This is a genomic window from Pseudomonas sp. A2, from assembly GCF_023100865.1.
GTDB lineage: Bacteria > Pseudomonadota > Gammaproteobacteria > Pseudomonadales > Pseudomonadaceae > Aquipseudomonas > Aquipseudomonas asiatica.
Window position 1 is genome coordinate 2968727 of the sequence record NZ_CP039127.1, and the last position, 55261, is coordinate 3023987.

Here is a 55261-nt window from a genome sequence, read left to right on the forward strand (position 1 = left end):
CCTCGCTGGCCAGCCCGGCGATTCATGCTGCCTACAGCGAAATGACCGTGCCGGCCGGCCCGGCCTGGGTCCGCGAGCACCTGCGCCGCCTGCAGGCCAGCAACATCCAGCCGCATTTCCAGCTGACCGGCATGCATGCCCTGGAGACGCTCGAGCGCATCGTGCGTCGCGGTGACTACATGGGCCCGCTGAACCTGACCTGGATCGGCATCGGCGGCGGTTTCGACGGCCCCAACCCGTTCAACTTCTTCAACTTCATTCACCGCGCGCCGGACGGCTGCACCCTGACCGCCGAATCGTTGCTGAAGAACGTGCTGCCGTTCAATACCATGGCCCTGGCCATGGGCTTGCACCCACGCTGCGGCAACGAAGACACCATCATCGACCAGCATGGCAAGCGCTTCACCTCGGTGCAGCAGATCCAGCAGACCGTGCGTGTGGCCCATGAACTGGGCCGCGAGATTGCCAGCGGCAAGGAAGCACGCGCCATTTATCGCATCGGGCAGCAGTACGACAGCATCGAGCAGACCCTCGAGGCCAACGGCATGGCGCCGAATCGCCAGCCGGGTGTGAAGGGCGTGCCGCAGCGCGGCTGATGCTGGTACGGCAGGCCTGGCCTCTTCGCGGGCATGCCCGCTCCCACAGGTGCGGCACTGGCCCAAAGGTCGACGCAGTCCCTGTGGGAGCGGGCGAGCCCGCGAAGAGGCCCGCAAAAGCAACATGAATGTTGGCTGTAGTCCATAACAACAAGAACAACCTCACGCCCCGCACCCAAGGAGGCAACATGGCCACCTATCTCGCCAGTGCCGAAGATTCCGGCACCGACACCGCCCACAGCGTCCCTCGGCGCTATGCCTGGGTGGTCTTCGCCCTGACCTTTGGCCTGTTGATCTCCGACTACATGTCGCGCCAGGTGCTCAATGCGGTTTTCCCGCTGCTCAAGGGCGAATGGGCATTGAGCGACAGCCAGCTCGGCCTGCTCAGCGGTATCGTCGCGCTGATGGTCGGCCTGCTGACCTTCCCGCTGTCGCTGCTGGCCGACCGCTTCGGCCGGGTGCGCAGCCTGGTGCTGATGGCAGTACTGTGGAGCCTGGCCACCCTCGGCTGCGCCCTGGCGGAAAACTACCCGCAAATGTTCATCGCGCGGTTTCTGGTCGGGGTAGGCGAGGCGGCCTACGGCAGTGTCGGCATCGCCGTGGTGGTCGCCGTGTTCCCCCGCGACATGCGCTCGACCCTGGCCGGCGCGTTCATGGCCGGTGGCATGTTCGGCTCGGTGCTGGGCATGGCCCTGGGCGGTGTACTGGCCCAGCACCTGGGTTGGCGCTGGGCATTTGCCGGCATGGCGCTGTTCGGCCTGGTGCTGGCGATGCTGTACCCGCTGTTCGTCAAGGAGGCGCGTATTGCGCCTCGGTGCGCGCAGCAGTCGCAAGGCAAGGCCGGGCGCCCGCTGCGCACCCTGTACGGCAGCCGTTCGGTCATCGCGGCCTACGTCGGCAGCGGGCTGCAGCTGTTCGTCGGCGGCACCGTGATCGTGTGGATGCCAAGCTACCTGAACCGCTATTACGCCATGGGCACCGACCGCGCCGGGGCGATTGCCGCAGTCATCGTGCTGTGCAGCGGCATCGGCATGATCCTCTGCGCCATGCTCTGCGACCGCCTCGGGCGGCAGCGCCCGGACCGCAAGATCAGCCTTGCCATCGCCTACTGCCTGGGCAGTTGCGCGCTGTTGTCCATCGCCTTCGCACTGCCGGCCGGCACCGCCCAACTGGTACTGATCTGCCTGGGCATGATGATCGCCGCCGGCACCAACGGCCCGTCCAGTGCCATGGTCGCCAACCTCACCCACGCCTCGGTGCACGGCACCGCGTTTGCCACCCTGACCCTGGCCAACAACCTGTTGGGCCTGGCGACCGGGCCGTTGATCACCGGGCGCGTTTCCGACCTGATCGGCTTGCATGCCGCCTTCCAGCTGGTACCGCTGATGAGCATCGGCGCGGCGGCGGTGTTTGTCCTTGCCAAACGTCATTACCACCGCGACATGGAGCGTCTGCATGCACCGGCAGGCGACGCTGCCGCACCCCGGGAGTTGAAACCGTGAAACAGCTGTTGTCCGTCGAAGTGTTCTTCGATTTCGTCTGCCCCTGGTGCCTGATTGGCCAGCGACACCTGCAGGCCGCGCTCTTGCACTTGCAGCGTGAACAACCGCAAGTGCAGGTACAACTGCAATGGCGAGGTGTGCAGTTGTTGCCGGGCTTGCCAGCCAGTGGCGTGCCGTTCCATGCCTTCTATCTGCAACGCCTGGGCAGCGAGGAGGCGGTACGCGAGCGCCAGGCCCAGGTGCGCGCCGCTGCCCGTGTGGTAGGCGAGGACATCGACTTCTCGCGTATTCGCCGCATGCCCAACACCGGCAATGCCCATCGGCTGCTGCAACGTGCTGCTCAGTTGCTCCAAGCAGGGCAACTGGAAGCCTTGCTGGCACAGCTGTTCATCGCCTATTTCCACCAGGGGCGCGACCTGGGGGATAGCCGCACCTTGCTCGACATCGCCCAATGTTGCGGGCTGGAAGCCGTGCAGGTTGTCGACTGCCTGCGTGACGACGGCAGCCCGTTCCTCGATGGGGCAGGGCGCGCCGGCAGTGCAGTGCCGCGTTTCCGTTTCAATCAAGGGCCGATCATTGCAGGTGCGCAGCCTGCCGAGGTCTTGTATGCGGCCATGACCGAAGCACTGCAAGAGGTTGAGAGGGCATGACCCGGCGCATTGCATTGGCCCCCCATCAGGTGCCGGAACGTGACGGCCGTGTGCTGTTGGCCTGCGAAGGGCGCAGCGTGGCGCTGTTCAACGTTGCCGACTCGCTCTATGCCATTGACGACAGCTGCCCGCACCAGGGCGCGTCGTTGTGTGGCGGCCGGCTGGAAGGCCGTGTCATCCAGTGCTGCGCGCACGGCCTGCGCTTTGACCTGGCCAGCGGCTACCTGGTCAATTCCAGGGCCTTGAAGGTTGCCAGCTACCCGGTCGAGCAGCAGGGCGGGCAGGTTTACATCGTGTTTGACTGTGAGGAAGCGGGGCAATGAATACACTGGCACTTGGCGCTACCCATCAGCGTATCCGCACCCTCGCCCCGGGGGGGGTGGTCAGCCTCATCGTCGGTGCGGCCGCCAGTTTCCTCAGTGAGCATTACGCAGCGCCGGTCATGCTGTTTGCCTTGTTACTGGGGATGGCGCTGAACTTTCTCGCGGTCGATGGCCCCTGCAAAGCCGGTATCGAGTTTACCGCCCGCACGGTACTGCGCCTGGGCGTGGCGCTACTTGGCATGCGCATCACCCTGGACCAGATTGCCAGCCTGGGCTGGAAGCCCGTGGCCCTGGTCGTGACCCTGGTGGTGGTGACCATCCTGGTTTCGGTGGTGGTGGCCAAGGCGCTGGGGTTTTCACGGCTGTTCGGCATGCTCACCGGCGGTGCCACGGCCATTTGCGGTGCCTCGGCGGCGCTGGCGCTGGCAGCTGCCTTGCCCCAGCACCCGCGCAAGGAGCATGCAACGCTGTTTACCGTGATCGGCGTGTCGGCGCTGTCGACCCTGGCGATGATCCTGTACCCGATGATTGCCCAGTGGCTGCACCTGTCCCCAGCCCAGGCCGGGGTGTTCCTCGGTGCGACCATCCACGATGTGGCGCAGGTGGTGGGCGCGGGCTACAGCATGTCTACCGAGACCGGCGACATCGCCACGGTGGTCAAGCTGATGCGGGTGGCCATGTTGTTGCCGGTCATTGTCTGCGCGGCCATGATCACCCGGCGCCAGGGCCTCGAGGCAGGCGGGCAGCGGCCGCCCTTGTTGCCATGGTTCGCGGTCGGCTTCCTGCTGCTGGCGTGCGTCAACAGCACAGGCTGGGTACCCGCCGCGGTGCAGGGCGGTATCAACGACCTGTCGCGCGGCTGCCTGGTGGTGGCGATCAGTGCCCTGGGCATGAAAACCCAACTCAAGGCGCTGGCCTCGGTCGGGGTGAAACCCATTGCGCTGATGGTGGGGGAGAGCGTGTTTCTTGTGCTTTTGGTTCTGGCGTTGATGCATTGGGTGGGTTCGGCTTGAGATGTGTGGCGCCTGTGAGATCGAGCGCCGCCCGCGCGGCGCTTCGCAGCACAAGGCTGCTCCTACATCTGTTTCGGGCCAATAACGCCTGTTCCAATGCACGCGACCGCCTTGTTTGCCCGGCACAATATCTAGGTGGGCACCAAGGGCCCGCGCGCGTCTGCCTCAGGAATAACTGGCCCGAAAACAGATGTAGGAGCAGCCTTGTGCTGCGAAGCGCCGCGCGGGCGGCGCTCGATCTCACAGGCGCCGCAAATCCAAGCTCAGGCGCCTGGCGGCCCTGACGCGATCTGATCAGAATTCTGTGCCCGCCAACTGGCCGGCGGCATGCCGAACTGGGCGATGAACCAGCGGGTGAACGAGCTGGGCATCGAATAACCCAGCATGTCGGCGATACGCCCCAGCGAATAGCCGGGGTTTTCCAGGTAGCGCATCACCAGGTCACGGCGCACGCTGTTGATCAGGTCCTTGAAGGTCAACCCGCTTTCTTCCAGGCGCCGCTGCAGGGTGCGCACGTTCATGCCCTGGGTCTGTGCCACCTGTTCGATGGTGGCGCGGCCCATGGGCAGCAGCAGGTAGATGGTCTTGCGCAACTCCAGCTCCAGGGACGGCGTGCCGCCCGCCGGCAGGCTGTCCAGATAGCGCTGCGCCAGGCGCGCCATGGCCTCGTTGGCCTGCGGGCTGGCGCTGTCGAGGTCGGCGGCCGGGCAGACGATACCGTTGAACTCGCTGCCGAACACCAGCGTGCAGCCGAAAATGCGCCGGTGGGTGGCCAGGTCGGCGGGAGGCGCGTGGGTGAAGTTGGCGCTGATCGGGTGCCAATGCGCACCTAGCAGCGCCGCGCACAGGCGCATCATAACGCCGATCGCCAGCTCGGTGGCCTGGCGGCTGCAGGGCGCGCGTTCGTTGATCACCTCCTCACGGATGACCACGGTCTTGCCGGCTTCCTCGATATGAATGGCCAGGGCGTCATTGAGCAGGTGACGGTACTGCACGATCACCTGCAGCGCATCACGCAGGGTGCGCTGGTGGCTGAGCAACAGGCTTATTTCGCCGAAGTCCGACAGTTGCCGCAACTCGGCCATGCGCAGGCCGAAGCTTTCGCAGCGGGTGGCGCTGGCGGAGGCTTCCAGCAAGGCGATGACGCTGGCAACCGGAATACGCCGATTGGGGTCTTCGAGCAACGCGGCGCTGAGGCCAACCTGTGCCAGCAGTGCATGGGGATTGAGGCCGAGGTGGCGGGACACCTCAAGGTAATTGGTCAAGCTGGCGGCACGGACTAGGGCAGGCATTTTTTGTTGTTATCCATGTTTTCCAGGCTATCTGCTGCTTTTTTGTAGGAGCAGCCTTGTGCTGCGAAGAGGTCGTAAAGGCCATAACAGTGATGTTCGTCGTACCGGCCTCTTCGCAGCACAAGGCTGCTCCTACAAAAAGTGAGCGGCTGATTGATTTTATAGCCTGCGTGTCATGAATTGAAAAGCAAAGCCCTGTGTTGGCCATTGTCATCAAATGAAAAGCCCCTGACGCCCAATGTGAAGCACCCGGTGGGTGGGCTGTTTACTGTGAACCTCAAGAGCTACACCGCACACGAGGTTCACCGTGGAAAAACTGCAAACCACTGCCACCGTGCTGATCGTCCCCGGCCTGCGCGACCATGTCGCCGAACACTGGCAGACCCTGCTCGCAGGCCGCCTGGCCAAGGTGCGCAGCGTACCGCCGCTGCAGGTCGACGGCCTGAGCTGCACAGCCCGGGTCGAGGCGATCCAGCGCGAACTGGACCAGATCGATGGTGAAGTGATCCTGGTGGCGCACAGCGCCGGCGTGCTGATGGTCGCCCACTGGGCGGCGCGCTACCGGCGGCCGATCAAGGGTGCATTGCTGGCGGCGCCGCCCGACCTGAACGCGCCATGGCCGGCCCACTACCCAAGCCCGGCCAGCCTGGCCGAGCACGGCTGGTCGCCATTGCCCCAGGCGCCGCTGCCGTTCCCCAGCATTGTCGCGGCCAGCAGCAACGACCACCTGGCCAGCTTTGCCGCAGCCAGCGCGCTGGCCCATGGCTGGGGTAGTGAACTGGTCGCACTGGGGGCCGTCGGCCACCTCAACCCGGCCTCCGGCTTCGGCCCCTGGCCGCAGGCCGAGGCGTTCATCCAGCGACTGGACCAGCCCAACCTGCAATAGCGCATGGACGCCCCAGCCACGCTCGCAAAAGACGGGCGGCGAAAAAAACAATAACAATACGTGGAGCCATCGTAATGCCAGAACACCGCATTTACCGTGCTGTGAAACCACAGCGCTGCCTGCTCGCCTGCGCCATCGGCCTGCTCACGCTACCCGCCGCCCAGGCGTTCGAAGTCGATACCGGCAATGAAAACTGGGCCGTGCGCTTCGACAACACCGTCAAGTACAACTACGGCGTGCGCACCGAAAGCGCCGACAAGCGCATGCTGGGCACGCCCAACAGCAACGACGGTGACTACAACTTCCGCAAGGCCGGCACCAACATCACCAACCGGGTAGACCTGCTGACCGAACTGGATGTGGTCTACCAGGGCAACACCGGGTTCCGCGTCAGCACCGCCAGCTGGTACGACAAGGCCTATGACAACACCGGCTCCAATAGCAACCCGTTCGTCAACGGCAATGGTGACCAGTCCGGCATCAACCCCAGCCTCAATGGCCTGCCCGGCACCGGTGTGCCGCTGGGCAGCCCGCACCTGAGCAACTACGCCCAGCGTTACTACAGCGGCCCGTCCGGTGAAGTGCTGGATGCCTTCGTGTTCTTCAGCCGTGAAGTCGGCGAGGCCTCGCAGGTCAGCGCCAAGCTGGGCCAGCACAACCTGTTCTGGGGTGAAACCCTGCTCAACCCGGTCCATTCGCTGAGCTACGGCCAGTCGGGCCTCGACCTGGCCAAGCTGGCCGCTTCGCCGGGCACCGAGGCCAAGGAGCTGTTCGTGCCGCGCAACCAGCTGTCGACCTCGTTCCTGGTCAACTCTGAACTGACCCTTGGCGCCCAGTACTTCTTCGACTGGGACGCCGCCCGCCTGCCCGAAGCCGGTACCTATTATGGCGGCTCGGACGTGGTAGGCGAGGGCGCCCAAAGCTTCCTGCTCGGCCACACTGGTACCCCCGGGTTGATCCCGGTGCGCGGTGCGCTGACCACCATCCGCCGTGGCCATGACCTGAACCCAGGCAAGAGCGGCGACTGGGGCATCATGGCCAAGTGGTCGCCGGAGTGGCTGGGCGGCACCCTCGGTTTCTACTACCGCAAGACCTCCGAGATCCTCCCGCAGGCCTGGCTCGACGCGCGCGGCATGACCGTCGCCAATGGTCCGTTCGGCAACCCGCCGGGCAGCCGCCAAGGCGCAGTCGGCAACCTGTACAACTCGCTGCAAAGCACTACCTACCAGTTCGCCTACTCCGACGACATCGACATCTATGGCCTGAGCCTGTCCAAGGATGTGGGCGGCATCAGTGTCGGCAGCGACCTGAACATCCGCCACAACATGCCGCTGGCGAGCATCCCGGCAATCGTCAGCGCCCCCGGCCAGGGTGGCCTGGGCGGCGGCTTCGGCCTGCTGCCGGCACGCCTGCCCAGCAGCGGGGTGATCTACGACGTGCCCAAGGATGGCGACGGCCTGAGCGCCACCGGCGACACCTTGCACTGGACCTTGAACGGCCTGATGACCATTGGCGATACGCCGCTGTTCGATTCGGCAACCCTGCTTGGCGAGCTGTTCTACAGCAACCTGCTCAAGCTCGATAGCCACAACGAGGCCTTGTACAAGGGCAAGAGCAGCTACCGCGGCATCGACAAGGCCACCCGCGACAACTGGGGCATCGCGGTCAACTTCACCCCTACCTGGTACCAGGTGCTGCCGGGCATGGACCTGAGCATGCCGCTGTCGGTCAACGTCGGCCTCGACGGCGTGTCGCCGGTGCAGGGCGGTGGCGCCGAGAACACCGGCAACTATGCGGTGGGCGTGAGCGCCGCGATCTACAACCAGTACTTCGTCGACCTCAAGTACGTCGACAGTTTCGGTGAGACCAAGGCCTGCAAGGACGGCCAGACCGACGGCAGCACCCCCAACGCCCTGGACGGCGAACAGGATTACACCTGCTACGGCGGCGGCTACGCCTCCTTCTCCGGCGGTGGTGCCACCACCGAGGACCGTGGCGCCCTGTACCTGACCGTCAAGACGACCTTCTGAGTCATGTTTCCTACAGCCTACACAGGAAGACAACCATCATGAATTTCGTACGTACCCTGCTGGCCTCGTGCCTGTCACTGGCCGCCCTGAACGCTGCCCAGGCCGCCGTTTCCACTGACCAGGCCGCGCGCCTGGGCACCAGCCTGACCGTCATCGGCGCGGAAAAGGCCGGCAACGCCGATGGCTCGATCCCGGCCTACCAGGGCGGCCTGCTGACGCCGCCAGCCAGCTACCAGAGCGGCGCCAGCATGCGCCCCGACCCGTTCGCCAGCGACAAGCCGCTGCTGGTCATCGATGGCAAGAACGCCGAGCAGTACAAGGGCCAACTGACCGCCACCACCCTGGAACTGCTCAAACGCTACCCCAGCTACCGCGTCGATGTGTACCCGACCCACCGTAGCGTGGCGCTGCCGCAAGCGGTACTGGACAACACCCGCAAGAACGCCACTGCCGCCAACAGCAAGGAGGGCGGTACGGCAGTGGACAACGTGCTGCCGGGTATCCCGTTCCCCATTCCGCAGAACGGCGCCGAGGCCATGTGGAACTTCCTGCTGCGCTATCAGGGCGTGAGCATGACTGCCAAGTACGACTCATGGAACGTCGACGCTGCCGGCAAGCCATCGCTGTCGACCACCGGCCAGGCCAATATCAGCTACCCGATCTACGAGGACATGACTAAGCCGATCGGTGCCAAGGACACCTACTACCAGATGAAGCTGGTATACACCGGGCCCGCACGCCGTGCCGGCGAAGCGATGATGCTGCGTGATGCCGCCAACCCGCTGGTGCAGCCACGCAGCGCCTGGCAGTACCTGCCGGGCCAGCGTCGGGTCAAGCTGGCACCGAACCTCGCCTACGACACGCCCAACCCGGGCACTTCGGGTTCGGGTACCTACGATGACGTGTTCGTCTTCAACGGTGCACTGGACCGCTACGACTGGACCCTGGTCGGCAAGCAGGAAATGTACGTGCCGTACAACACCTACCAGCTGACCTACAACACCGACGTCAAGCAGGTGATCACCCCCAATCACCTGGCGCCGCAGTTCGTGCGTTGGGAGAAGCACCGGGTGTGGGTGGTGGAAGGCAAGCTCAAGGACGGTGCGCGCCATATCTACCACAAGCGCCGCTTCTACCTCGACGAAGACAGCTGGATCGCCCTGGCCTCGGACCAGTACGACGCCCGTGGCCAGCTGTACCGCGGCTCGTTCGCCTTCCTCACCCAGAGCTATGACAAGCAGACCCCGGACGCCACGCCGTTCATGATCTACGACCTGATCGGCGGCACCTATAACCTCAATGGCGTGGTCGGTGCCTACGGCGGTATCCGCTATATCGACCCACTGTCGAAAACCCAGTGGTCGCCCGAGTCGCTGGCCGGCAACGGCATTCGCTGAACGCACGGAGCAGAGGTGGCAATGTCTGTCTTCAAACGATGCAGCGTGATGGTTCTGGCTTTGGCCGCGCTGCAGGGCGCGGCCCAGGCTGCGCCCTTCACCGATGTGCTGGACCTGCCCGCCAGGCCCAGCGCCCTGGTCGCCAGCAGCGCCTTGCGCGATGTCACCCTGGCCGGCCAGCGCCTGGTCGCGGTGGGCCCGCGAGGGCACATCCTGTACTCCGACGATCACGGCGCGCACTGGCAGCAGGCCCAGGTGCCGGTCAGCGCCGACCTGAATGCCGTGAGCTTCGCCACGCCCGAACTGGGCTGGGCGGTTGGCCACGATGGCGTGGTGCTGCACAGCCGCGATGGCGGCGTGCACTGGCAGAAGCAGCTGGATGGCCGGGCACTGGCCGAACAACTGCCGGGCACGGGTAGCGACAATGCCTTGCTCGACGTGTGGTTCAGCGATGCCCGCAATGGCTATGCGGTCGGCGTGTTCAACCTGCTGTTGCGCACCGTTGATGGCGGCGAGCACTGGCAGCCCTGGCTCGACCACAGCGATAACCCGCAAGGCCTGCACCTGACCAGCCTCGCCGCGGTGGGTGACGAGCTGTACATCACCGGCGAGCAAGGCCTGCTGCTGAAGCAGGACGGTGAGTGCTTCAGCCGTGTCGAGACACCCTACGCCGGCACACTGTTCGGTGCTGTCGGCAAGCCTGGCGTACTGGTGGTCTACGGCCTGCGTGGGCATGCCTACCGCAGCACCGATGGCGACCGGCAGTGGCAACCGGTCAGCACGGGTGTGAACACCAGCCTCACCGCCGCCGGTGTCGACCGTGACGGCCAGCTATGGCTGGCCAGCCAGCCTGGCGACCTGCTGCTCAGCCGGGATGATGGCGCCAGCTTCAGCCCGGTGCCGCAAAGCGCCCGTGGCCCGGTGACCTCGCTCGCCACCGATACCGGCAACGGCCTGGTACTGGTCGGCGAGCGGGGCGTGCGCAACCAGCCCGGCAACCCCACGCTGCACCCATAACAAGAGAAGACCCTGATGGCCGCTACCCGCCAAGACACCCTGCCGGTAATCCGCAACCTCGACGATTTCGACCCACGCTCGGGCAATTGCCTGGAGCGCCTGGTGTTCAACCATCGCCTGCCGTTCCTGCTGTGCATGCTATTGGCGACCCTGGTGCTGGGCTACATGGCGCTGACCCGCCTGGAGCTGCGCCCCAGTTTCGACAAGATGCTGCCGCAGAGCCACCCCTACATCCAGAACTACCTGGAAAACCGCCCATCACTGCGTGGCTTGGGCAACGCGGTGCGGGTGGTGGTGGAGAACACCCAGGGCGACATCTTCGACCCGGGCTACCTGCAGACCCTGCGCCACATCAACGACGAGCTGTTCCTCAGCCAGGGCGTGGACCGGGCCTGGGTGAAGTCGCTGTGGAGCCCGGCGGTGCGCTGGACCGAGGTGACCGAGGAGGGCTTCCAGGGCGGCCCGGTGATGCCCGACAGCTACCAGGGCGCTGCGGGTGACATCGAGCAGCTGCGGCAGAACATCGAGCGCGCCAACATTGTCGGCAGCCTGGTGGCGCGCGACTTCAAATCGAGCATGCTGGTCGTGCCGCTGCTCGACCAGGATTCGGCTACCGGCAAAGGCCTCGACTACCACGCCTTCTCGCAGAAGCTCGAACAACTGCGCAGCCAGTACCAGGCCAGCGGCCATTACCGCATCCATGTGATCGGCTTCGCCAAGCTGATGGGCGACCTGATCGACGGGCTGATCCAGGTGATGGCGTTCTTCGCCCTGGCGGTGCTGACCAGCCTGCTGATCATCTACTGCTACACCCGTTGCGTGCGCAGCACTCTGCTGGTGGTGCTGTGTTCGCTGACCGCGGTGGTGTGGCAGCTGGGCATCGTCGCCTGGCTGGGCTATGCCATCGACCCGTATTCGATCCTGGTGCCATTCCTGATCTTTGCCATCGGCGTATCCCACGCGGCGCAGAAGATGAACGGCATCCTTCAGGACATCGGCCGTGGCACTCACCGCCAGGTGGCAGCGCGCTATACCTTCCGCCGCCTGTTCGTGGCCGGGGTGACTGCGTTGCTGGCGGATGCGGTGGGCTTTGCCGTGCTGATGCTGATCGACATCCCGGTGATCCAGGACTTGGCCATCACCGCCAGCATCGGCGTGGCGGTGCTGATCTTCACCTCGCTGCTGCTGATGCCGGTGGCGCTGTCTTATGTTGGTGTTGGCCGCAAGGCTGCCGAGCGGGCCCTGCATATCGACGCCCGCGCAGCCCAACACCGAGGTTTCGGCCGGCTGTGGGACCTGCTCGACCGCTTCACCGAACGCAAATGGGCCAGCGCCGCATTGCTGGTGGCCCTGGCCCTGGGCGCCCTCGGCATCTGGGGCAGCCTGCAACTGAAAATCGGCGACCTCGACAGCGGTGCCCCCGAGCTGCGCGCCGACTCCCGCTACAACCTCGACAACGCCTACATCACCCAGCACTACGCGCTGTCCAGCGATACCTTCGCGGTCATGGTCAAGACCGCTCCGGAAGGCTGCCTGCAATACCAGACACTGGTCCTTGCCGACCGCCTGGCCTGGGAACTGCAGCAACTGCCGGGAGTGCAGACCACCGTGTCGCTGGCCAACGCAGTGCGCCAGATCACCGCCGGCACCTACGAAGGCAACCCACGCCTGAACAGCCTGCAGCGCAACCAGGACGTGCTCAACTACGCCGCCCAGCAGGCTTCGGTCAACGCCCCCGAGCTGTTCAACAACGACTGCTCGCTGATGCCGGTAATCGCCTACCTCAAGGACCACCGCGCCGACACCCTGGCCCAGGTGGCCGCCGTGGCCGAGCGTTTTGCCCAGGCCAACAGTAGCGCCGAACAGCAGTTCCTGCTGGCCGCCGGCAGTGCCGGCATCGAGGCTGCCACCAACGTGGTGGTCCGCGAGGCCAACCACCGCATGCTGTTGCTGGTGTACCTGGCGGTCACGCTGTTCTGCCTGTTCACCTTCCGTAGCTGGCGCGCCACGCTGGTGGCGATCCTGCCGCTGATGCTCACCTCGGTGCTGTGCGAAGCGCTGATGGTAGCCATGGGCATTGGCGTCAAGGTCGCCACCTTGCCGGTGATCGCCCTGGGCGTAGGTATTGGCGTGGACTACGCGCTGTACCTGCTCAGCGTGCAACTGCACTACCAGCGCGCCGGGTTGAGCCTGGCCCAGGCCTACCAGAAAGCCGTGGCCTTCACCGGCCGGGTGGTCGGGCTGGTCGGCATTACCCTGGCGGCCGGTGTGGTCGGCTGGGCCTGGTCGCCGATCAAGTTCCAGGCCGACATGGGCCTGCTGCTGACCTTCATGTTCCTGTGGAACATGCTCGGTGCGCTGGTGTTGATCCCCGCGTTGTCGCATTTCCTCCTGCGTGGCCAGGCCGCCCCGGCACCTGCCGAGGTCAAGGCCACGTCGCTTCCGCAAACCCAAGAAACCGAGTGTTCGCCTCATGTCTGATTACCTTCCGCCACTGCGCGACATGGATTTTCTGTTCAACGAAGTGTTCGACATCCCGGCCTGGTGGGCGCAAACGCCCGCGCTGGCCGAGCAGGTCGATGGCGACACAGCCCGGGCCGTGCTCGAACAGGCCGGCCGGCTAATTGCCGAGGTGGTGGCGCCGCTCAACCGCAGTGGCGACGAGCAGGGCTGCCGCTGGGAGGCCGGCCAGGTACACACCCCCGATGGCTTCGCCGATGCCTACCGGGCATTTGCCGCGGATGGCTGGGTGGGTGTGGCCGGTGCCCCGGAATATGGGGGCATGGGCATGCCGAAAGTGATCGGTGCCCAGCTCGAAGAAATGCTCAATGCCGCCAACCTGTCGTTTGGCCTGTACCCGATGCTGACCGCCGGGGCCTGCCTGGCGCTGCTCAACCATGCCAGCGAGCCGTTGAAGGCGCTGTACCTGCCGCCCATGTACCAAGGGCGCTGGACCGGTTCGATGTGCCTGACCGAGCCGCACGCTGGCACCGACCTTGGCCTGATTCGCACCCGCGCCGAGCCGGTTGCCGATGGCCGCTACCGCATCAGCGGGACCAAGATCTTCATCACTGGCGGTGAGCAGGACCTGACCGAGAACATCATCCACCTGGTGCTGGCGCGGCTGCCGGATGCGCCCGCCGGGCCCAAGGGCATATCGCTGTTCCTGGTGCCCAAGGTGCTGGTTGACGCCGACGGCGTGCTGGGCGAGGCCAATGCGGTGAGTTGCGGGTCGATCGAGCACAAGATGGGCATCAAGGCCTCTGCCACCTGCGTGATGAACTTCGACGGTGCAATCGGCTACCTGGTCGGCGAGCCGAACAAGGGCCTCAACGCGATGTTCACCATGATGAATTACGAGCGCCTTGGTGTAGGTATCCAGGGCCTGGCCCTGGGCGAACGCTCCTACCAGGGCGCCATTGCCTATGCCCGTGATCGCCAGCAGGGCCGTGCGCCGACGGGGGCCGAAGCGCCGGGGCAAGCCGCTGACCCGATCGTCGTCCACCCGGATGTGCGGCGCATGCTGCTGACCATGAAAGCGCTGAACGAAGGCGGGCGAGCCTTCTCTACCTATGTGGCACTGCAGCTGGACCTGGCCAGATACAGCGAGGCCCCGGTCGCACGCGCCCAGGCCGAGGCCAAGGTGGCATTGCTCACGCCAGTGGCCAAGGCCTTCCTAACCGACATGGGGCTGGAAACCACCGTGCACGGCCAGCAGGTGCTGGGCGGTCATGGCTATATCCGCGAATGGGGCCAGGAGCAGTTGATCCGCGACTGCCGCATTACCCAGATCTACGAAGGCACCAATGGCATCCAGGCCCTCGACCTGGTGGGGCGTAAACTGTTTGCCGATGGCGGCCAGGCCTATCGCAGCGTGTCCGACGAAATTACTGCCTTTGTCGAGACGCTGCCCGCGGCGTGCGCCGAGTTCGGCGCGCCGCTGCTGGCTGCCGTGCGCAACCTCGACGAGCTGACCGCCTGGTTGCTCGATCGGGCCCAGGGCAACCCGCGTGAGCTGGGCGCGGCGGCGGTGGAGTACCTGCAGGTGTTTGGCTACACCTTCTACGCCTACCTGTGGGCACGCATGGCCGTGGTTTGCCAGTGTCATGCGGCTCCCGAGCCGTTTCACCTGAGCAAGCTGGGCACCGCGCGTTTCTACTTTGCCCGCCTGCTGCCACGCATTCATTCGCTGAGCGCCAGTGTGAGGGCCGGTAGCGACAGCCTGTACCTGCTCGAGGCCGGGCAACTGTGAAGGCCGCCGACATGATCACAACTCGCATCATGCCTGCGGCAGAGCAGGCCTACGCCTATCCGCTGCTGATCAAGCGCCTGCTGCTGTCGGGCGTGCGCTACCAGCCCAACCAGGAAATCGTCTACGCCGACAAGCTGCGCTACACCTACACCACGCTGCTCGAACGCATCCAGCGGCTGGCCAATGTGCTGACCGCCGCCGGGGTCAAGCCTGGCGACACCGTGGCCTTGCTCGACTGGGACAGCCATCGGGCCCTTGAATGCTTCTTCGCCGTACCGATGCTGGGTGCGGTGCTGCACACGGTAAACGTACGGCTGTCCACCGAGCAGGTGCGCTACACCATGAACCATGCCGAGGACCGCCTGGTACTGGTGCATGACGACTTCCTGCCGTTGATGGCGCAACTGCGCGATGACTTGCCGACGGTCGAGGGTTTCATTCGCCTCGGTGAAGGCGGCCCGGCAACGCAAGATGTGCCGTTGCTGGGTGAGTACGAAGCGCTGCTGGCGGCTGCCGAGCCACAGTTCGACTTCGCCGATTTCGACGAGCACTCACTGGCCACGCTGTTCTACACCAGCGGTACCACCGGCAACCCCAAGGGCGTGTACTTCAGCCACCGGCAACTGGTGCTGCATACCCTGGTCGAGCAGGGCACCCTGGCTGCCTGCGGCGAGGTACCGCTGCTGCGCAGCGGCGACGTGTACATGCCCATTACGCCGATGTTCCATGTGCATGCCTGGGGCGTGCCCTATGTGGCCACGGCACTGGGCATCAAGCAGGTCTACCCGGGGCGCTACGAGCCCAACCGCCTGGTGCGCCTGTACCGCGACGAGGGCGTGACGTTCTCTCATTGCGTGCCCACGGTGCTGCAGATGATGCTCGACAGCGAGGAAGGGCGCCGCGCCGACCTGAGCGGTTGGAAGATGCTGCTGGGCGGCAGCGCCCTGACCCTGGGCCTGGCGCAGCGTGCCAGCGAGCGCGGCATCAGCGTGCATTGTGGCTACGGCATGTCGGAAAGCTGCCCGCTGCTCAGCATCACCCACCTGAGTGCCGAGCTGCTGGCATTGCCGATGGCGCAACAACTGCCGCTGCGTATCGATGCTGGCGTGCCGATCGCCCTGGTGGACCTGCGCATCGTCGACGCTGAAGGCATTGATGTGCCCCGCGACGGCGAGAGCCTGGGTGAAATCGTGGTGCGTGCCCCGTGGCTGACCCAGGGCTATCTGCATGAACCGGAGCAGGGTGCCGCGTTGTGGCTGGGGGGCTGGATGCATACTGGCGACCTGGCCTGCATCGACCCTGCGGGTGTGGTGCGTATTCGTGACCGGATCAAGGATGTGATCAAGACCGGAGGCGAGTGGGTCAGCTCGGTGGCGCTGGAAAACCTGATCAGCCAGCACCCGGCTGTCGCTTCGGTGGCAGTGATCGGCATCCCGGACCCGCAGTGGGGTGAGCAACCCTTGGCCTTGGTGGTCCGTTGTGACGGCATGCAGTTCGACCAGGCGGCATTGGCAGGGCATCTGCAGCCGTTTGTCGACAGCGGGCACCTGAACAAATGGGCGATACCGCGGCAGTTGCGTTGCGTGGAGGAGATCCCCAAGACCAGCGTTGGCAAGATCGACAAGAAGCAGATCCGGCAGGCATTTCTCTGAATACTGGCGGGACCCGGCTGATGGCACCGGCTGCGCCGGTGTTCGCAGGTAAACCCGCTCCCACAGGTACAGCGTATTCCTTCAGCTGATGGGGTCCCTGTGGGAGCGGGCATGCCCGCGAAGCAGGCGACGCGGTGGATGGCACCGGCTACGCCGGTGTTCGCGGGCGCGCCCGCTCCTACAGGTACGGCGCATTCCTTCAGCTGGTGGGGGCCCTGTGGGAGCGGGTTCACCCGCGAAGCAGGCGACGCGGTGGAGGGTCCGGGCAATTTGCCGACGCCGATGTTCCGCTTGCGTGATTGCCTGAGCAAGAAAGCGGATGCAGGCAGAACTGGGGATGCGTACAGTAGGTTGATCGCAACCTGGCAGGAGCCTGCTTATGTCCAGCGCATTCACCTTCATGCAGTCACCCGTCGGCACCTTGACCCTGGTAGCCCGTGGCGAGTGCCTGACAGCCGTACTGTGGGAAGAGGAGCGGGAAAACCGCGTGCGCCTTGGTGCCCTGCACCGTGATGACCAGTGCCCGGTACTGCTGGAAACCGCTCGCCAGCTCGGCGAGTACTTTGCCGGCAAGCGTCAGCGCTTCGAACTGGCGCTGGATTTTGCCGGTACCGAATTCCAGCGTCAGGTGTGGGCTGCGCTGCTGGCGATACCGTTCGGTGAAACCCGCAGCTACAGCGACATCGCCCGGCAGATCGGCAACCCTAGCGCGGTGCGCGCGGTAGGCGCCGCCAATGGCCGCAACCCGATTTCGATCATCGCCCCGTGTCATCGGGTAATCGGTGCTTCTGGCAGCCTGACCGGCTTTGCCGGTGGCCTCGCGGCAAAGCAGTACTTGCTGGCGCTGGAAGGCCGGCAAAGCCTGGCACTGAACCTGTAGATGTCAGCAGAACCAGCTGGCGGCCAGGCAGACCAGCACGGCCAACGCCGAGCCGGCCATCAGGGTGTACTGACGATGGGCCCGGCGCGCATGCGGCTTGACTGCACGCAGATACTCGCCGGGTGTCGGCGCATCAGGCCGGTGGCGCAAGCCCTCGGCTATATCGGCCAGTTGCCCATGGATGAGCAGCCCCGTCAGGTAGTAGGTACAGGCGTAGCTCAGCAACGCCAGGAACAGATAGATCATGACGGGTGCGGGACCAAGGGCACCGCAATGGCACTGGCGCTGGCGGTGTCCAGCACGATCAGCCCTTCGCTGTGGTCGTCCAGGCTGGCCAGCAAGCGCCCCTGGCTGTCCCACGCCGCCGAGCCGCCAGCGCCGATGAAGGTGTCGGCCGGCCCCACGCAGTTGGCCAGCAACACTGCCATGCCCAGCTCTCGAGCCACCTCGGAGTAGTGCAGGTAACCCTCGCGAATGCCCTTGGCAGTTTTAGCCACACTGACCAGGTACAGGTCGGCGCCGTGTTCCCGCGCGGCTGCCGCATGCGCCATGAACATCGATTCGTAGCAGACCGCAGGCGCTACCCGGTGCGCGCCCACCTGCAGCAGCAAGGCTTGATCGCCTGGGGTGAACCAGGGCAGTTCATCATCATGCAGGCGCCGCTTGGCATAGGCCTGGCGCGGTACACCGGGGCTGAGGATTGGCATGCCGATACGAATGCCATCAGGGGTCGGCAGTGGCAGGCCCGCTGCGACAGTGATACCAAACCGGTCGCAGGCTGCCTGCAGCGGGTCCAGCCGTGCCGAACTGACTGGCAGGGCGGCCTGGCGCGCGAGGGTTGGCTCATAGCCGGTCAGCGACAGTTCGGGAAATACCACCAGTTCGGCACCAACGGCCGCGGCCTGTTCGATGCAGGCCAGGTGGCGTTCGAGGTTGGCTTGCACATCGCCCTTGAGCGACGCCAGTTGCACGGCGCACAACTTCATGAAAAACCCTTCCCTGGTACAGGTTGAAGGGCCGAGCATACTACCGGTACCAACGCCTGTACCAGTGAAGGGATTTTCAGGATGCCGGGTGGACGGCGAAACGCTGGCGGAACCAGTCGTCGAGCATGGCCTTTTCGGCATACAGGCGGTCGCTGCTGCTCGTGACCCGGCCCGGGCGGCTGAGGTACATCTTGTCGCTGACCCTTTCCTGCGCCTGCTGGTCGGGTTTGCCCGGTTGGCTGAGGGTGTAGCTGAGGTCGATGGTCGGCCAGGTGATTTCGCGCATGAAGCGTACATCGTAGGCCTGGCTGTGCCAGGGCTCGAAACGCCCGGCCAGGTCGATGTCGCGGATGTCGATGACCAGTTGCTGGCCAGGTTGCAGGTAGCGCTGGCCAAGCTTCTGCAGGTACTGGGTCAAGGTTTTCATCACATAGGCGTCGGCGCCACGCGCGTACCCGTGGCTGTCGAGGCTGGCATCGCGGAATTTTTCCGGATGCTCGAAACGTACCTCGACCTGCGCGGCCGGGGCACCTTGTGCCATGCTGTCCAGTGACAGCGCAATGAGCACGGCACACGCGAAGGCGGTACGCATGATGCACCTCCGGGGCAGATTGTGTGTGCCTCCATTTTACCCCTGGCATGGCGGCACCAGCAGAGGAAGATTGTAATGGCACGGTTTCGGCGTCTGATTGCCAACCTGCGGGGGCGTGACCTGGCGGTGGGCGATATCCATGGTCACTTCCAGCGCCTGCAGCAATGCCTGGATGGGGTGGGGTTCGATCCGGCCGTGGACCGCCTGTTTAGCGTGGGGGACCTGGTCGACCGTGGCCCGGACAGCGAGGCGGCGCTGGATTGGCTGGCGCAGCCCTGGTTCCATGCCGTGCAAGGTAATCATGAGGCCCTGGCGATTACCCGCGTGCGCGGCGGGCGGCTCGATCTGGACATGTACCGCGCCGCCGGGGGGGGCTGGTTTCTGGACCTGCCGAGGGCTCGGCAGTTACGTTTCGTGGAGCGCTTCGAGCAACTGCCGATCGCGATAGAGGTTGAAAGTGCGGCCGGCCTGGTAGGCCTGCTGCATGCCGACAGCCCGTACGCCGACTGGACGGTGTTGAGGACCTGGCTGGAACTGGATGACGACCCGCAGGTACGGGAGGTGTGCCAATGGTCGCGGCGGCGCCTGAAGGTAGGCGATACCGCGCCCGTGCAGGGCCTGCGTGCCTTGTTGGTGGGCCACACACCGGTGCTGGAAGCCAAGCTGCTGGGCAACGTCTGGCATCTGGACACCGGGGGCTGGGCCAGTGGCCATTTCACCTTGATGGACATGCGGACCCTGCAACTGGTCAGCCCCAGGCCAGGTGAAACAACAGTGCCATAGCCAATAGCACCAGCATGGCCCCGGAGGCCCGTTCCAGCCAGGGCAGGCTGCGGGCGAAGCGCCGCAGCACCAGCGGGTTGCCGATGGCCACGGCAACCAGCAAGTCCCACAGCAGCACGATGCTGAACATCCACAGGGCACAGGTTGCTTTCCAGGCAAAGCTGGCGCTGGCGACCATGCTGACCAGGCTGGCATAGAACAGCGCATTCTTGGGGTTGAGGATGCCGGACAGGAACCCCATGCCCAATCCCCGCCACCACCCTTGGGCGGTCTGTTTGCCAGCGACTGTGCCCAGGCTGGTTTGCCCGGCATGGCGCAGGAACAGGGTGCCGATGTACAGCAGGTAGCCGGCACCGGCCAGTTGCAGGGCGGTGAACAGCAGGCTGCCTTCCTGCAGTACCGACAAGCCGGTGAAAGCCATGGCGATGAACACGCCATTGGCCAGGGCGATACCCAGGCAGGCGCCGCTCGCGACGCGCCAGCCAGCGTTGACCGAAGTGCGTGCGACCAGGAAGAAGTCCGGGCCGGGAGAGAGCAGGGCGAGGAAGTGGGCGAGGGCGATGATCAGGAACTGTTGCATTGGGGTGTGGCTGCTCTGGCGGAAAAGCCTGACTCTGCCCCTCAGCGCAAATGCCGTATTGAACAATATTGCAGGCCCCTGTAGGAGCGGCCTTGTGTCGCGATGGGGCGCGAAGCGGCCCCAGGTTTTCAGCTCCGCAGCACAGATTGCCGGGGCTGCTGCGCAGCCCTTTCGCGACACAAGGCCGCTCCTACAGAGACCGCGCAGGCCTTCAGTCTCCCCGATACTGCCCCGGCGTCACCCCCACATGGGCCTTGAACACTCGCTGGAAATGGCTTTGGTCAGCAAACCCGAGCCGATAGGCTACCTCCGCCAGGGCCTGCCCTTCACCCAACAATTGCCGCCCACGGTTGACCCGGGCATTGAGCAGGTAGGCATGCGGCGTAAACCCGGTGGCCGCGCGAAATGCGCGAATCAACTGGTAGCGCCCAAGCCTGGCCTGCCGCGCGAGTACCGCCAGGCTCAACTGCGCCGGGTCCTGGCCTTCGATGTGCGCAATCAGCCCACTCAACGCGGTCGCCCCCAAGGCCGGTGCCGGTGCCAGCGGCGCGTGCCTGGCAAAGTCCAGGTCACCCAGAAAGGCAATCAGCGCGGCATCCTTCTCACCATTGCTGGCGTTGGAAAACAGCAGACTGTTAAGTTCGCAGAACTGCCGATACACCTCCGGCACCTGGCAGATACGTGCCGGCTCGCCGGGCCCGGCACCATCCAGCCCGGACTCCAGGTGCAACTGTGCCAGCCAGTCGGCATCCACATGCAGCATCTGGTAGCTCCACGCCTGCCCGGGCTCGGGGTTGCAGGCATGTACCCGGCGGGCCGGGACCAGCACCAGAGTGCCAGGCGTCAGGCGTTGCTGGCCGTTGCCGGCACCGGTGAAATGACTGTGGCCGGCATCCACCACACCGATGGAAAACGTTGGGTGGCTGTGGGCCTTGTAGCAGGCGCGGCTATGGCAGGCGCGGCGGCTTTCGACATGCGGCAGGGCCGGGTCGCGCCACAGCGCGGCATGGGAACGGGGCATCACAGGGTCCTCGATATGCCCGGCAGCTTATCAGGCGCCGCGCACCCATACAGTTTTTTCCGCTGGCTGTAACTTGACCACCAGGCCAGCTAACCGCCGAAATAGGCGCCTGTTGCCAAAGGAAAACGATAATGGACCTTTCAAGCCTGCTGCTTTTCATCCCCGCCTGTTTCGCCCTGAACATGGCGCCGGGGCCGAACAACCTGCTGTCGCTGCACAATGCCAGCCGTTACGGCCTGCGTACGGCCTGCGTGGCCGGTGGCGGGCGCATCGTCGCCTTCAGCGGCATGATCGCCCTCGCGGCGATGGGCCTGGCAGTGGTGCTGCACACCAGCGAATACCTGTTCCTGGCCATCAAATTGGCGGGGGCGGCCTACCTGTTCTATATCGCCTGGCAACTGTGGCGGGCACCGGTGGGCGAGGCCGCGGTTGCAGGTGATCAGCCGCACGGCACCTGGCGTCTGGTACGCCAGGAGTTCTGGATGGCTGCTGGTAATCCGAAGGCTATCCTGATCTTCACCGCGTTCCTGCCGCAGTTCGTTTCGGTCGGCAGTACCACTCCGGTGAGCGAGCAGTTCCTCTGGCTGGGTACGTTGTTCCTGTTGCTGGAATGGGCCGCCATCGCCATCTACGCCGGCCTGGGGGCGTACATGCAGCGCTGGTTCAGCCAGCCCGGCCCACGCCGGTTGTTCAACCGGGTCAGCGCCTCACTGCTGGGCTGCGCCGGCCTCGGGCTGCTGGCTGCGCGGCGCGCTTAATCGCGGTAGAACGTCTGCACCAGGTGATAGCCGAACTTGCTCTTGATCGGCCCGTGCACCACGCGCAGGGGCTTCTTGAAGATCACCTGGTCGATGGCGCCGACCATCTGCCCGGGGCGGATTTCACCCAGGTCGCCGCCACGTTTGCCCGAAGGGCAGGTGGAGAACTTTTTTGCGAGCACGTCGAAAGCCTCGCCATTGGCGATGCGCTGCTTGAGCTTTTCGGCTTCGTCAGCGGTCTTGACCAGGATGTGGCGGGCTTGGGCTTTCATGGGATACCTGTGCTTCGGGGGCGAAAAAGGTGGGTATTATGCCTCATAGTTTTGTGCTGAGGCGATTACGCGTCCCTTGTAGGAGCGGCCTCTCCTACAGGGACGGTGACAAGGGTCAGGTTTGCAACTCCTCCCGATCCCGAAACTGCTCCAGCGCCTCGGGGTTGGTCAAAGCGTCGGTGTTCTTCACCGGCAAGCCATGCACCACATTGCGAATCGCCAACTCCACCAGCTTGCCGCTGATGGTACGCGGGATGTCATCGACCTGGGCGATCACCGCCGGTACATGGCGGGGCGTGGTGTATTGGCGGATCACCTGGCGGATGTGCTGGCGCAGGGCCTCATCCAGCTGCAGGCCGTCACGCAGGCGAACGAACAGCACCACCCGCACATCGCCTTGCCAGTCCTGGCCGATGGCCACGCTTTCCAGCACCTGCTCGACCTTTTCCACCTGGCGGTAGATCTCCGCCGTGCCAATGCGCACGCCACCGGGGTTGAGCACGGCATCGGAGCGGCCATGGATCACCAGCCCGCCGTCGGCACGCTGTTCGGCGTAGTCGCCCTGGGCCCACACCCCCGGGAACTGGCTGAAGTAGGCGTCGTGATAGCGGCTGCCGTCCGTGTCCTTCCAGAACCCCAGCGGCATGGACGGGAAGTTGCGCGTGCACACCAGCTCGCCTTTTTCGCCCAGCACCGGCTGGCCATGCTCGTTCCACACTTCCACCGCCATGCCCAGGCCCTTGCACTGGATCTCGCCACGGCGCACTGGAAGGGTCGGGTTGCCCAGCACGAAGCAAGAGACGATGTCGGTACCGCCGGACATCGACGCCAGGCACAGGTCGGCCTTGATCTTGCGGTACACGTAGTCGTAGCTGTGTGGCGACAGTGGCGAGCCGGTGGACAGTAGCAGGCGCAAGCGCGCCAGGCGGTGGCTTGCCGCAGGCTCCAGGCCCGCCTGCTCCAGCGCCGCCAGGTACTTGGCGCTGGTACCGAAGGCCTGGATATCCTCGGCGTCGATCAGGTCCAGCAGCCGCTCGGGGCCGGGATGGAAGGGCGAGCCGTCATACAGCACCAGCGTGGCGCCCACCGCCAGGCCGCTGACCAGCCAGTTCCACATCATCCAGCCGCAGGTGGTGTAGTAGAACAGTACGTCATCGGCTTTCAGGTCATTGTGCAGGCCATGTTCCTTCAGGTGCTGCAACAACACGCCGCCAGCGCGGTGGACAATGCACTTGGGTACGCCGGTGGTGCCGCTGGAATACAGGATGTACAGCGGGTGGTCGAAGGGCAGCGGGGTGAAGCGGGGCTCGCCGCCGGGCTGATAGAACTCGTCCCACAGGCTGACATTGGCGGCCTGGAATTCGTCGACACGCGTTCCGCTGCGGGTGTGGGGTACCACGATCAGCTGTTCCAGCCCGGGCAGCTGCGCGCACACCTGGTTGACCTTGTCCACCTGGTCGATGGCTTTGCCGGCGTACTGGTACCCGGCGCAGGCGATCAGCAGCTTGGGCTCGATCTGACCGAAGCGGTCGATGATGCCGTGCACGCCAAACTCGGGCGAGGAGCTGGACCACACCGCACCGAGGCTGGTGCAGGCAAGCATGGCGACCAGTGTCTGCCAGGTATTGGGCATGATGGCGGCTACGCGGTCGCCGGGGCCGATGCCGGCGGCCTTCAAGGCTGTTTGCAGGCCGGCCACCTGGGCGGCTAGCTGGGCATGGGTGAACAGCTGACGCTGGCCGTCTTCGCGCACGGCGACCAGGGCCGGGCGGTCGTCACGGCGGCGCAGCAGGTGTTCGGCAAAGTTGAGGGTGGCGTCGGCGAACCACTGGGCATCGGGCATCTGCGGCCCTTCGCTGAGCACCTGGCTTGGCGGGTTATGCCAGTGAACGTGGAAGTAGTCGGCAACGGTTTGCCAGAAGGCAGGGCGCTGCTCGATGCTCCAGCGGTGCAGCGCGTGGTAGTCGTCGAGTTGCAAGTTGTAACGCAGGTTGACCCGGCGGCGGAAGGCATCCATCCGGCTGGCCTCGATCTGCGCCGTGGAGGGGCGCCAGAGCACATCGTTCATGCCGAACCTCCAGATGATCATTTGGATTCGAGGGCGCCTTCGCGGGCTCGCCCGCGAAGAAGCCCCCTGGCAGCAGGGGCTTGCGCGTTACTCTACTTTAGCCTTTTGCACGTCCTGCGACGCGGTCCACACGCGGTAGCGCACTTCGACGTCCTTGGGCACATACACCACCACCGGCAGCTTGCTGTTGTAGCGCAGCATGAAGCCTTCACCGACCACTGGCACGAAGGCCTCGGTCTTCTTGCCATCGGGGCAGGCCATCAGTGTGCTGGCCGGGCCGCTGACCTTGTCCAGGCGGTAGTAGCTGTAGCCCCAGCCTTCCAGGGTACGTTCCTCCAGGCTGCCGCCCAGGCGCTGGCGATTGCAGTCCACCTTCAGGGTCTTGCCGGCGAGGATTTCCAGTTGATAGGCCGACTCATCAGCCTGGGCCGGCAGGTGGATGACCTGCCGGGTGAAGCCTTTTTCCGCCTCGGGGTAGGGCGCGACGTCCTTCAGGCTGGCTGCCATCGCGGGTGCGGCGGCAGCCAGGGTCAGGGCCAGAATCGCGGTCATCGGGGTTGGGCGCATAGGGCCTCCTTGCAGATAAACGAATGCAAGACCGCCGCCAGGCCCAGGCCGCCCGTCACTGGGCCAACCAGCCACCATCGACGTTCCAGGCGGCACCGCGAACCTGGCTACCGGCCTCGCTGCACAAGAATAGTACCAGCTCACCCAGGTGCTCGGGGGTGACGAAGGCCAGCGATGGCTGTTTTTCTGCCAGCAGATCGTGCTGCGCTTGCAGCGGATCGCCACCGTTGGCAGCACGATCGTCGATCTGCTTCTGCACCAGCGGGGTCAACACCCAGCCAGGGCAGATGGCATTGCAGGTGACGTTGCTGGTGGCGGTTTCCAGGCCCACCACTTTGGTCAGGCCGACCACGCCGTGCTTGGCCGCCACATAGGCCGCCTTGCCGGTAGAGCCGACCAGGCCGTGCACGGAAGCGATGTTGATGATGCGCCCCCAATTGCGCGTGCGCATGCCGGGCAGGGCCAGTCGCGTAGCGTGGAACACGGCCGACAGGTTGAGGGCGATGATCTTGTCCCAACTTTCCAGCGGGAACTGCTCCACCGGCGCCACGTGCTGGATACCGGCGTTGTTGACCAGGATGTCGACGTCGCCGAACTCGCGCGCGGCCACGGCGAACAGCGCTTCGATCTGGGCCACGTCCGAGAGGTCGGCCGGGTGATGGACTACCTTTACCCCGTGCCGGGCGATCTCCGCCAGCGCCGGTGCAGGGTCGCCGAAGCCGTTGAGCACGATGTTGGCGCCTGCGCGAGCCAGTACCTGGGCAATGCCCAAGCCTATGCCGCTGGTGGAACCGGTGACGAGAGCGGTCTTGCCTTTGAGGGTCATGCAAAGCTCCTTAGACGATGCCGGTGGCGTAGTACGTGGCGATGACCACGAACACCGCCAGGGTCTTGATCAGGGTAATACCGAAAATGTCCTTGTAGGCCTCGCGGTGGGTCAGCCCGGTCACGGCCAGCAGGGTGATGACCGCACCGTTGTGCGGCAGGGTGTCCATGCCACCGCTGGCCATGGCGGCCACGCGGTGCAGTACTTCGAGCGGTATGTTGGCGGCATTGGCGGCGGCGATGAAGGTGTCGCCCATGGCCGCCAGGGCGATGCTCATGCCGCCCGAGGCAGAGCCGGTGATGCCGGCCAGCAAGGTCACGGTAATCGCTTCGTTGACCAGTGGGTTGGGGATGCCGCGCAGGGCGTCGGCCAATACCAGGAAGCCCGGCAGCGAGGCGATCACCGCGCCAAAGCCGTATTCCGAGGCGGTGTTCATGGCCGCCAGCAAGGCGCCGCCCACGGCGCTTTTGGTGCCTTCGGCCAGGCGGGCACGGATGGCGCCGAAGGCACACACCAGCACCATCAGGATGCCCACCAGCAACGCTGCCTGCACCGCCCAGATGGCCGTGAGCTTGGCCACATCGCTTTGCACCGGTGCGCTCATGCCGGGCAGTTGCAGGCTGTGACTTGGGCCGTACCACTGCGGGATCCAGTGGGTGAACAGCAAGTTCATCACCCCCACAAGCAGCAGCGGCGACAGGGCCAGCCAAGGGTTGGGCAGCGCCAGGTCGGCTGCGGTTTCCGGTTCGTTGCGCAAATCGCTGCCATAGCCTTCACCGGCGCGCTGGGCCTTGTTGCGCTGGCGCTGCAGGTAGGCCATGCCGGCGCAGAACACGAACAACGTGCCGATCAGGCCCAGCCATGGCGCGGCCCAGGCGGTGGTGTTGAAGAAGGTGCTAGGGATGATGTTCTGGATCTGCGGGGTGCCGGGCAGGGCATCCATGGTGAACGAGAACGCGCCCAGGGCGATGGTTGCCGGAATCAGGCGTTTGGGGATATTGCTCTGGCGGAACATCTCGGCGGCGAACGGGTACACCGCGAACACCACCACGAACAGCGAAACGCCGCCGTAGGTGAGCAGCGCGCAGACCAGCACGATCACCAGCATCGCCTGGCGGGTGCCGAGCACGCGGATGGCGGCGGCGACGATCGAGCGCGAGAAACCGGACAGCTCGATCAGCTTGCCGAACACGGCGCCCAGCAGGAACACCGGGAAGTAGAGCTTGATGAAACCGACCATTTTCTCCATGAACACCCCGGTGAATGCGGGGGCCACGGCGGACGGGTCGGTGAGCATTACTGCACCGAGGGCGGCGATGGGGGCGAAGAGGATTACGCTGTAGCCGCGGTAGGCAGCCAGCATCAGCAGGGCCAGAGCGGCGAGGGCGATGAGCACGGTCATCGGGGTGGGTCTCCTGGGTGAGTCTTGTTTTTATCGGTGAGCAGGAGATAGCGGGAATCGTGCCAGTTTTTAACTCATTGATTTATATGGTTATTTTGTTTTCTTCTGAATTTTTGTCTCTGTCTTGAGATTTTGGGGCCGCTTTGCGGCCCATCGCGACACAAGGCCGCTCCTACATGTGCACCGCGATCTCCTGTAGGAGCGGCCTTGTGTCGCGATCGAGGGCAAAGCCCTCGCGACAGTCTCTAAATGGAAACAAAAGTCTCCACTCAGAGACCGAGCGCTACCATCTTCTTATATAGCGTTGACCGCCCCAGTCCTAACGCCGACGCAGCTTCCGGCACATTTCCCCCATGTTCGGCCAGTGCCCCAACAATCAGCTCGCGCTCAAATGCCTCACAGGCCTCACGGTAAGTCTGCCGCATAGGTTCACCCGCCACCGGGCTCAACGGCCCCAATGCCGCCCGCAGATCCGCCACCCCCAGCCGCGGCTGATCTGCCAGCAGCGTGGCCCGCTCCAGCACATTGCGCAGCTCGCGAATGTTCCCCGGCCATGCATGCCGCGCCAGTAGCTGCTGCGCTTCGGCCTCCAGCTCATACTGGCTGCCCAGTTCGCCCAGGATGGCCTCGCACAGCGCCGGCAGATCCTCCAGCCGTTGCCGCAGTGGTGGCACCTCGATCGGCAGCACATTGAGCCGGTAATACAGATCGGCGCGGAATGCCCCGCGGGCGATGGCGGCCTGCAGGTCGATGGAAGTGGCGGCAATGATGCGCACATCACTGCGCAGCATCTGGTTCGAGCCTACCGGCTCGTACTCTTTCTCCTGCAACACCCGCAGCAGCTTGCTCTGCAGGGCCAGCGGCATGTCGCCGATCTCGTCGAGGAACAGCGTGCCGCCTTCGGCCAGTTGCAGCTTGCCGGTGCGGCCCTTGCGGTCGGCGCCGGTAAAGGCGCCGGGGGCGGTGCCGAAGAATTCGGCTTCCAGCAGTGTTTCGGGGATCGCCGCACTGTTGATGCTGACAAACGCCTTGTGCGCCCGCGCCGACGCCGCATGGATGGCATGGGCCAGCAGTTCCTTGCCGGTGCCGGTTTCGCCCAGCAGCAACACCGGCGAATCACTGCTCGCGCCACGCCGGGCGCGGCGCTTGGCCTCCAGGCTGGCGGCGCTGCTGCCGACGAACTGGGCGAAGCTGTACTTGGCCTGGCGAGCGCGCAACTGCGAGCGGGTCGAGGCCAGTTCCTGCTGCATGCTGGAGTAGCGTTTGAGCAGCGGCGACAGGCTGCGCAACTCATCGAACAGGGCAAAGCCGATGGCGCCGATCAGCGCGCCCTGGTCGTCGTGGATGGGCAGGCGCATTACCACCAGCGGCTCGTTCGGGGTGTCGAGCATGTCCAGCAGGATTGGCCGGCCATTGTTCACCACCTCGCGCATCAGGCTGCCCGGGATCACCGCCTCGCATGGCTGGCCGATGGCACTGGCGGCGTCGGCCAGGCCAAAGCGCCGGGCGTAGCGCTCGTTCATCCAGACGATGCGCGCCTGGCGGTCGACGATTACCGTGCCCTCGCTGGACTGCTCGATGATCTCGAACAGCGAGCGGATCGCTAGTTGCCGTACCTGGGGGTAGTCCTTGAGGCTGTCGCTGTCGTGCATGGGTAGAAATCCTGAAATCTGTAAAAGCAGGGCCGGCCTCTTCGCGGGTAAACCCGCTCCCACAGGTACCCCACAGCCTCAGGATTTGTGGTGACCCTGTGGGAGCGGGTTTACCCGCGAAGAGGCCAGACCTGAAAACCTATCCCCTGGGGTCGAACGCCTCGCGCAAGGCATCCCCGATAAACACCAGCAGCGACAGGATCACCGCTAGGGCAAAGAACGCGGTAAAGCCCAGCCACGGCGCCTCCAGGTGCTGTTTGCCCTGGGTCACCAGCTCTCCCAGCGAAGCACTCCCGGCCGGCATGCCGAAACCGAGAAAATCCAGCGCAGTCAGGGTGGTGATCGCCCCGGTCAGCATGAATGGCACATAGGTCAGGGTCGCGTTCATGGCATTGGGCAGGATGTGCCGCAGCATTACCTGGCTGTCTGGCAACCCCAACGCTCGGGCGGCCTTGACGTACTCCAGGTTGCGACCGCGCAGGAACTCTGCGCGCACCACGTCGACCAGCGTCAGCCAGGAGAACAGCGCCATGATCCCCAGCAGCCACCAGAAGTCCGGCTCGACGAACCCGCTGAGGATGATCAGCAGGTACAGCACCGGCAACCCCGACCACACCTCCAGCAGGCGCTGGCCGACCAGGTCGACCCAGCCGCCGTGGTAGCCCTGCAAAGCACCGGCCGCCACCCCGATCAGCACGCTGACTACGGTCAGGGCGAAAGCGAACAGCAAGGATACCCGGGTGCCATACAGCACCCGGGCCAGCACGTCGCGGCCCTGGTCGTCGGTACCCAGCCAGTTGCTCGCGCTCGGCGGGCTGGGGGTGGGCACCTGCAGGTCGTAGTTGGGGGTATCGGCGCTGAACGGGATGGGGGCGAACAGCATCCAGCCACCTTGCTGCTCGATCAACTGGCGTACATAGGCGCTGCGGTAGTCTGGCTGGAACGGCAGCTGGCCGCCGAACTGCTGCTCGGTGTAACGCTTGAGCGCCGGCACGTAGAGGTCGCCCTTGTAGCCCAGCAGCAGCGGTTTGTCGTTGGCCACCAGCTCGGCGCACAGGCTCAGCAGCAGAAGGGCGGCGAACAGCCACAGCGAAACCCAGCCGAGGCGGTTGCGGCGAAAGCGTTGCAGGCGACGACGCGAGATCGGTGAAAGCATCAGCGCGCCCTCGTGTCGAAGTCGATACGCGGGTCGAGCAGGGTGTACGACAGGTCACCGATCAGGCGGATCAGCAGGCCCGCCAGGGTGAAGATGAACAGCGTGCCGAACACCACCGGGTAGTCCCGCGACACGGCCGCTTCGTAACTCATGCGGCCCAGGCCATCGAGCGAGAAGATCACCTCGATCAGCAACGAACCGGCGAAGAACACCGTGATCAACGCCTGCGGCAAGCCGGCCACCACCAGCAGCATGGCATTGCGCAGCACGTGGCCATACAGCACCCGGCGTTCGCTCAGGCCCTTGGCGCGGGCGGTAACCACGTATTGCCGGGAAATCTCGTCGAGGAAGGCATTCTTGGTCAGCAGCGTCAGGGTGGCGAAGCCGCCGATCACCAGGGCGCCGACCGGCAGCACCAGGTGCCAGAAGTAGTCGGCGACCTTGCCCAGCAGGCTGAGCTCGTCGAAGTTGTCCGAGACCAGGCCGCGCACCGGGAACCAGCTGAGCGAGGTGCCGCCGGCGAACAGCACTATCAGCAACAGGGCGAACAGGAACGAGGGCAGGGCATAGCCGACCACGATCAGTGCACTGCTCCAGGCATCGAAGCGGCTGCCATGGCGCACCGCCTTGCGGATGCCCAGCGGGATCGACACCAGGTAGGTGATCAGCGTGGCCCAGAAGCCCAGCGACAGGGTTACCGGCAACTTGTCGAGGATCAGGTCGGTGACCTTGGCGCCGCGGAAGAAGCTGTTGCCGAAGTCCAGCCGGGCGTACTGGCCCAGCATCAGCCACAGGCGCTCGGGGGCGGACTTGTCGAAGCCGTACTGGCGTTTGATCTCCTCGATCAGTTTCGGGTCCAGGCCACGGGTAGCACGTGACTCGCCGTGCACCACCTCGGCCCGGGCACCGGGAGCGCCGCCGCCGATACCTTGCAGGCGTGCCACCGCCTGCTCCACCGGGCCTCCCGGTGCGGCCTGGACGATCAGGAAGTTGACCAACAGGATCGCCAGCAGGGTCGGGACGATCAGCAGCAGACGGCGCAGTATGTAAGTGGTCATGGCGAGGATTTCCGGCGTTCGGCCATTTGCGCGTTGGTCAGCGCGGCAGGGCTGACTTCCCACCAGGTGTCCAGGCCTTCGTCATAGGCAGCCTGGACCTTGGGCAGGCCGAAGCGGTTCCACCAGACAGTGGAGCTGCCCGGTGGGTAGTAGTTGGGGATCCAGTAGTAGTTCCATTGCAGCACCCGGTCCAGGGCATGGGCGTGGTACAGCATGTCGGCCTGGGTGTCGGCGCGCACCAGGCCGTCGATCAGGCGGTCCACGGCAGGGTCCTGCAGCACCATCAGGTTGTTCGACCCAGGGTCGTGGGCCGCCGCCGAACCGAAATAGTTGTACAGCTCGGTGCCAGGCGACAGGGTGACCGGGTAGCCAGTGACGATCATGTCGTAGTCACGTGCCATCAGGCGGTTGACGTACTGGGCCGAATCGACGTTGCGGATGTCCAGGGTCACGCCAATCTGGGCCAGGTTACGCTTCCACGGCAGCAGCAGGCGCTCCATGCCTGCCTGGCCGTTGAGGAAGGTGAACGCCAGCGGCGTGCCCTGGCTGTTCACCAGACGGTCGCCTTCGGGGCGCCAGCCGGCTTGTTCGAGCAGCGCCAGTGCCTGCAGCTGCTGCTTGCGGATGATCCCCGAACCATCGGTGACCGGGGCGGTGAACACGGTGCTGAAGACTTCGTCCGGCACCTTGCCGCGCAACGGTTCGAGCAGTTTCAACTCGCCGGCATCCGGCAGTTGGCGGGCGGCCAGCGGGGTATTGGAGAACACGCTCTGCTGGCGGATGTACATGTTGCGCATCATCTGCCGGTTGCTCCACTCGTAGTCCCACAGCATGCCCAGCGCCTGGCGCACGCGACGGTCCTTGAACTGCGGCCGGTCGAGGTTGAACACGAAGCCTTGGGCCACCTGCGGTTTGGCCGGGCCCAGGTGGGCGCGCTGCAGGCGGCCGTCGTCCAGTTGCGCGCCGTTGTAGCCCAGGGTGTAGGCGGTGGCGGAGAATTCGCGGTTGTAGTCGTAGCCGCCGCCTTTGAGCACCTGCCGCGCCACTTCGGTATCACCGAAGTACTCGATGCGCAGCTTGTCGAAATTGTAGCGGCCACGGCTGACCGGCAGATCGCGCGCCCACCAGTTGGCGTCGCGCTGGAAGGTGATGCTGCGGCCGTTGTCGATGCTCCCGATACGGTACGGCCCGCTGCCGACCGGCTTGTCGAAGCCGGCGCCGTTGGCAAAATCGCGCTGCTGCCAGTCGTGTTCGGGCAGAACCGGCAGGCTGGCGAGGTCCAGTGGCAGGGTGCGGCCGTGGTCAGGCTTGAAGTCGAAACGCACGCTGTGTGGGCTTTCCACCACGACGGCGGCAACATCGGCGAACTGGGTGCGATACCTCAGGCTGCCCTTGCTCATCAGCAGCTCGAAGGTAAAGCGTACGTCCTCGGCGCGCACCGGCTTGCCGTCGGCGAAGGTGGCACGCGGGTCGATCTCGAACCGCAGCCAGGCATCCTCCGGGCCGCGCTCCATGCGCCGGGCGATCAGGCCGTAGACGGTGTAGGGTTCATCGAACGAGCGCACGGCCAGTGGCGCGTACAGCAGGCCATCGACCTCGCTGACACCGATGCCTTTGTCGATGTACGGCAGGATATGGTCGAACTGGCCGATCTCGATGGCCGAGCGGCGCAGGATGCCGCCTCTGGGGGCGTCGGGGTTGACGTAGTCGAAATGCTGGAAGCTGGCGTTGTAGCGGGGCGCTTCGCCGTAGACGGTCAGCGCGTGGGTGGGTGCAGCCTGGCTATTGAAGGAAAAACAAAGCAGAAAAAGGTAACACAGGGCCTGTGGGAGCGGGTTCACCCGCGAATGCGTCCGTTCACGCAACGTCGTTGCCTGATCTGGCGCTTTCGCGGGTGAACCCGCTCCCACAGGGGGCATGAGCAGCTACTGGCTACTTAGTCCTGGCGGCTGGTCACTTCCAGCAGGTGGTAGCCGAACTGGGTCTTCACCGGGCCTTGCACGGTATTGATCGGGGCGCTGAACACCACGGTGTCGAACTCCTTGACCATCTGGCCCGGGCCGAACGAGCCCAGGTCACCGCCCTGGCGGCTGGACGGGCAGGTGGAGTTGGCTTTGGCGATTTCAGCGAAGTCGGCGCCTGCTTCGATCTGGGCTTTCAGTTCGTTGCATTTATCGATGCTGCTGACCAGGATGTGGCGGGCGGTTGCACGGGCCATGGGTACTGCTCCTTGGGGTAAAAAAGGCAAGCCTAGCGTACTTGTCCAGGGTATGTCTCGCCAGGCTTGCGTCCCGCTGCCTAGAGTTTTTGTGCCGCCTCGCGCAACAGGGTTTCGGTCGAGGCCCAGCCCAGGCAACCGTCGGTGATCGACACGCCGTATTTCAGCGCGCCCTTGCCCAGCGCCTGGCAGCCGTCGAACAGGTGCCCTTCGATCATCACGCCGACGATCGAGCGGTCGCCGGCCAGGCGCTGCTCCAGCACATCGTTGAAAACGGCCGGCTGACGCGCCGGGTCCTTGCCGCTGTTGGCATGGCTGCAATCGACCATGATCCGCGCCTGCAACCCGGCCTTGGCCAGCGCCTGGCGGGCCTTGGCGATGCTGTTGGCGTCGAAGTTCGGGCCCTTGTGGCCGCCGCGCAGCACCAGGTGGGTGTCCGGGTTGCCCAAGGTCTCGATGATGGCCGGGTAGCCCTGCGCATCCATGCCGAAGTGGCGGTGCGAGTGGGCGGCGCTACGCATGGCGTCGCTGGCGATGGCGATGCCGCCGTCGGTGCCGTTCTTGAAGCCGACCGGCAGCTCCAGGCCACTGACCATTTCGCGGTGGATCTGCGACTCGGTGGTGCGCGCGCCAATCGCGGCCCAGGCCAGAAGGTCATCGAAGTAGCCGGCGGCCATTGGCTGCAGCAGTTCGGTGGCAACCGGCAGGCCGCGTTCGATCATGTTCAGCATCAGCCCGCGGGACAGGGCGATGCCGGCGTGCATGTCGTCGCTGCCATCGAGGTGCGGGTCGTAGGCCAGGCCCTTCCAGCCGACCGTGGTGCGGGGTTTTTCGACGTAGGCGCGCATCACCAGCAGCAGCTTGTCGTCGACTTCGCGGCTGAGGGCTGCCAGGCGGTCGGCGTATTCCAGGGCCGAGCGCGGGTCGTGGATCGAGCACGGGCCAACGATCACCAGCAGGCGCTTGTCGCGGCCTTCGAGGATGTCGCGGATGGCCTGGCGGTGGGCATGGACTTGCTGGGTAAGTTCGCTGGACAGCGGCATTTGCTGCTTGAGCAGGTGCGGGCTGGGCAGGCGCTGGCTGACGGTGGTGTTGGCTGCTTGCGGCTGGGTCAGGGCGAGGCTGGAAGCGTGCATGGCGTTTTTTCCCTGGGCGGACGGCGGGTTCTGGCCCGCGTCGTCGGCCCTATCGAGGTGTTCGACAAGTCGTTGAATTCGTATTGGCTGCTGCATTGCCACCTGTGGAAGACCGAACGGAGGCGGCAGGCTGGCCCGAACGGGATTGGCTAAATCGCCAGGCGTAGGTGTTTGCGTAGTAATAAGTGGCGTAGTTCATGAATCTGTCCTCAATGTGAATCGGTGTTGTTCAAAGGCCTGAAAAGCAAAACCCCCGGTCGGGGAGCCGACCGGGGGTTTGAGTATTCTCATGTTCGGCGGCCCCTCGAAGGTGGGCGCCGTGTGGGTATCGGCGCCTAGTGGCTAAACCAATACCCAAAGTAATAGCTGGCAGGTGCCACGCAGCCGGCAACGGCCAGCACAGGGCGCAGGGTGCGACCGGTGTGGTTGGCGTGGTTGCGGGTGTGTTTCGGCATGTTGCTCTCCAGTGAATGAGCCCGAGCTTACTTCAGTTCGACTGGGCCATTCAATGGATAAATGCTATGGGGGTGTTTAATTGTTCCGGTACGGCCAGGCTCAGTGGCCATAGCGCCCGACCAGGCTCTGCGCCCCCAGCGCGTGGCCTTGCAGCAGTTGCAGCAGGCCGCTGCGGTCCAGGCCTTCGGGCAGTGTGCCCAATGGCAGGTCGGTGGCGATCAGCGTCAGTGCGTAGTGGTGCGGGTTGTCGCCGGCGGGTGGGCAGGGGCCGCGGTAGCTGAGCGTGCCCCGCGAGTTGCGCCCCACGGTCACGCCTTGCCCGGTCAGCCCGGCGACGCCTTCCTTCAGCCCATCCTGGGCCGGGTCTATGTTGTAGGCGATCCAGTGGACCACGCCAATGCCCTTGCCGCCGTCCGGGTCGAACATGATCAGGGCCAGCGACTGGGTGCCTGCGGGGAGGTTGTCCCAGCTCAGTTGCGGGGTGCGCTCTTCGCCGGCACCACAGGCTGGGTCCGGGCCAACCTGTTGCAAGGCGATCACGCCGCCATCGGTGAACGACGATGAGCTGATCGACAGCGCGCCCTGGCTGCCAGCGACGGCCAAGGCGCTGCAAGGCAGCAGGGCGGCGAGCAGCCAGGGTTTGAGGTTCATGGTGAATCCTTGGCAGGGCGTTCCGGCGCAGTGTAGCCCAGGCCGGCCTCAATGGCTGTCCTGGTCCTCGGCGGTGCCACCGGTGTGCCCGGCGCCGGAGCCGGTGGCTTCGCCGGTGCTGTTCGAGCCACCAGCGGCGCCGTCGGCGGCATCGCTGTTGCTGCCGGTGTCGCTGCTGTCATTGGTTTTGCTGCTGCCTGGGCTGTTTACGCTGCTGTCTTCACCGGCGGTCTTGCCACCGTGCTGGTCGGTTTGCGGGCGGCTGTCGGTGTCTGTGTCGGTGGCGGCGAAGCTGGTGCCAGTGACGCTGGCCAGGGTAAGGGCAAGGCACAGTGAGAGTGGGCGAATGCGGATCATGGAACCTCTCCTTTACGGATGATCTGTCATTCGTTGGGCTGGGGGCGGGGAGTGGGGTGCCGTCTGGGCGACGGATGGTCATTGTTGCGGGCTGCCGTGCAGCCCGCTCGATTGCAAGGGGGCCGCGCAGGCCCCTAGGAAGGCGATCAGCGGCAGTTGCCCGCCTTGCGATAACCCGCTGCCTGCGCCTCACCCTCTGTGGCGAAGGTGACCTGGTTCTTCGCGGTAACCTGGGTATAGCCCGGGCAGCCCACGGAGAGGTGATAGACATGGCTGTTGCGATTGCCAAGCACCGCCCCCACCGACCCGGCACTGGCCAGGCTCGGCTTGGCCTCTGGCTTGGCAGTCTTCGCCGGCACCGCTTGCACTACGCCACTGCCGACCGGCTTGTAGTTGGCGGTCCATTTGCGTTCCCCGGTCACGAAGGGGTTGGCATGCCCCATGATCGCGGCAATGCGCCGGTCACGCTCTTTCTCCCAGGCCGACACCGGGTGTTGTTTGTCCCAGGCCATCAGCAACTGCTGCTGTTGGCGCGACATGCTCAGCTTGTAACGGTCGTACATGTAGAAGGTGGTACGGGCGACCAGGCCTTTCACTTCGTCGCGTGGTTCGGCAGCACGCTGCACGAAGTCCACCTTGGTGGTGCACTGCCCGTATTGCCCTGCATTGCCAGCAACCATGCCGTAGTTGAAATTGCTGCGATCACCGTTTACCTCGCCCACTGCCGGGTACAGGTTGAACAGGTCGGCCTCCATGGCGCGGAACACCGGGTCGTCATCCACGCAATGCTCGCGGCCGCCATTCTTCCAGCACTGGCGCTGGTTGCCGAAGGTGTAGGCCGGCACGATGTGTTCCCATTCGGTGCGTTCGGCGCGGTTCTGCTGCTTGCGGGTCTGGTAGCCGCACGAGGCGGCATCGATACGCCCGCCAGACTTGCCCACCCAGGCCCATTTGCAACCGCAGTACAGGTCGCCCATGGCACTGCTGGCCTGGTCCATGTACACCTTCTGCTTGGCCACCACCTTGGCCTCGGTGAAGGTCGCCGGCGGGCTGGCCAGGGCAGGGAGGGTGAAGGAAAACAGTAAGGATACGGCGTAAAGCAGTGATTTCATGGGAAAAACATATTTCAGGTTGGGGCATGCATTGTAATCATTTCCTTGGGGCTGGCCAGCTCGCTGATCCACACCAGTGGGCGGCGCGGGTCGTCGCTGCCCATGCTGGTGAACGTGGCCGAGTCGAGCATCGTCTTGAGCTGGGTGGCCATGCGCAGCCGGCGCTCGATGAAGCCGGTACCGACGGCGCCCAGTGCCACGGTGAAGCGAGGGCCAAGCTGCCCGGCCAGGCGCTCCTGGACCAGGTCGAGTAGCGCGACCGGGACTTCGTCGGGGCGCAGTGAAGTGGGGAAGCATGGTGTGAAGGGTGGCATGGGCATGTCCTGCTAGGCGGGGGTACGAGTCCTGGGCAGCTTAAGCAAGGTCACTGTCAAAGGGGTAAAAGCGGGTAATGCTCAACGCCAGCTCGGTGCGGTCTCTGTAGGAGCAGCCTTGTGCTGCGAAGAGGCCAATCATGCCTCTATATTTCCGTCGGCCGTGCTGGCCTCTTCGCAGCACAAGGCTGCTCCTACACGGAGTCAGGCATCAGAAGGTCTGTCCCAGCGAGAACTGGAAGATCTGGGTTTCTGCCCCATCCGGCTTCTTAAGCGGTGCCGCCGGGACCGCACAAATTTCAGGCATTGTGCGGTCTCTGTGGGAGCTGGCTTGCCGGCGATGGGCTGCATGGCAGCCCCGTTAACGCTATCTGTCAGGCCTCAACCTTAGTGCCCGCCCTTCATCCGCCGTGCCACCAGGTAGATCCCCAGCCCGACCAGCGCCGTAGCCGCGCCGATGTACCCGGTGCTGGTCCAGCCCATACCTGCGGTTATCGCCATGCCACCCAGCCACGGCCCCAGCGCATTGGCCAGGTTGAACGCCGCATGGTTGGACGCCGCCGCCAGGCTTGGCGCTTCATGGGCAATGTCCATCAGGCGGATTTGCAACGGCGCCGCCAGGGCAATCATGGTGCCGACCAGGCCAATGCCCAGCAGCAGGCTCCACAGCGCCTGGGCGGCAAAGCTGAAGAACAGCAGCACGGCAATCGACCACACCAGCACCAGCCCGACGGCGCGGAACTGCAGGCGGTCGAACAGCTTGCCACCGGCGATGTTGCCGACGATGCCGCCGACGCCGAATGCCGCCAGGCCGAATGGAATCCACTGCGGCGACACCTGGGTCACCTGCAACATGGTCGGCGCCAGGTAGCTGAACACACAGAACATGCCGGCAAAGCCGATCGAGGCGATGCCCAGCGCCATCCACACCTGCGGCAGGGTGAAGGCTTGCAGTTCCTTGCGCGGGTCGCTGCGCACTTCATCGTGGCGCTGGGGCACGAAGCGCCAAACCAGGGCGATGGTGCACAGGGCGATCACGCCGACCAGCACGAATGCCGAGCGCCAGCCGAAGTACTGGCCCAGCAAGGTGGCAACCGGGTTGCCGAGCAACATGGCCACGGTCAGCCCCATCATCACCCGGGCCACGGCCCCCGCACGCTGGTCCCTGGCCACCATGCTCGATGCCACTACCGCCGCGATGCCGAAGTAGGCACCGTGGGGCAGGCCGCTGATGAAGCGGAAGGCGACCAGGCCACCGAACGAGGGGGCGAAGGCGGTAGCCAGGTTGCCTACGGCATACAACGCCATCAACAACAGCAGCATGTGCTTGCGCAACAGCCTGGCACCGATGATCGCCAGTGTCGGGGCGCCAACCATCACCCCCAGCGCATAGGCGCTGATGGCATGGCCCACCTGGGGCTCGCTCAATTGCAGATTGCTGGCGATATCGGGCATCAGGCCCATGATGGCGAACTCGCCGGTGCCAATGGCAAAGCTGCCCAGCGCCATGGCGGCTTCCATCTTCGCGACGGTACTTTTGCTAGGGAGAGGGGGTAATTCCTGAACTGACATCTGGATCCTTGTGAAACATGCTGAAACGTTCAAGGTGGGATCATAGTCAACTCGCGATAGTGACGTCGAGCAAGGTGGAGTCAGCGCTCCAGGTAATGAGTCTGCGCGGCAAAATCGATGAAGCGCTTGCTGGCCAGCGAAAGGTATTCCCCCGAGCGCCAGCACAAGCGGAAGCTCATCTGCTGCGCTGGCTGGAACGGTACGCCGACGATGCCCGGCGTGCGCTGTTGCACCGAGCGCAGCAGGGTCGCCACGCCCATGTTGTCCAGCGCGGCCTGTACCACCAGCGATACGAAGTTGCTTTGCAGCGCTACCCGGTAGGTGATGCCATGTTCGGCAAAGAACGCATCCAGCAGGTGACGTTGCACGAAGGTGCGGTCGAACACCACCATGTCGGTATTGCGCAGGTCCTCGGCTGTGAGGAAGGCCTTGCCAGCATAGGGATGGTCAGGGTGCATGCACGCCAGCATCTCATCGCTGCCCAAGAGGATCGATTCCTTGTCGGGCGGCACGCGCCGGGACTCCAGCAGCGCCAGGTCGATCTCCCGTTGTTCCAGGCGATGGCCGATGTCCTCGGCACTGCCTTCGAACACGGTCATGGCAATGCCCGGGTACAGCTGGCGGAAGGCGTTCATCAGGCCGGGCACATAGTGCAGGCCGAACATCGGCGGGATACCCAGGCGCACTTCGCCGCGCTTCAGGTCGGCCATGTCGCGCAGCTCTTGCCGGGCCACATCCATTTCCCGCAGGGCCGCTGCAATACGTGGCAGGAAGCGTTCGCCCTCGGCTGTCAGGATGACTTTGCGTGTGGTGCGGTTGAACAGGGTGACGCCCAGTTCTTCTTCCAGGCGGGTAACGGCCATGCTCAGTGCCGGCTGGGCGATATGCAGGTGCTGCGCGGCTTTGGTGAAGCTGCCTTGGCGCACGATCTCGACGCAGCAGCGCAATGCCTTGAGGTTCATTGAGGGGGTTTACCGTTCATAACAAACTGTGATGCCAAGCATCATAACAATATATTTATTATTATTAACCAGAGGGCCTACGATGCGCGCCACTGAGACATCCTGCAACATCTCAGTCACGCAGCTTAATAAATCTGCAATCCCACAAAGATTTTGAGGTAGTACCCCAAATGGCCAAGGCCGCCGATGTCGTTGTGCAATGCCTGGAAAACGAAGGTGTCGAGTATGTGTTCGGCATTCCTGGTGAGGAAAACCTCGACCTGCTCGAATCCCTGCGCAAGTCGAAGATCAAGCTGGTACTTACCCGTCACGAGCAGTCCGCAGGTTTCATGGCTGCCACCTATGGTCGCCTGACCGGCAAGACCGGCGTCAGCCTGTCGACCCTCGGCCCTGGCGCCACCAACCTGGTCACCGCCAGCGCCTATGCCTACCTGGGCGGCATGCCGATGATGATGATCACCGGCCAGAAGCCGATCAAGAAGTCCAAGCAGGGCCGTTTCCAGATCATCGATGTGTGCGGCATGATGGACCCCATCACCAAGTACACCCACCAGTTCGCCTCCGCCGACAACATCCCTTCGCGCATGCGCGAAGCCTTCCGCCTGGCTGAAGAAGAAAAGCCGGGTGCCGTGCACCTGGAGCTGCCGGAAGACATCGCCGCCGAGCAGACCGACGCACTGCCGATCCCGCCAAGCCTGCACCGCCGCCCGTTGGCCGAGCACGTGGCGATCGACGCCGCCGTACAAAAGCTGCTGAACGCCCGTAACCCGATCCTGGTGATCGGCGCCGGCGCCAACCGCAAGATGACCGCCAAGGTCCTCAAGCAGCTGATCGACAAGACTGGCATCCCGTTCATCACCACCCAGATGGGTAAAGGTGTGGTCGACGAGCGCCACCCGCGCTTCTTGGGCAACGCGGCACTGTCGTCGGGTGACTTCGTGCACCGCGCCGTCGAAGCCGCCGACCTGATCGTCAACATCGGCCACGACGTGATCGAGAAGCCGCCGTTCTTCATGGTCCGTGGCGGCACCGAGGTCATCCACATCAACTTCCGCTCCGCCGAAGTCGATGCCGTGTACTTCCCGCAGGTTGAAGTGATCGGCGACATCGCCAACGCCGTATGGCAGATCAGCGAAGCGCTGAACGACACTTCGCACTGGGATTTCACCCGCCTGATGGCGATCCGTGAAGCCAACGAAGCACAGATCGCCGAAGGTGCTGACGACAACCGCTTCCCGGTCTACCCGCAGCGCATGGTCGCCGACATCCGTCGCGTGCTGCCGTCCGAAGGTATCGTTGCCCTGGACAACGGCATCTACAAGATCTGGTTCGCTCGTAACTACAAGGCGCACAAGCCGAACACCGTGCTGTTGGACAACGCCCTGGCAACCATGGGAGCCGGCCTGCCATCGGCCATGGCCGCGCACCTGGTGCACCCGGACCGCCCGGTGATCTCGGTTTGCGGCGACGGCGGCTTCATGATGAACAGCCAGGAGCTGGAGACTGCGGTACGCCTGGGCATGCACATCACCGTGGTGATCCTGCGTGACGATGGCTACGGCATGATCCGCTGGAAGCAGGCCAACATGGGCTTCACCGATTTCGGCCTGGACTACGGCAACCCGGACTTCGTCAAGTACGCCGAAGCCTACGGTGCCAACGGCCACCGCGTGGAAAGCGCCGAAGGCCTGCTGCCGCTGCTCGAGCACTGCATCAAGACCCCGGGCGTGCACGTGATCGACTGCCCGGTCGATTACAGCGAGAACGACCGCATCCTCAACAGCGAGCTGCGTGAGCGCGCGCTGGCGGTGTAAGGCCTGACAGGATCGGCGCCACCTCAAGGCTGGCGCCGAACCTGTGTAGGAGCGGCCTTGCGTCGCGATGGGCCGCAAAGCGGCCCCCGGATTTCAGCATCAACGCAACAATCGCCGGGCTGCCATGCAGCCAATCGCGACGCTAGGCCGCTCCTGCACGGCTAGCGACCTGCCTTAGACTCAACCGCAAACACCGGCGCCGCCGGTGCCATCCAGAGCATCGCTCAAAGCGCCGTATCGACCTGAGTGGACAGCTCAGGCTTCCTCGAAGTGCATCTCCGGGGGCTTGCGCTTGAAACCACGGGTAATCACCGTCAGGTAGAGCACGCCGAGGCAGAGCCAGCCTGCCCCCAGGTAGATCGCCAGGTGATCAAGACTTGCCATCAGCCACAACGTGGATGCAAAGCCCACCAAGGGGAACGCGAGGTACATCAGTAGCGCGTTCGCACCACGCTGCTGCATGGCGACCCAGTAGTGGAAGATCACCGCCAGGTTGACCAGGCTGAAGGCGAGAAATGCACCGAAGTTGATGAACGAGGTGGAGGTCGTCACGTCCATGCGCAAGGCAAGCAGGGCGACCACCCCGCACAGGATGATGCTGGGCACCGGCGTGCTGAAGCGTTCGCTCAACCTTCCAAAGAATGACCCGGGCAGCACTCCGTCACGCCCCATCGCATACAGCAGCCGGGAGGCGCTGGCCTGTGCCGACAGGCCAGAAGTGAACTGGCCGACGATCAGCCCCAGCAGGAAGATGCTGACGAAGATGTCGCCACCGATGTTCTGGGCGATTTCATAAGCCGCCGCGTCGGCGTTGGCAAAGTCGGTGGACGGGTGAGCGAGCTGAACGAAGTAGCTGCAGGCGATGAACAGCCCGCCACCGATCAGGGTGATCAGCAGGATGGCTTTCGGGATGTTCTTGCGTGGTTCCTTGGTTTCTTCGGTCAGGGTGCTGACCGCGTCGAAGCCCAGGAATGAATAGCAGGCAATCGCCGCACCGCTCATGATCAGCGGCAACTGGGTGCCTTCCTTGTAGAACGGCTCGAGTGTCCACAGCGGTACCGTGGGGTCGCCCCAGACATAGTGCACCGCCAGTGCAACGAACGCCGCCAGCACCAGCAGCTGAATGAACATCAACAGGCCATTGACGGTCTTGGCCAGCCGCAGGCCGATTACATTGATCGTTGTTGTGATGCCGATGAATGCCAACACCCAAATGGCTTGTGGCACGCCCGGGAACGCCGAGTGCAGATAGGCCGCGCCAATGAGCCAGATCGCCATGGGCAGGAACAGGTAGTCGAGCAACACCGCCCAACCGGTGATGAAGCCCAGCTGCGGGCTGATCGATTTGCGCACGTAGGTATAGGCGGACCCGGCGACCGGGAAGGCGCGCGCCATGTGGCCGTAGCTCAAGGCGGTAAAGAGCATGGCGATGGCTGCAGCGAGGTAGGCTGCAGGTACCCTCCCTCCCGTGGTCTCGGCCAGGATACCGAATGTGCCCAGGACGATGATGGGGGTCATGTAGGCGATGCCGAAAAGCACCACCGAGCCCAGCGAAAGCGTTCGCTTGAGTGTGGCCATTACTGCTTGCTCCAGCTTGTGATTGTTATTCAGAGTCGAACACGCTGCCGTCCCTGGCGGCCTTGCATTCCAGTAATAGAGCCTGGAAGGGTGGAATTTTCAGGAGGGGATGATCAGTTCGCGAAGACCGTTGGCGTGCTCGACCTGTTCACCCGGCAGCTGGATGCGGCGCTGGGCGATGTAGGTGTAATCGCGCCGTGACTGCTGCAGTTGGTCCATGGCCAGCTCGACGGTTATCCGGCACTCGCCACGGCCGGCTTCGCACAGCAACTGGCCGTACGGGTCGACGACGGCACTGCCGCCGGCAAAGACCAGGCCGCCATCACCATCACCCACGCGGTTGACCATGACCGCAAAGGCCTGGTTTTCCATGGCGCGTGCGGTGATGGCGGTTCTGTGGGTGGGCCCGTACGGGTCCATGTTGCCGTTGGTGATGATGATCAGTTCTGCGCCCAGCTGCCCCAGGGCACGGGCGGTTTCCGGGAACTCGATGTCAAAGCAGATCAGCAGGCCGACACGGATGCCTTTGAACAGGGCTGTCGCAAAACGGTCGCCTGGGGTGAAAACCCCGCAGTCCGATGCCCAAAGGTGGGTCTTGCGGTAGGTGAGCGCTACGCCTTCAGGCGTGACAAGCACGGTGGTGTTGTAGAAACGGCCGTCGTCTGCGGCTTCGGCCATCCCGACGACCACGGCAACATTCTGCGCTTGTGCGGCCTGTTGGACTGCCGTGATGCTCGGGCCATCCAGTGGCTCGGCGATGCGGCCGATGTTTTCTTCGGTTGGGAAGCCCATCAGTTGGGTTTCCGGGAAGACCAGCAGATCGGTATCGGCGCCGCAGTTGCCGATCGCCTCGATGGTACGCTGCAGGTTGTACGCGGTATCGCCATCGCGACCGGCCAGTTGGACAAGCTCTACCTTCATTTCCAATCCTCGACTAACAGCTTCGACCGCCATGCCCTGGCGGCATGGGGTGTAAAAAACGATCCCGGTACAGGTTCGCTCAGCGTAAGCTAGCCCGGATTATGGGGTGGTCATCATGGCGGGGGGTATTACGCCCACGTGGTAACCCAACAGGGGTAGAGGATGAATTTTACGCTGCACGACATCGCCTGGCACCGATCGGTAGGCCAATTGATCGAAACCCTCGACAAGGACCACTTCTGGACAGCCTTGGTGCGGTTGCTGAACGAGTACGTTGCCTGCGACAGCTGGGTTGCGCTGCTGTTTTCCGCAGGGCGCCCGCAGGTGTTCGCCGAATGCCCCAGTGCAGACGGCAACCCTGACCCGCTGTTCCAGGACTACCTGAAGGGCTTGTACCTGCTGGACCCTTTCTACGTGGCCAGCCGAGAATCCGGGGGAACTGGCCTGGTACGCCTGTCGGATGTGGCCCCTGAGTGTTTCGAGCAGACGGACTACTACCAGCGCTATTTCCGACTTAACGTGGTTGCCGATGAAATTCAGTTCAACGTGCAGCTGGATGCGCAGCGCACGCTGTGCCTGTCGTTGGGTAGCAAGCGCCGGTTCAGCATCGAACAGGTCACCCTGCTTGAACTGTTGCGGCCGTGGGTCACTGCGCTGATGCGCCAGCGGATGACGTTCGAGCGGGAGTTGCTGGAAGAGGCCACCAAGCCTGCGCCGCACTGGCAAAGCCGCATGGAGGACAGGGTCGAGCAGATGGAGTCGCCGCTGACCGGGCGTGAGCTGGAGGTGGGGCGGCTGATGCTGAGCGGGTGTTCCAGCAAAGAAATTGCGCGCAAGCTTGAAATCTCCGTGGAGACAGTGAAAGTGCACCGCAAGCATATGTACAGCAAGTTGGGTATCAAATCGCAGTCGGAGCTTTTTTCGCTGTTTCTCCAGGCCCAGCTGGGTTGAATCAGGCTAGCTGCATGGCTCCACTGGCTTGTGATGAATACTGTGGCACCCAGGCCTGCGCTGCATCTTCAGATTCGACTGGTAATTAAAAATGACCCGCCCGCTGTTTGTTTCCATCGATGGGCCCAAGGGCACCGGCAAGACCACGCTTCTGGAGGCGGTTACCAAGGCCTTGCGGGCTGACAACAAGAAAGTGATCCGGCTTTGCGAGAAAAAAAGCGACCCCTACCGGGGGGAAACCATGGCCCTTGTCAATCAACTGGTCAGAAACCCCTCCCGGGACCTGGAATTGAGGGTATGCGAGCGCTTCGCCGAAAGCCGTGCCTGGATTTCCCGACACGTGCTGCCCAGGCAGCCAGCGGGCAGCATCATACTGATCGATCGCTGGTACCCTTCTGATGCCGCATTTCGCCGCAGCGTGGCGTTCGACGAGATCCTGCGCCTGAACCTCGAGCGAAATGTACAGGTGCCCGATTTGCATGTCGGGGTCGTCACGGCCCCCGATACTTCATGGGCAAGAGCCGCGGCAAGGACGCGCGGGCTGGGCAGTACGGTGATCCATAGCCTGGTCGAGCAGGTTGCCTGTACCGAAGCGTTCGAGCGTGCGGTTGCGGAACACGGCTGGGTATTGTGCCGTAATGAAGGGGCCATCGAGGATGCAACGCGGCAGATAGTGGCCGAGATCGATGGCGTGCTTCGACCACGCCATCGACCGCAGTGCGATCAGTGCTGAAACATCAGCGAGTACTGGTTACTGCTTCATGGGCATATCCATCATCGACGACTGCTGATCCATCATCTTCATCATCATGTCCATCATTCCGTCGCCCATACCCATGCCACCCTTGGCTCCCGACATTCCCATGCCCGAACCCATGCAGCCCGCAGCATGTTGCTGGTGCAGCATGGCCATGCTCTCCTTCATTGTCTTCATGCCCTCGCGCATGGCGGCCTGGCGCTCGGCAGGGGTCTTCGCGGCTGCGGCTTTGTCATGAGCAACCTGCATCTTATGCATTTGCTCGCTCATCGCCTTGTGCATGGGCGACTCGGAAGTTGTACTGGCGGCTGGGGCGCTGGTGGAGGCGTCGGCAGCCTGATTTTTGGCTTCGGCATGCGCCATGAATGCACTACCGGCCAGAACAACAGCAAGAACCAACTTCAATTGCGTTTGCATGGCGAACTCCACTTTTATGGATATATACGACGTGCCTCGAGGCCTTGGTATGCCTGGATGATTGCAGTCTAGGCGGCCATCTGGTCGCGAATTTGACCTGCATCAAACAAGTGCAGCTTCATGTACTTTGAATAGGCTGGCTAATCTCATTGAAGTTGTCGGCATAGGGTCGTGGTATTTTTCAGCTTTCTTACTGAACCGTTAGTTGTTCTCTTGTTCATGTTCCGGGAGAAATACGATGGCAATTGATTGGCTGGCCTTTACACCATGGTCCGCGCTGGCTGGTGGTGTGTTGATCGGGCTGGGGGCTGGGCTGTTCGCGGTGGTGAATGGCCGTATTGCAGGAATCAGTGGTTTGCTCGGTTCGATGCTGCAGCGAGGCGGGGAAGGGCGCAGAGAAAAGCTTGCCTTTCTTTTGGGGCTGCTGGCAGCCCCGTTGCTTTGGGGGATATTTGCCACGCTGCCGTCAGCCCGTTTCACCACGGCATCGTGGACGCTCATCGCGGCGGGCCTTCTGGTAGGGCTGGGGACGCGCTACGGCAGCGGTTGTACCAGCGGCCACGGCGTCTGTGGCCTGTCGCGCCTGTCACCCCGTTCGGCGGTGGCAACGCTGTGCTTCATGGCCACCGGTTTTGCCACGGTGTATGTGGTCCGCCATCTCGTACAAGGGGCCTGACATGCCAGTGTTCAGTGGTTTCATCGCCGGGCTGCTGTTCGGCGTGGGGTTGTTGCTTGCAGGCATGGCCGACCCTGCCAAGGTGCTCGGTTTCCTCGACATTGCCGGGCAATGGGACCCTTCATTGGCGCTGGTGATGATCGGGGCGATTGCCGCAGCATGGATACCGATGCGCTGGGCGAGCGGTCATCCAACGGCCCTGCTGGGTGGGGCGATGCAATTGCCTGGCCGACGTGATGTGGACCGCCGCCTTATCGGCGGCAGCCTGGTATTCGGCATTGGCTGGGGGCTTGCGGGCATCTGCCCGGGGCCGGCCCTGGTGCTGCTGCCTGCAGGGTACTGGCAGGCCTGGCTGTTCGTAGCTGCGATGCTGGTTGGCATGGGGTTGTTCCAGTGGTTTGAGGCGCGTCGTGGTAGCTGACATCCAGCTTCCAGGCCAGACCGCTGTATGTACGCACCTTGGTGGATGCTGCATCATGCCTGGCCATTTACCGTCCCACGGAGAAAACGATGATCAAGACCGGCGATACACTGCCCGACGTTACGCTTTACCAGTACAGCAACGGCGAGGGCGGCTGTGCAATCGGCCCGAACGCGTTTTCCCTGCACGAGCGCTGCAAGCAGAAAAAAGTGGTGATCTTCGGCTTGCCTGGTGCCTTCACGCCTACCTGTTCGCAGCGGCATGTACCGGGCTACGTGGCCGCGGCCCAGGACCTGTTCGCTGCCGGGGTTGCCGAAATTCTCTGTGTTTCGGTCAATGATGCATTCGTCATGAATGCCTGGGGCGCGAGCCTGCAGGTGGGCGAGGCGGTCAGGATGATTGGCGATGGCAATGGTGAATTCAGCGAGGCGCTGGGCCTGATCCAGGACCTATCGGCACGCGGCATGGGTCGGCGTTCGCAACGCTATGCCATGTTGGTCGACGACTTGGTGGTCAGGCACATTGCGGTCGAAGCACCCGGCAAGTTCGAGTGCAGCGACGCTGCGAGCATGTTGGCCTTGCTGCGTTAGTTCGTGAGCACTGAAGGCATGCGCTGTCTCGCTGAAAACTGAGCATGCGGGTGTTTCGCGTACCGCTGTGGGAGCGGGTTTACCCGCGAAGAATCCAATGCGGTGCTTGGCACCGGCTTCGCCGGTGTTCGCGGGTGAACCCGCTCCCACAGGGCCCTGCTAAATCAATGATTCATGTGTTGTTCTATGAGAACGGGTACTAAATAGGCCCATCAACCTCCGCTGGGCGCCTCACTCCGGGATGGCTTCAACTGACCCCCCTCCCAACGGGCAATCACCAGTGGTGCGATTGCATTGCCTAGCACGTTCAGCGTGGTAGTCCCGCTTTCAATCACTCGGAAGATGCCTGCGCTACGATCGCTCGTCATTTGGTGGGCGCCAGGTCGACCGCTTCATTGGCCTGGTTCACCCTGCAAACGTTGCCTTGAGCGTGCAGGTTACGCTCCTGGTCCAGCTGATTGTCGAGGCGGCTGTTCAATGCCACTGACAACCTGAACCGGCGCCCCCGGTTCAGGTTTGGCACGCCAGCGACGGCTACGCGGCAAAGTCGGTAGAGAGCGACAGGTCCCGCCACTGGGCCAGCTCTTGCTCTACCGCGCTGTTCTTGGCCTCGATGCGCGCGACGGCATCGCTGCCCAGCGCCAGGCGCAGTGGCGGGTTCGCTGCATTGACCAGGGCCAGCAGGGCTTCGGCCAGCTTCGCAGGGTTGCCGGGCTGGGCATGGTTGGCCGCCTCGGCGTGGTGGCGCATGACGCCGACGGTGGCTGCGTAGTCAGGCAGCTCCAAGGCTGTCTTCACCAGCGATTGGTCATCCAGGAAGTCGGTACGGAAGAAGCCCGGCTCGACCACGGTCACCTTGATCCCCAAGGGGGCCAGCTCCTGATGCATCGCTTCGCTGATGCCTTCGACCGCGAACTTGGTCGAACCGTACACCCCCCAGCCCATGTAGGCCTGGTAGCCGCCGAGCGACGAGATGTTGATCACGTGGCCGCTGCGTTGGCGACGCATGTGGGGCAGTACGGCGCGGGTTACGTTGAGCAGCCCGAAAACGTTGGTGGCGAACAGCCGTTCGGTTTCGCTGGCGCTGGTTTCTTCTACCGCGCCGAGCACGCCATAACCGGCATTGTTGACCAGCACGTCGATTTGCCCGAAATGCTTGATGCCAGCAGCGACCGCCGCATGGGCGTCCTCTTCGCGGGTCACATCCAGGCGCACGGCCAACAGGTTCGGGTGCCGGCCAAGGCGAGCCTCGATGTCTTCCGGGTTACGCGCCGTTGCGATGAGGGCGTCACCCGCTGCCAGGGCCTGTTGGGCGATCAGGGTGCCGAAACCGCGGGAAGCGCCAGTAATGAGCCAGGTACGCATGTCAACTCCTCCTGTATCCGACCCTGCACCATGCGGGCCTTCTCGATGAGTTGAGCGAACTTTAAAATCTGCGGATTGCTGTGATAATCCCATGAATATTACATTGGCCTTTGAGTAGCTTTCAGTAATGAAGCCAACCAGCACCGCCGATCTGTCCCTGTTCCTGTGCATTGCCCGCCACCTGAACTTCAGCCGCGCGGCAGTCGAGCTGGGCCTTACGCCCTCGGCCCTGAGCCATGCGCTGCGGGCTCTGGAAACCCGTCTTGATGTTCGCCTGTTCAACCGCACCACGCGCAGTGTGGCGCTTACCGAGGCCGGGGAGCGTCTTTACCAGAGGCTGCAACCGGCCTTTCGGGACATCGCCGACGCGCTGGAGGACCTCAACAACTTCCGCGACAAACCGTCAGGCAACCTGCGTATCACTGCCGGGCGCGCCGCAGTAGAGCTCGCGCTACTGCCATTGGCCAATCGCTTTCTACTGGCGTATCCGGATATACGCCTGGAAATCGTCAGTGACGATGCGCTGGTGGACATGGTGGGCACCGGCTTTGATGCTGGCGTGCGCCTGGGGGAGCGACTCCAGGCGGACATGGTTTCGCTGCCCATCGGCCCTTACCTTCGTTCGGTGGTGGTAGCGGCGCCCGCGTTTTTCGATCGATATCCTGTTCCACAGCACCCGCAAGACTTGAAGCAACTACCTTGCATCGGGCACCGCTTCCCTGGTGGCGCACTTTATCGATGGGAGTTCGAGCGCGGGGGTGTGCAACTGGAGGTCGATGTCCAGGGGCCCTTGGTATTGGGTGACGTCAGCCTGATGCTGGCGCCTGCCTTGCAAGGGCTCGGCCTGGCCTACGTGTTCGAAGACATGGCCAAGGAGCACCTGGAGCGTGGCCATCTGCAGGAGGTGCTGGAGGACTGGTGTCACTACTACCCGGGGCTGTATCTGTACTACCCGAGCCGCCGCCAGGTGCCTGCGGCGTTGAGGGCCTTCATCGAGTTCGTACGGGAGCAGCGCTAGCGTGAGCGTGGCTTTTGGAGGCAGGTTGGGAAGGGCTAAACTGGCGCCAGTTCCAGACGTTCGCTTTGCCGCCGCTGCCTGCATACCCCGGAGGTAACTCATGGCTTCTGCACCTGAAAGGCTCTTTTTCGAGGACTTGCAAGTAGGTGAGTCCTTCATGAGCGGCTCGTATGAAATGACCCAGGAGCGGATCCTGAGTTTCGCCTCGGAGTTCGACCCCCAGCCATTCCATACGGACCCCGATGCTGCCCAAGAAACCTTTTTTGCTGGGCTGGCTGCTAGCGGCTGGCATACATCCGCAGTCACGATGCGGTTGTTGGTAGAGAGTGTTCCAGTGGCTGGAGGGCTCATCGGCGCCGGCAGCGAAATCAGCTGGCCAAGGGCCGTGCGACCAGGTGACCTGTTGCGAGTGACCACAACCATAAGGGAGCTTGCCGCGTCGAAGTCCAAGCCTGACCGGGGCTTCGCTGTCCTTGAGAGCATCACGCTCAATCAGGACGATGCCGTATGCCAAACCACTGTTTCAAGGGTATTGGTGTTTCGCCGGGCAGATGTGTAAGGCCCCGAACTGTCCACATCATTCAATGCTCATGGGCATGCGAGTGAACGGTCAGGGCACCCGGCACCTTGGTCCGTTCGAGCCCGCCGTGGTCCAGCCACCGAAGCGTCTGCTCATAGGCCCGCTCCAGCAACGACTCGGTCTGGTCGAAGTTGAATACCGAGACATCGACCGGGCACAAGGGCGGAACGATATGCAGGCTGGTGAGCGTGCGGAAGTGTTCGATGTCACTCACAAGCTGGCGCATGCTCATCAGGTTGACAGTGTGCAAGGCCAAGGCGACAAGGCCGCGGGGCGGTTGAGTCAAGGCGCAGCTGAGCCCGGTGGGGATTACCACGACATTGCTGGCGCCCAGCGCTACGGCAGTCGAAATAGGCGTGTTGCTTGCCACACCGCCATCCACCAGGAACTGGCCGCCGATCTGCACGCAAGGGAACACCAGCGGTATCGCGGCGCTGGCCAGTAGCGCTTGCTCGAGCTCGCCATTGGACAGCACTGTCTCGGCACCACTTAGCAGGTCGGTGGTGACGATATGCAGGGGCAGTTTCGCATCCTCGATGCGATGGATCGGCAGCGCCTTGCCAAGCAATCGATGCAAGGCCGCTGGTTGCAGCAGGAAACCACGACGTTTGAGCAGGCCTCGGCAGGTATCGAGCCAGGACAAGGGAAAGATGTCGGTTCTGCTCAGGCCTCGCCAGAATTCGGCGAGTGTCTCGACACCCTGAGCGTTGGGCCTCGCTGCAAAGTAGGCACCGTTGATGGCGCCTACCGAGGCGCCAACCACCATGTCGAACTGGACTTCGGCTTCGACCAGGGCCCGCAGCATCCCCACCTGGACTGCACCCAGACTGCCGCCGCCAGCGAACACGATTGCGGTTTGCGTAGGCATGATTGCTGTCTCTGCGCAGACGTGTGTCGACTGAGTGTAGTTGGCCGGGTGCCGGCGGGGCTGGTTGCTGCCAGTGCCGCCCACCTATCATTTCTTGCCCGGCAATACCGAACCGAGAACTTGCCTGGCCGTCTGCACGATGACCCCAGCCTGGTCCGGGTCGCCCTTGATCAGGCTGTTGGCGAACTTCTTTGCCTGTTCAAGCTTGATGTGCGGCGGCAAGGGAGGAACGTCCGGATCGGTCTTGAACTCGATCAACACCGGTCGGTCAGCCGCCAGGGCTCGCTCCCAGGCGCCAGCAATGTCTTCTTCGCGTTCCACATAAATGCCTTGCAAGCCGATGGAGATGGCGAACAGATGGTAGGGCACATCAGGAATCGCCTGTGAGGCCTCGAACTTGGGGTCGCCCTCCATTACTCGTTGCTCCCAGGTCACTTGGTTGAGGTCTTCGTTGTTGAACACAGCGCAGATCCACTGGGGGTTTTCCCACTGGCGCCAGTACTTGGCGACGGTGATCAGCTCGGCCAGATTGTTCATCTGCATCGCCCCGTCACCCACCAATGCCACCACGCTGCGCCGCGGATGGGCGAACTTGGCGGCGATGGCATAGGGTACCGCCGCGCCCATGCTGGCCAGGCCGCCGGACAACGAGCACTGCATGCCCTGGCGTATCTGCAGGTCGCGGGCAAACCAGTTGGCGCAGGACCCGGAGTCGCTGGTGACGATGGCGTGGTCGGGCAGGCGAGGGGAGAGTTCGTGCACCACGCGCTGGGGGTTGATCGGGTCGGCCTTGACCAAGGCGCGTTTCTGCAGGGTCTTGTCCCAGTCTGCGCGCCAGCCTTCAACCTTGTCGCGCCAACGGCGCTCGGTCTTGTGTTCGAGCAATGGCAGCAGTGCCCGCAGCGTTTCGCTGGCGTCACCGACCAGGTTGACCTCCATGGGGTAGCGCAGACTGAGCATGTCTGGCTGCAAATCGATCTGCACGCCACGGGCCTGGCCTTCCTCAGGCAGGAACTCGGCGTAGGGGAAGCCGGAACCGATCATCAGCAAGGTGTCGCATTCGCTCATCAACCGATAACTCGGTTCGGTACCTAGCAGCCCGATGGCGCCGGTGACCCAGGGCAGGTCGTCTGGCACTACGGCCTTGCCCAGCAGCGCCTTGGCCACGCCTGCACCAAGCGTTTCAGCTACCGCGATCACCTGTTCGGTGGCTTGCAGTGCACCGGCACCGACCAGGATCGCCACTTTTCGTCCGGCGTTGAGTACCTCGGCGGCACGTTGCAGGTCCTGCTCGAAAGGCACCACCCTGGGCCTGCTGTAGCCGATGCCGGAATGCACCGTGCCATGGGCTTTCGGTGGTTCGTGGTAGGGCAGGTCCTGCAGGTCGTTGGGCAGGATGATGGCGGTGACCCGGCGTTCGCCGACGGCGGTACGTACAGCGCGATCGAGCAAGTGGCGCACCTGTTCCGGGGTCGAAGCCTGCTGGACGAAGGCACCTGCGACGTCCTTGAACATCGACAGCAGGTCCAGCTCCTGCTGGTAATGCCCCCCAAGCGCTGCTCGGGCCTGCTGACCGACGATGGCCAGCACTGGCTGGTGATCCATGTGCGCGTCATACAGGCCGGTGAGCAGATTTGAAGCGCCGGGGCCGGAGGTGGCAATGCACACGCCCAATTCGCCGGTGAACTTGGCATGGGCGCTGGCCATGAAGGCCGCCATTTCCTCGTGGCGTGCCTGGATGAACTGGATCTTGCCCTCGGCCCGGCTCAACGCCCCGAATACTCCATTGATGCCGTCGCCGGGGTAGCCGAAGATGCGCCGCACCCCCCATTGATACAAGCGCTCCACCAGAAAGTCGCCTACCGTGCTGGTCATTGCCTTCTCCCGTCCTGTGACCGATAGGGGTCTGGACTTGGCGCGGATCGGGAAAGTTTCAAGCGTGTGCGCACTGGTCTACCGACTGGAACCTTGCATGAGCCATCGGGTTCGCAAGTGAACGGACAACAGGATCAGGATGCTCGACATGAATGCGACAGACACTGCGGGTGCCACCGTGCAGACCTTGTATGTCAAGGACGACGGTGCAACGCCGAACAGCCGTTTCCCGGTATTGCTGTACCGCTTGCAACTTAACCCGTCGCAAGACTGCGCCAGTGCCTTCGAGGCGCTGTTCACCGCACACCAGTGGGTGCCGCTGTGGCGCGGTGGGATCTTCGATTACCATCACTTTCACCCCAATGCTCATGAAGTTCTGGGCGTCGCATGCGGCCGGGCGCGGGTGACGTTGGGCGGCGAAGCGGGGCAGACAATAAGCGTGAAGTGCGGCGACGTACTGGTACTGCCGGCAGGAACTGGCCATCGCTGCGTCGAGAGCAGCGATGATTTTCTGGTGGTCGGCGCCTATCCCAAGGGGCAGGAAAACTACGATATCCAGCGGCCAGAAAGCGCAGCGCACCAGCAGGCGCTGGCGCGAATCGCTTCCGTGCCCGACCCCGCACAAGACCCGGTCAACGGCACGCGTGGCGTCCTGATCACCGCCTGGCGATGAGTTCCTGAGCCGGTCGTCGTCGCTGCTGAACGGCTGCACTCAAGCCAGGATCAATCGAGCTGAGTCGTCCGATTTCATTCAGCCAGCAGGAGTTACAGCGATGGCCCAGTACCTGTACCTGATCAGCTACATCCTCGACAACCAACCCGGCACCTGCGAGTTGCGCAGCGACCAGGAGGACCTGAGCCGCGAAGCAGCGCGCGATTACCTCCAGGGCCTGCACCGCAACGAAGCGTCATCTTTCACTGACGTGCAAGTGCAGCGTCTTGAGCACGACCATGAGCCAGGCACGTCGCCGGGGCATTATCAGCAACCATGAAAAGGTGAGGGCTGGCAGATGAAACGAAGAGGTGAAACCTACAGACAGTGGTGCGACCCGATCCTGCACCATCAGACCCACGAGGAAACGCTCGGCACCGGCACCTGCCTGGAAGTGCAGACGCGCTTGTCACGTACAGGCGCCACGCAGTTGTTCATTGGTGTCTATCGCACCGACGGTTCGGTGCTGTGCGAACGGATCTACGACCAGCGCGCGGGAGAAACCATGAGGCGGGCGCTGCTGTGGGGTGTGGGGTATGCCCGGCGCGTCGCGGGTGAGGGCGAGGCGTTGCGTGGCGAACCGGCCGGTAGCTGATGATTTATCTGGGTTGCGCTGGCTGGAGCTTGTCGAGCCGTTACGTCGAGGCATTTGCGCAGCCCGGCAGCCACCTGCAACGCTACGCCAGCCGCTTCAATGCGGTGGAAATCAACAGTTCCTTCTACCGACCC

General features: G+C 63.9%; 56 protein-coding genes (2 of these 56 cut by a window edge). 27 read left to right on the plus strand and 29 right to left on the minus strand.

Going from position 1 to position 55261, the window contains the following annotated elements:
* From E5221_RS13835 to E5221_RS13855, 5 genes are all read left to right on the plus strand, one after another.
* On the plus strand, positions 1 to 596 hold the 3' portion of the coding sequence (locus E5221_RS13835; RefSeq protein ID WP_024087049.1) for a 3-keto-5-aminohexanoate cleavage protein. 457 nt of this gene lie to the left of the window's left edge; the window shows 596 of its 1053 coding nt (coding positions 458-1053); its start codon lies beyond the left edge, outside the window; it ends in the stop codon at positions 594 to 596.
* 188 nt (positions 597 to 784) lie between these two features.
* Complete coding sequence (locus E5221_RS13840; RefSeq protein ID WP_247847678.1) at positions 785 to 2098, plus strand: MFS transporter; 1314 nt, start codon at positions 785 to 787, stop codon at positions 2096 to 2098.
* Positions 2095 to 2748, plus strand: coding sequence for a DsbA family oxidoreductase (locus E5221_RS13845; RefSeq protein WP_247847679.1), 654 nt, complete (start codon positions 2095 to 2097; stop codon positions 2746 to 2748). Before E5221_RS13840 ends, E5221_RS13845 begins: the two co-directional genes overlap by 4 nt.
* A complete protein-coding gene (locus tag E5221_RS13850) occupies positions 2745 to 3071 on the plus strand; it encodes a Rieske 2Fe-2S domain-containing protein (protein WP_039613496.1) in 327 nt (108 codons plus the stop codon). The genes E5221_RS13845 and E5221_RS13850 overlap by 4 nt, the downstream gene beginning before the upstream one ends.
* Complete coding sequence (locus tag E5221_RS13855) at positions 3068 to 4084, plus strand: putative sulfate exporter family transporter (RefSeq protein ID WP_247847680.1); 1017 nt, start codon at positions 3068 to 3070, stop codon at positions 4082 to 4084. The genes E5221_RS13850 and E5221_RS13855 overlap by 4 nt, the downstream gene beginning before the upstream one ends.
* Positions 4085 to 4347: 263 nt before the next feature.
* Here the strand turns inward: E5221_RS13855 and E5221_RS13860 are convergent, their stop codons facing one another.
* Positions 4348 to 5376, minus strand: a complete 1029-nt coding sequence (locus E5221_RS13860) for an AraC family transcriptional regulator (RefSeq protein WP_061551454.1) — start codon at positions 5374 to 5376, stop codon at positions 4348 to 4350.
* A 307-nt stretch (positions 5377 to 5683) separates the two neighbouring features.
* Between E5221_RS13860 and E5221_RS13865 the strand changes: the two genes are divergently transcribed.
* The 8 genes from E5221_RS13865 to E5221_RS13900 all read left to right on the plus strand — a co-directional run bounded on the left by E5221_RS13865 (position 5684) and on the right by E5221_RS13900 (position 17490).
* Positions 5684 to 6262 (plus strand): alpha/beta hydrolase, encoded by a 579-nt coding sequence (locus E5221_RS13865; protein ID WP_013972537.1) that lies wholly within the window; start codon positions 5684 to 5686, stop codon positions 6260 to 6262.
* 74 nt (positions 6263 to 6336) lie between these two features.
* On the plus strand, positions 6337 to 8292 hold the full coding sequence (locus E5221_RS13870) for a DUF1302 domain-containing protein (RefSeq protein ID WP_025338999.1): 1956 nt from the start codon (positions 6337 to 6339) through the stop codon (positions 8290 to 8292).
* Between the two features lie 38 nt (positions 8293 to 8330).
* Positions 8331 to 9689, plus strand: coding sequence for a DUF1329 domain-containing protein (locus E5221_RS13875; RefSeq protein ID WP_025339000.1), 1359 nt, complete (start codon positions 8331 to 8333; stop codon positions 9687 to 9689).
* Between the two features lie 21 nt (positions 9690 to 9710).
* Positions 9711 to 10706, plus strand: coding sequence for a YCF48-related protein (locus E5221_RS13880; protein ID WP_247847681.1), 996 nt, complete (start codon positions 9711 to 9713; stop codon positions 10704 to 10706).
* A gap of 15 nt (positions 10707 to 10721) precedes the next feature.
* Positions 10722 to 13187, plus strand: a complete 2466-nt coding sequence (locus E5221_RS13885) for an MMPL family transporter (RefSeq protein WP_247847682.1) — start codon at positions 10722 to 10724, stop codon at positions 13185 to 13187.
* Entirely contained in the window at positions 13180 to 14958 is a 1779-nt protein-coding gene (locus E5221_RS13890) for an acyl-CoA dehydrogenase C-terminal domain-containing protein (protein WP_247847683.1), read from the plus strand. The genes E5221_RS13885 and E5221_RS13890 overlap by 8 nt, the downstream gene beginning before the upstream one ends.
* Before the next feature lie 11 nt (positions 14959 to 14969).
* Positions 14970 to 16610, plus strand: a complete 1641-nt coding sequence (locus E5221_RS13895) for a fatty acid--CoA ligase (RefSeq protein ID WP_247847684.1) — start codon at positions 14970 to 14972, stop codon at positions 16608 to 16610.
* Positions 16611 to 16989: 379 nt separating this feature from the next.
* Positions 16990 to 17490, plus strand: coding sequence for a methylated-DNA--[protein]-cysteine S-methyltransferase (locus E5221_RS13900; RefSeq protein WP_247847685.1), 501 nt, complete (start codon positions 16990 to 16992; stop codon positions 17488 to 17490).
* A gap of 3 nt (positions 17491 to 17493) precedes the next feature.
* Here E5221_RS13900 and E5221_RS13905 read toward each other — a convergent pair whose 3' ends face one another.
* From E5221_RS13905 to E5221_RS13915, 3 genes are all read right to left on the minus strand, one after another.
* Positions 17494 to 17736 carry a hypothetical protein gene (locus tag E5221_RS13905; protein WP_182329275.1) on the minus strand — a complete coding sequence of 81 codons (243 nt, stop codon included), beginning with the start codon at positions 17734 to 17736 and terminating at the stop codon, positions 17494 to 17496.
* Positions 17733 to 18476, minus strand: coding sequence for a carbon-nitrogen hydrolase family protein (locus tag E5221_RS13910; protein WP_247847686.1), 744 nt, complete (start codon positions 18474 to 18476; stop codon positions 17733 to 17735). The genes E5221_RS13905 and E5221_RS13910 overlap by 4 nt, the downstream gene beginning before the upstream one ends.
* A 76-nt stretch (positions 18477 to 18552) precedes the next feature.
* Positions 18553 to 19068, minus strand: coding sequence for a DUF3016 domain-containing protein (locus E5221_RS13915; protein WP_247847687.1), 516 nt, complete (start codon positions 19066 to 19068; stop codon positions 18553 to 18555).
* A gap of 75 nt (positions 19069 to 19143) precedes the next feature.
* Here E5221_RS13915 and E5221_RS13920 point away from each other — a divergent pair, with 75 nt between their 5' ends.
* On the plus strand, positions 19144 to 19851 hold the full coding sequence (locus E5221_RS13920) for a metallophosphoesterase (RefSeq protein WP_013972547.1): 708 nt from the start codon (positions 19144 to 19146) through the stop codon (positions 19849 to 19851).
* Here E5221_RS13920 and E5221_RS13925 read toward each other — a convergent pair.
* Both E5221_RS13925 and E5221_RS13930 read right to left on the minus strand, forming a co-directional pair.
* Complete coding sequence (locus tag E5221_RS13925) at positions 19817 to 20431, minus strand: LysE family translocator (RefSeq protein ID WP_003258789.1); 615 nt, start codon at positions 20429 to 20431, stop codon at positions 19817 to 19819. The two genes, E5221_RS13920 and E5221_RS13925, sit on opposite strands and share 35 nt — an antisense overlap.
* A gap of 211 nt (positions 20432 to 20642) precedes the next feature.
* Positions 20643 to 21452 carry an AraC family transcriptional regulator gene (locus tag E5221_RS13930; protein ID WP_247847688.1) on the minus strand — a complete coding sequence of 270 codons (810 nt, stop codon included), beginning with the start codon at positions 21450 to 21452 and terminating at the stop codon, positions 20643 to 20645.
* A 131-nt stretch (positions 21453 to 21583) separates the two neighbouring features.
* Here E5221_RS13930 and E5221_RS13935 point away from each other — a divergent pair, with 131 nt between their 5' ends.
* On the plus strand, positions 21584 to 22210 hold the full coding sequence (locus tag E5221_RS13935) for a LysE family translocator (RefSeq protein ID WP_061551463.1): 627 nt from the start codon (positions 21584 to 21586) through the stop codon (positions 22208 to 22210).
* Here E5221_RS13935 and E5221_RS13940 read toward each other — a convergent pair.
* The 17 genes from E5221_RS13940 to E5221_RS14020 form a co-directional block, all read right to left on the minus strand.
* Positions 22207 to 22482 carry a peptidylprolyl isomerase gene (locus E5221_RS13940; RefSeq protein ID WP_013972552.1) on the minus strand — a complete coding sequence of 92 codons (276 nt, stop codon included), beginning with the start codon at positions 22480 to 22482 and terminating at the stop codon, positions 22207 to 22209. The genes E5221_RS13935 and E5221_RS13940 overlap by 4 nt on opposite strands.
* A gap of 115 nt (positions 22483 to 22597) precedes the next feature.
* The gene (locus E5221_RS13945; protein ID WP_247847689.1) at positions 22598 to 24550 is read right to left on the minus strand and encodes an acetoacetate--CoA ligase; all 1953 of its coding nucleotides are present in this window, start codon (positions 24548 to 24550) and stop codon (positions 22598 to 22600) included.
* An 87-nt stretch (positions 24551 to 24637) separates the two neighbouring features.
* The gene (gene eco, locus E5221_RS13950) at positions 24638 to 25117 is read right to left on the minus strand and encodes a serine protease inhibitor ecotin (RefSeq protein ID WP_015270251.1); all 480 of its coding nucleotides are present in this window, start codon (positions 25115 to 25117) and stop codon (positions 24638 to 24640) included.
* A gap of 55 nt (positions 25118 to 25172) precedes the next feature.
* On the minus strand, positions 25173 to 25943 hold the full coding sequence (gene hbdH, locus E5221_RS13955) for a 3-hydroxybutyrate dehydrogenase (protein WP_023660865.1): 771 nt from the start codon (positions 25941 to 25943) through the stop codon (positions 25173 to 25175).
* A 10-nt stretch (positions 25944 to 25953) separates the two neighbouring features.
* The gene (locus tag E5221_RS13960; RefSeq protein ID WP_123084159.1) at positions 25954 to 27345 is read right to left on the minus strand and encodes a GntP family permease; all 1392 of its coding nucleotides are present in this window, start codon (positions 27343 to 27345) and stop codon (positions 25954 to 25956) included.
* 269 nt (positions 27346 to 27614) lie between these two features.
* The gene (locus E5221_RS13965) at positions 27615 to 28997 is read right to left on the minus strand and encodes a sigma 54-interacting transcriptional regulator (protein WP_024087102.1); all 1383 of its coding nucleotides are present in this window, start codon (positions 28995 to 28997) and stop codon (positions 27615 to 27617) included.
* Between the two features lie 139 nt (positions 28998 to 29136).
* Entirely contained in the window at positions 29137 to 30153 is a 1017-nt protein-coding gene (locus E5221_RS13970) for an ABC transporter permease (RefSeq protein ID WP_025339234.1), read from the minus strand.
* Entirely contained in the window at positions 30153 to 31211 is a 1059-nt protein-coding gene (locus E5221_RS13975) for a microcin C ABC transporter permease YejB (RefSeq protein ID WP_123084157.1), read from the minus strand. The genes E5221_RS13970 and E5221_RS13975 overlap by 1 nt, the downstream gene beginning before the upstream one ends.
* A complete protein-coding gene (locus E5221_RS13980; RefSeq protein ID WP_247847740.1) occupies positions 31208 to 33136 on the minus strand; it encodes an extracellular solute-binding protein in 1929 nt (642 codons plus the stop codon). The genes E5221_RS13975 and E5221_RS13980 overlap by 4 nt, the downstream gene beginning before the upstream one ends.
* Positions 33137 to 33147: 11 nt before the next feature.
* Complete coding sequence (locus E5221_RS13985) at positions 33148 to 33429, minus strand: peptidylprolyl isomerase (RefSeq protein WP_015270259.1); 282 nt, start codon at positions 33427 to 33429, stop codon at positions 33148 to 33150.
* Positions 33430 to 33509: 80 nt separating this feature from the next.
* Positions 33510 to 34565 (minus strand): 3-deoxy-7-phosphoheptulonate synthase, encoded by a 1056-nt coding sequence (locus E5221_RS13990; RefSeq protein WP_123084154.1) that lies wholly within the window; start codon positions 34563 to 34565, stop codon positions 33510 to 33512.
* Between the two features lie 555 nt (positions 34566 to 35120).
* Positions 35121 to 35672 (minus strand): YbhB/YbcL family Raf kinase inhibitor-like protein, encoded by a 552-nt coding sequence (locus E5221_RS13995; RefSeq protein WP_013972562.1) that lies wholly within the window; start codon positions 35670 to 35672, stop codon positions 35121 to 35123.
* A 48-nt stretch (positions 35673 to 35720) separates the two neighbouring features.
* On the minus strand, positions 35721 to 36029 hold the full coding sequence (locus tag E5221_RS14000; protein ID WP_247847690.1) for a hypothetical protein: 309 nt from the start codon (positions 36027 to 36029) through the stop codon (positions 35721 to 35723).
* A 146-nt stretch (positions 36030 to 36175) separates the two neighbouring features.
* Positions 36176 to 37141, minus strand: a complete 966-nt coding sequence (locus tag E5221_RS14005) for an endonuclease (RefSeq protein WP_247847691.1) — start codon at positions 37139 to 37141, stop codon at positions 36176 to 36178.
* Positions 37142 to 37155: 14 nt separating this feature from the next.
* Positions 37156 to 37455 carry a hypothetical protein gene (locus E5221_RS14010; protein ID WP_247847692.1) on the minus strand — a complete coding sequence of 100 codons (300 nt, stop codon included), beginning with the start codon at positions 37453 to 37455 and terminating at the stop codon, positions 37156 to 37158.
* A 387-nt stretch (positions 37456 to 37842) separates the two neighbouring features.
* Positions 37843 to 39027 carry an MFS transporter gene (locus tag E5221_RS14015; protein ID WP_123084151.1) on the minus strand — a complete coding sequence of 395 codons (1185 nt, stop codon included), beginning with the start codon at positions 39025 to 39027 and terminating at the stop codon, positions 37843 to 37845.
* Between the two features lie 80 nt (positions 39028 to 39107).
* Positions 39108 to 39989: a LysR family transcriptional regulator gene (locus tag E5221_RS14020; protein WP_123084150.1), complete on the minus strand. Its 882-nt coding sequence runs from the start codon at positions 39987 to 39989 to the stop codon at positions 39108 to 39110.
* Positions 39990 to 40159: 170 nt separating this feature from the next.
* On the opposite strand from E5221_RS14020, the gene E5221_RS14025 reads away from it, so the two are divergent.
* Positions 40160 to 41803, plus strand: coding sequence for an acetolactate synthase large subunit (locus E5221_RS14025; RefSeq protein WP_013972567.1), 1644 nt, complete (start codon positions 40160 to 40162; stop codon positions 41801 to 41803).
* Positions 41804 to 42058: 255 nt separating this feature from the next.
* Here the strand turns inward: E5221_RS14025 and E5221_RS14030 are convergent, their stop codons facing one another.
* Both E5221_RS14030 and E5221_RS14035 read right to left on the minus strand, forming a co-directional pair.
* Positions 42059 to 43381 (minus strand): APC family permease, encoded by a 1323-nt coding sequence (locus E5221_RS14030; protein WP_247847693.1) that lies wholly within the window; start codon positions 43379 to 43381, stop codon positions 42059 to 42061.
* Between the two features lie 99 nt (positions 43382 to 43480).
* Entirely contained in the window at positions 43481 to 44302 is an 822-nt protein-coding gene (locus E5221_RS14035; protein ID WP_024087107.1) for a carbon-nitrogen hydrolase family protein, read from the minus strand.
* Positions 44303 to 44464: 162 nt separating this feature from the next.
* On the opposite strand from E5221_RS14035, the gene E5221_RS14040 reads away from it, so the two are divergent.
* Together E5221_RS14040 and E5221_RS14045 are read left to right on the plus strand one after the other, a co-directional pair.
* Complete coding sequence (locus E5221_RS14040) at positions 44465 to 45253, plus strand: LuxR C-terminal-related transcriptional regulator (protein ID WP_015270268.1); 789 nt, start codon at positions 44465 to 44467, stop codon at positions 45251 to 45253.
* Between the two features lie 91 nt (positions 45254 to 45344).
* The gene (locus E5221_RS14045; RefSeq protein WP_013972571.1) at positions 45345 to 45986 is read left to right on the plus strand and encodes a dTMP kinase; all 642 of its coding nucleotides are present in this window, start codon (positions 45345 to 45347) and stop codon (positions 45984 to 45986) included.
* 18 nt (positions 45987 to 46004) lie between these two features.
* Here the strand turns inward: E5221_RS14045 and E5221_RS14050 are convergent, their stop codons facing one another.
* The gene (locus tag E5221_RS14050) at positions 46005 to 46427 is read right to left on the minus strand and encodes a hypothetical protein (RefSeq protein WP_061551475.1); all 423 of its coding nucleotides are present in this window, start codon (positions 46425 to 46427) and stop codon (positions 46005 to 46007) included.
* 238 nt (positions 46428 to 46665) lie between these two features.
* Between E5221_RS14050 and E5221_RS14055 the strand changes: the two genes are divergently transcribed.
* The 3 genes from E5221_RS14055 to E5221_RS14065 all read left to right on the plus strand — a co-directional run bounded on the left by E5221_RS14055 (position 46666) and on the right by E5221_RS14065 (position 48114).
* Positions 46666 to 47103 carry a hypothetical protein gene (locus E5221_RS14055; RefSeq protein ID WP_003258763.1) on the plus strand — a complete coding sequence of 146 codons (438 nt, stop codon included), beginning with the start codon at positions 46666 to 46668 and terminating at the stop codon, positions 47101 to 47103.
* Between the two features lies 1 nt (position 47104).
* The gene (locus E5221_RS14060) at positions 47105 to 47524 is read left to right on the plus strand and encodes a DUF6691 family protein (protein ID WP_247847694.1); all 420 of its coding nucleotides are present in this window, start codon (positions 47105 to 47107) and stop codon (positions 47522 to 47524) included.
* A gap of 89 nt (positions 47525 to 47613) precedes the next feature.
* Positions 47614 to 48114: a peroxiredoxin gene (locus tag E5221_RS14065; RefSeq protein ID WP_039613423.1), complete on the plus strand. Its 501-nt coding sequence runs from the start codon at positions 47614 to 47616 to the stop codon at positions 48112 to 48114.
* A gap of 534 nt (positions 48115 to 48648) precedes the next feature.
* Here E5221_RS14065 and E5221_RS14070 read toward each other — a convergent pair.
* The gene (locus E5221_RS14070; protein ID WP_247847695.1) at positions 48649 to 49479 is read right to left on the minus strand and encodes an oxidoreductase; all 831 of its coding nucleotides are present in this window, start codon (positions 49477 to 49479) and stop codon (positions 48649 to 48651) included.
* Positions 49480 to 49606: 127 nt separating this feature from the next.
* Here E5221_RS14070 and E5221_RS14075 point away from each other — a divergent pair, with 127 nt between their 5' ends.
* Positions 49607 to 50497 (plus strand): LysR family transcriptional regulator, encoded by an 891-nt coding sequence (locus tag E5221_RS14075; protein ID WP_247847696.1) that lies wholly within the window; start codon positions 49607 to 49609, stop codon positions 50495 to 50497.
* 100 nt (positions 50498 to 50597) lie between these two features.
* Positions 50598 to 51056 carry a MaoC family dehydratase gene (locus E5221_RS14080; protein ID WP_061551478.1) on the plus strand — a complete coding sequence of 153 codons (459 nt, stop codon included), beginning with the start codon at positions 50598 to 50600 and terminating at the stop codon, positions 51054 to 51056.
* Between the two features lie 22 nt (positions 51057 to 51078).
* Here E5221_RS14080 and E5221_RS14085 read toward each other — a convergent pair whose 3' ends face one another.
* On the minus strand, positions 51079 to 51945 hold the full coding sequence (locus tag E5221_RS14085) for a patatin-like phospholipase family protein (RefSeq protein WP_061551492.1): 867 nt from the start codon (positions 51943 to 51945) through the stop codon (positions 51079 to 51081).
* Between the two features lie 87 nt (positions 51946 to 52032).
* Positions 52033 to 53820: a thiamine pyrophosphate-requiring protein gene (locus tag E5221_RS14090; RefSeq protein ID WP_247847697.1), complete on the minus strand. Its 1788-nt coding sequence runs from the start codon at positions 53818 to 53820 to the stop codon at positions 52033 to 52035.
* A gap of 139 nt (positions 53821 to 53959) precedes the next feature.
* Between E5221_RS14090 and E5221_RS14095 the strand changes: the two genes are divergently transcribed.
* The 4 genes from E5221_RS14095 to E5221_RS14110 all read left to right on the plus strand — a co-directional run.
* Positions 53960 to 54493, plus strand: coding sequence for a cupin domain-containing protein (locus E5221_RS14095; RefSeq protein WP_247847698.1), 534 nt, complete (start codon positions 53960 to 53962; stop codon positions 54491 to 54493).
* A gap of 100 nt (positions 54494 to 54593) precedes the next feature.
* The gene (locus E5221_RS14100; protein WP_013972583.1) at positions 54594 to 54812 is read left to right on the plus strand and encodes a hypothetical protein; all 219 of its coding nucleotides are present in this window, start codon (positions 54594 to 54596) and stop codon (positions 54810 to 54812) included.
* An 18-nt stretch (positions 54813 to 54830) separates the two neighbouring features.
* Positions 54831 to 55127 carry a hypothetical protein gene (locus E5221_RS14105; protein WP_247847699.1) on the plus strand — a complete coding sequence of 99 codons (297 nt, stop codon included), beginning with the start codon at positions 54831 to 54833 and terminating at the stop codon, positions 55125 to 55127.
* Positions 55127 to 55261, plus strand: partial view of a DUF72 domain-containing protein gene (locus E5221_RS14110; RefSeq protein ID WP_247847700.1) — the start only. It continues 579 nt past the right edge of the window; only the first 135 of its 714 coding nucleotides appear in the window; it begins with the start codon at positions 55127 to 55129; its stop codon lies off the right edge, out of view. Before E5221_RS14105 ends, E5221_RS14110 begins: the two co-directional genes overlap by 1 nt.

What these genes read in the sequence shown, in the direction of transcription:
- E5221_RS13840 (WP_247847678.1), top strand. Translation starts at nt 785, where the DNA reads ATGGCCACCTATCTCGCCAGTGCCGAAGATTCCGGCACCGACACCGCC.
- E5221_RS13850 (WP_039613496.1), top strand. Translation starts at nt 2,745, where the DNA reads ATGACCCGGCGCATTGCATTGGCCCCCCATCAGGTGCCGGAACGTGAC.
- E5221_RS13855 (WP_247847680.1), top strand. Translation starts at nt 3,068, where the DNA reads ATGAATACACTGGCACTTGGCGCTACCCATCAGCGTATCCGCACCCTC.
- E5221_RS13860 (WP_061551454.1), bottom strand. Translation starts at nt 5,376, where the DNA reads ATGCCTGCCCTAGTCCGTGCCGCCAGCTTGACCAATTACCTTGAGGTG.
- E5221_RS13870 (WP_025338999.1), top strand. Translation starts at nt 6,337, where the DNA reads ATGCCAGAACACCGCATTTACCGTGCTGTGAAACCACAGCGCTGCCTG.
- E5221_RS13875 (WP_025339000.1), top strand. Translation starts at nt 8,331, where the DNA reads ATGAATTTCGTACGTACCCTGCTGGCCTCGTGCCTGTCACTGGCCGCC.
- E5221_RS13880 (WP_247847681.1), top strand. Translation starts at nt 9,711, where the DNA reads ATGTCTGTCTTCAAACGATGCAGCGTGATGGTTCTGGCTTTGGCCGCG.
- E5221_RS13885 (WP_247847682.1), top strand. Translation starts at nt 10,722, where the DNA reads ATGGCCGCTACCCGCCAAGACACCCTGCCGGTAATCCGCAACCTCGAC.
- E5221_RS13890 (WP_247847683.1), top strand. Translation starts at nt 13,180, where the DNA reads ATGTCTGATTACCTTCCGCCACTGCGCGACATGGATTTTCTGTTCAAC.
- E5221_RS13895 (WP_247847684.1), top strand. Translation starts at nt 14,970, where the DNA reads ATGATCACAACTCGCATCATGCCTGCGGCAGAGCAGGCCTACGCCTAT.
- E5221_RS13900 (WP_247847685.1), top strand. Translation starts at nt 16,990, where the DNA reads ATGTCCAGCGCATTCACCTTCATGCAGTCACCCGTCGGCACCTTGACC.
- E5221_RS13905 (WP_182329275.1), bottom strand. Translation starts at nt 17,736, where the DNA reads ATGATCTATCTGTTCCTGGCGTTGCTGAGCTACGCCTGTACCTACTAC.
- E5221_RS13910 (WP_247847686.1), bottom strand. Translation starts at nt 18,476, where the DNA reads ATGAAGTTGTGCGCCGTGCAACTGGCGTCGCTCAAGGGCGATGTGCAA.
- E5221_RS13915 (WP_247847687.1), bottom strand. Translation starts at nt 19,068, where the DNA reads ATGCGTACCGCCTTCGCGTGTGCCGTGCTCATTGCGCTGTCACTGGAC.
- E5221_RS13920 (WP_013972547.1), top strand. Translation starts at nt 19,144, where the DNA reads ATGGCACGGTTTCGGCGTCTGATTGCCAACCTGCGGGGGCGTGACCTG.
- E5221_RS13925 (WP_003258789.1), bottom strand. Translation starts at nt 20,431, where the DNA reads ATGCAACAGTTCCTGATCATCGCCCTCGCCCACTTCCTCGCCCTGCTC.
- E5221_RS13930 (WP_247847688.1), bottom strand. Translation starts at nt 21,452, where the DNA reads ATGCCCCGTTCCCATGCCGCGCTGTGGCGCGACCCGGCCCTGCCGCAT.
- E5221_RS13935 (WP_061551463.1), top strand. Translation starts at nt 21,584, where the DNA reads ATGGACCTTTCAAGCCTGCTGCTTTTCATCCCCGCCTGTTTCGCCCTG.
- E5221_RS13940 (WP_013972552.1), bottom strand. Translation starts at nt 22,482, where the DNA reads ATGAAAGCCCAAGCCCGCCACATCCTGGTCAAGACCGCTGACGAAGCC.
- E5221_RS13945 (WP_247847689.1), bottom strand. Translation starts at nt 24,550, where the DNA reads ATGAACGATGTGCTCTGGCGCCCCTCCACGGCGCAGATCGAGGCCAGC.
- eco (WP_015270251.1), bottom strand. Translation starts at nt 25,117, where the DNA reads ATGCGCCCAACCCCGATGACCGCGATTCTGGCCCTGACCCTGGCTGCC.
- hbdH (WP_023660865.1), bottom strand. Translation starts at nt 25,943, where the DNA reads ATGACCCTCAAAGGCAAGACCGCTCTCGTCACCGGTTCCACCAGCGGC.
- E5221_RS13960 (WP_123084159.1), bottom strand. Translation starts at nt 27,345, where the DNA reads ATGACCGTGCTCATCGCCCTCGCCGCTCTGGCCCTGCTGATGCTGGCT.
- E5221_RS13965 (WP_024087102.1), bottom strand. Translation starts at nt 28,997, where the DNA reads ATGCACGACAGCGACAGCCTCAAGGACTACCCCCAGGTACGGCAACTA.
- E5221_RS13970 (WP_025339234.1), bottom strand. Translation starts at nt 30,153, where the DNA reads ATGCTTTCACCGATCTCGCGTCGTCGCCTGCAACGCTTTCGCCGCAAC.
- E5221_RS13975 (WP_123084157.1), bottom strand. Translation starts at nt 31,211, where the DNA reads ATGACCACTTACATACTGCGCCGTCTGCTGCTGATCGTCCCGACCCTG.
- E5221_RS13985 (WP_015270259.1), bottom strand. Translation starts at nt 33,429, where the DNA reads ATGGCCCGTGCAACCGCCCGCCACATCCTGGTCAGCAGCATCGATAAA.
- E5221_RS13990 (WP_123084154.1), bottom strand. Translation starts at nt 34,565, where the DNA reads ATGCACGCTTCCAGCCTCGCCCTGACCCAGCCGCAAGCAGCCAACACC.
- E5221_RS13995 (WP_013972562.1), bottom strand. Translation starts at nt 35,672, where the DNA reads ATGAACCTCAAACCCTGGCTGCTCGCCGCCCTGCTGCCTTGCAGCGCC.
- E5221_RS14000 (WP_247847690.1), bottom strand. Translation starts at nt 36,029, where the DNA reads ATGATCCGCATTCGCCCACTCTCACTGTGCCTTGCCCTTACCCTGGCC.
- E5221_RS14005 (WP_247847691.1), bottom strand. Translation starts at nt 37,141, where the DNA reads ATGAAATCACTGCTTTACGCCGTATCCTTACTGTTTTCCTTCACCCTC.
- E5221_RS14010 (WP_247847692.1), bottom strand. Translation starts at nt 37,455, where the DNA reads ATGCCACCCTTCACACCATGCTTCCCCACTTCACTGCGCCCCGACGAA.
- E5221_RS14015 (WP_123084151.1), bottom strand. Translation starts at nt 39,027, where the DNA reads ATGTCAGTTCAGGAATTACCCCCTCTCCCTAGCAAAAGTACCGTCGCG.
- E5221_RS14020 (WP_123084150.1), bottom strand. Translation starts at nt 39,989, where the DNA reads ATGAACCTCAAGGCATTGCGCTGCTGCGTCGAGATCGTGCGCCAAGGC.
- E5221_RS14025 (WP_013972567.1), top strand. Translation starts at nt 40,160, where the DNA reads ATGGCCAAGGCCGCCGATGTCGTTGTGCAATGCCTGGAAAACGAAGGT.
- E5221_RS14030 (WP_247847693.1), bottom strand. Translation starts at nt 43,381, where the DNA reads ATGGCCACACTCAAGCGAACGCTTTCGCTGGGCTCGGTGGTGCTTTTC.
- E5221_RS14035 (WP_024087107.1), bottom strand. Translation starts at nt 44,302, where the DNA reads ATGAAGGTAGAGCTTGTCCAACTGGCCGGTCGCGATGGCGATACCGCG.
- E5221_RS14040 (WP_015270268.1), top strand. Translation starts at nt 44,465, where the DNA reads ATGAATTTTACGCTGCACGACATCGCCTGGCACCGATCGGTAGGCCAA.
- E5221_RS14045 (WP_013972571.1), top strand. Translation starts at nt 45,345, where the DNA reads ATGACCCGCCCGCTGTTTGTTTCCATCGATGGGCCCAAGGGCACCGGC.
- E5221_RS14050 (WP_061551475.1), bottom strand. Translation starts at nt 46,427, where the DNA reads ATGCAAACGCAATTGAAGTTGGTTCTTGCTGTTGTTCTGGCCGGTAGT.
- E5221_RS14055 (WP_003258763.1), top strand. Translation starts at nt 46,666, where the DNA reads ATGGCAATTGATTGGCTGGCCTTTACACCATGGTCCGCGCTGGCTGGT.
- E5221_RS14060 (WP_247847694.1), top strand. Translation starts at nt 47,105, where the DNA reads ATGCCAGTGTTCAGTGGTTTCATCGCCGGGCTGCTGTTCGGCGTGGGG.
- E5221_RS14065 (WP_039613423.1), top strand. Translation starts at nt 47,614, where the DNA reads ATGATCAAGACCGGCGATACACTGCCCGACGTTACGCTTTACCAGTAC.
- E5221_RS14070 (WP_247847695.1), bottom strand. Translation starts at nt 49,479, where the DNA reads ATGCGTACCTGGCTCATTACTGGCGCTTCCCGCGGTTTCGGCACCCTG.
- E5221_RS14075 (WP_247847696.1), top strand. Translation starts at nt 49,607, where the DNA reads ATGAAGCCAACCAGCACCGCCGATCTGTCCCTGTTCCTGTGCATTGCC.
- E5221_RS14080 (WP_061551478.1), top strand. Translation starts at nt 50,598, where the DNA reads ATGGCTTCTGCACCTGAAAGGCTCTTTTTCGAGGACTTGCAAGTAGGT.
- E5221_RS14085 (WP_061551492.1), bottom strand. Translation starts at nt 51,945, where the DNA reads ATGCCTACGCAAACCGCAATCGTGTTCGCTGGCGGCGGCAGTCTGGGT.
- E5221_RS14090 (WP_247847697.1), bottom strand. Translation starts at nt 53,820, where the DNA reads ATGACCAGCACGGTAGGCGACTTTCTGGTGGAGCGCTTGTATCAATGG.
- E5221_RS14095 (WP_247847698.1), top strand. Translation starts at nt 53,960, where the DNA reads ATGCTCGACATGAATGCGACAGACACTGCGGGTGCCACCGTGCAGACC.
- E5221_RS14100 (WP_013972583.1), top strand. Translation starts at nt 54,594, where the DNA reads ATGGCCCAGTACCTGTACCTGATCAGCTACATCCTCGACAACCAACCC.
- E5221_RS14105 (WP_247847699.1), top strand. Translation starts at nt 54,831, where the DNA reads ATGAAACGAAGAGGTGAAACCTACAGACAGTGGTGCGACCCGATCCTG.